We start from the raw sequence: 57,671 nt of genomic DNA on the forward strand, positions 1-57,671 counted from the left end.
TTCTTTCCAATGGAATGTATGGGCGTAGGGGTAGAAGGCGCGGATCTGGTTGCGGATCTGGGGGGCGGCCTGCTGCCAGTCGATCCGGTAGAGCTGCTTGTCGATAAGGGGCGCGTAGGAACTCTGGCTGTCGTCCTGGACCTCGGGGATGAGCCGGTCAAATTCTCTAAGAGTCTGGATGAGCAGATCCGCCCCTATCTGAGCGAGCCGGGCCAGGAGTGCTTCGGCGGTTTCCTCCGGCTCGATCGCCACTACGGCCTTTTTGAGCATCGGCCCGGTGTCGAGTCCAGCTTCCATGCGCATGATCGTCACGCCGCTCTCACTTTCGCCCCGGTAGATCGCCCACTGCACCGGGGCGGCACCGCGATATTTGGGCAACAGCGAACCGTGGACGTTGATCGGGGCGCGGCCTGGCAGATCGAGGACGCGCTGGGGCAAAATCTGGCCGTAGGCGGCGACGACAAAAAAGTCGGCCTGCTGCGACTCTAAGGCAGCGAGCACCTCCTCGGACTTGCGCAGGCGCTCGGGCTGAAAGACAGTAAGTCCGCGTTTTTGGGCCAGTTGCTTGACAGGCGGCGCGCTCAGGCGATTGCCCCGGCCCTGGGGGCGATCCGGCTGGGTGACGACGGCAGCCACCTCGATATCTGGCTGGGCGAGCAGGCGCTCAAGACTTGGAACAGCAAATTCGGCGGTGCCAAAAAAGACGACGCGCACAGGCTTCCTCTAAAGCAGGTACTCCAGTATCGCCCCGGTGTGCTGCTGGCCGAGGCGGGGGCTTTTTTGCTAGAATGGCGAAGTTGACTAACTCTGCACATCCTGAAATTCGGGTGCGCTTTTTGGCGTCTTTTCGGGATGGAAGCTGAACCCGATAGGAGAAAACCTATGAGCGTAGTAACGCTACCGCAAATGCTGGAAGCCGGAGTCCACTTCGGCCACCAGACCCGCCGCTGGAATCCCAAGATGCGGCGCTACATCTTCACCGACCGCAACGGCATCCACATCATCGACCTCACCCAGACTGCCCACCTGCTCGACGAGGCTTACAGCTACCTGCGCGAGGCCGCCGATCAGGGCAAAAAGATTCTTTTTGTCGGCACCAAGCGCCAGGCCGCTCCGGTGATCGCCCAGGAAGCAAAGCGCTGCGGCATGTTCTGGGTCAACCAGCGCTGGCTGGGCGGAATGCTCACCAACTGGGAGACGATCCGCACTTCGGTCGATCAACTCAAAGAACTCGAGGCGATGGAGGCGAACGGCCAGTTCGACCTGCTGCCTAAAAAAGAAGCCTCGGTGCAGCGCAAGAAGCTTGAGCGCCTCACCAAGTACCTGGGTGGCCTCAAAAATATGCGCCGCAAACCCGACATCCTGCTGGTCGTCGATCAGCGCCGCGAGCAAAACGCCGTGATGGAGGCGCGCCGCCTGAATATCCCGATCGTCTCGCTCCTCGACACCAACTGCGATCCGGACCTGACCGATGTCGGCATTCCGGCCAACGACGATGCAATTCGCTCGATCCGGCTTATCGTCGGCAAGCTCGCCGATGCGATCTACGAGGGCCGCCACGGCCAGCTTGAAGACTACACCGAAGAAGAACCCGTCCCCGCCGCGACTCCGGCTGTCCCCGCCGCCGAGGCAGCCGGGCCAGTAGACAAGGGCGAGGTGCTCTACTCTACCCTGCTTGACGAAGACGAATAAGCGAGGCAACCATCATGGCAGAAGTTACAGCCCAGCAGGTCAAGGAACTGCGCGACAAGACCGGGGTCGGCATCAACGACTGCAAAAAAGCGCTCGTCGAGAGCGACGGCGACACCGACAAGGCGATCGAGTTCCTGCGCAAAAAGGGGATCATGAAGGCCGGCAAGGTCAAAGACAAGGTGGCCACCGAGGGGCTGGTCGGCTCCTACATCCACACCGGTGGCCGCATCGGCGTGCTGGTGGAGGTCAACTGTCAGACCGACTTTGTTGCCAAGGGCGAAGAGTTCCAGCAACTGGTCAAAGACATCGCCATGCAGATTGCCGCCAGCCCCAACGTCGAGTACGTCGCCGCTTCTGACGTCAGCGACGAGGTCAAAGCGCAGGAGTTGGCCCTGGAGCTGCAGCGAGAAGACCTGGCGAGCAAGCCTGAGAAGATCCGCTCTCAGATAGCGCAGGGCCGGGTAGACAAGCTCATCAAGGAGCGGGCGCTGTTGGAGCAGCCGTTTATCAAGGACCAGAGCATCAGCGTGGGGGAGTTGGTGGACCAGAAGATAGCGAAGATAGGCGAGAACATCAAAGTGCGCCGCTTTGCCCGCTTCGTCCTGGGCGAGGGTCTTGAAAAAGATCAAAAGAGCTTTGCCGAAGAGGTGGCTGCCCAGACCGGCGGGCTGGGTTAGCGCTATCTAAAAAAGCGAGGGGCAGGTACAATCCTGCCCCTCGCTTTTTTTATCCAGGGGATCTTGCCCGAGGACTGGGCCTGCTCAAGGGAGATCAAAAAGCAGCACCTCCGCCGGCTCCTTCGCCGTCAGAGTCAGGGCTCCTTCGTCGCTCAGCGCCGCACCGTCGCCAGATTTGAGCACCTGTCCGCCCAGATCCACCACTCCCCGCGCCACCTGCAACCAGCCGTGACGGCCTGCTCCAAGGGGCAGCCGGGCACTCTCACCGGCGGCGAACAATCCGGCGTAGAGCACCATGTCTTGATGTACCTTGAGGGTGCCCTCCCGGCCATCGCCCGCCACCACCGGCAGAAACCGCCCCTGCCGACTGGCCGCATCGAAGTGTTGCTGCTCGTAACTCGGGGCGATCCCGCGCACAGACGGCAAAATCCAGATCTGCAGAAGATGCACCGGTTCGCTGCGGCTCGGGTTGAACTCGCTGTGGGTCACTCCTGTCCCGGCGCTCATGCGCTGCACGTCGCCCGGACGGATGATCGAGCCGTTGCCCATGCTGTCCTTGTGCTCGAGCGCCCCTTCGAGAATGTAGGTGATGATCTCCATGTCGCGGTGGGGGTGGGTGCCAAAGCCGGCCCCCGGCATCACCCGATCTTCGTTGATCACCCGCAGCGCTCGAAAACCCATCTGCTTCGGATCGTAGTAGTCGGCAAAGGAGAACGTGTGCTGCGTGTCCAGCCAGCCGTGGTTGGCGTGGCCGCGCTCGTCTGCCGCCCGCAAAGTAATCATCCTTCCTCCCAGAAGACCGGCAACCGCTGCCGGCGCAAATGCTTTCTAAGACCATATTACATTAAATAGTTCAATATTAAAATATCTGGTTATTGCCGTTGTCCTTCTGGGCCAGGCCGAGCTTGCGGCACAGTTGTCCCAGGGTATGCCGCTCCGCTTCGCTCAGGACGGCGAGGGCAGAGACGATCTGCTCGACATGGGGGGCAAACACCCGCTCGATCAGCTTGCGGCCCGCTTCGGTAAGATGCACGCTGATCGTTCGCCGGTCGGTGTTCGAGCGCACCCGCTCGATGAGACCGCGCTTTTGGAGGTTGTCGATGACGAGCGTCATGTTGCCGCCGCTTTTGAGGAGCTTCTGGGCAAGCTGGCTCTGGCTGAGGGGGCCGAGGTGCAGGAGCGCTTCGAGGACACCGAACTGGCTTACTGTCAGGTTGACTGCCTTGAGATGGCTGTGAACGCGATTGGCCACCGCGTCGGAGGCGCGCATCAACTTGATGTAGACGTCGAGGGCGAGGACCTGCTCGGTGCTGCCCCGGTATCTTGTGCCCATATTCCTTCGAGATTGAACAATTCAATATTAAGCCTCCTTCTGGCGGCGGAGGGGCTGGAGGGCCGGGACTTCTTTAATAGAAACAGCGCTGAGGATGGACCGATGGATACAGGGACTGTCGTCGCAGCGGAGCAAGTCCGCCAGGTCATGGAAATTCTGGCCATCACCTACAGGGGCCGGGGTTCGGTCGAGCTGGGCGAACCGTACCGGGTGCTCGTCTCGACGGTGATCTCCCAGCGCACCCGCGAAGAGCAGACGACTGCAGTCTCTGAGCGTGTCTTTGCCCAGTACCCGGATATAGACGCCCTCGCGGCGGCGGACGAGCAGCACCTCTACCGGTTGCTTGCCGGCAGCGAGTACCGCGAGGTCAAAGCGCCCCGGCTCATCGCGATGGCAAAAATTTTGCAGCAAAAATACGCAGGCCGGGTACCCGACGACATCGACGCGCTCTTAGAACTGCCGGGCATCGGGCGCAAGACGGCCAACTGCGTGCTCATCTACGCCTTCAACCGCGAGGCGATCTGCGTCGATACCCACATGCACAAGATCACAAACCGCCTGGGCTGGGTGCGTACCAGCAATCCAACCCAGACCGAAATTGCCCTGCAGAAGGTGATGCCGCGCGATCTGTGGGCCGGCAGCAACCGTCTTTTTTTGCAGCATGGCCGCGCTATCTGCCTGAGCGGTGCGCCGCCGCTTTGCAGCCGCTGTCCGATTCGTCCCTGGTGCGACTATGGCCAGGCCACCCGCGCTGCCAGGTATTGAGGGCGTTACTAGAGTTGTCGGTAGTAGGCTACCAGCCACTCCTCGATCGCCTCGCCCATCTGGTCGAGGGCTTCGGGGCCCAGCGGCTCGTTGCAGTGGCGGGCGCTCCACTGGCAGAGGCTTAAAAGCAGCGCCCTGCGGGCGTGCTGCAGACGGCGGGAGACGGTGTACTGACCGATATTGAACTGGGAGGCCATCTGCTGCTGGGTGCTGTTGCCGCAGTAGTAGATGGCGAGCATCTGTCGCGCCTCGGGCTTGAGCTGGTCGAGGGCAGCGACGAGGGCTTGCTGCAGTTGCGACTGCAGGCTCTGGCGCACCTGCTGGCTTTCGGCAGCGTCGAGCTGGTCTAGAAGCGACTCACCCTCGTCGGCGACGAACAGATCGAGCCATTCGCCCGTCTCGCTGCCCACCAGCGGCACGTTGAGGGACGTGTGCGCCGGATAGAGGTAGCTGCGGACGATCCTGGCGCAGCGGATGAGCCAGGATTCGATGCGGCTGGCGCTGTCAGGGGTGTTCAAGGCCAGATCGGGGCTGACCTGCTCGTTGTAGAGCCGGACAATCGCCTCGAGGATTTTGGGGCTGGGTTTTTCGAGATGGCGCGAGCCGCTCGCCTGTTTGGGGACGTAGAGGAGGGTGTAGCAGCGCAGCGCCGCCAGGTAGCGCTCGATCGTCCCGGCGGATTCGCCGTGGCCGCGCAGCGCCTGGGCGACGAGTTTCTGGCTCAAGCGCCTTAGAAGCGCCCAGTCGGTGCAGATCTCCATCACCCGCTGCTGGCGCAGGTGGCGGTTGAGGGCGTTGCTGAAGACGACCCGCGCGTAGCGGTCAAGATCGCCGTGCTCAGGCTCGAAGCCTTCGAGTACCTTGTCCACCTCGGCCATGACGATCTGAAAACACTCAGCCAGGCTGTGCCGCCCCCAGGTGCTCGACACAAAGCGCAGCACCGACCAGTAGGCGGCTGCCTGCAAAAAGGCGCACAGGTGAGCGCGGGCAGTGCTGTCGCCCTGCTCTCGCCAGAGCCGGTGCCAGTGGCCCACCCAATCGCTGGGGGTGCTCTCGGCCTTTAAGCAGCGGTCCATGCTCCGGCGCAACCTCGGATCGCTGACCCAACCCCGGCAGCGGTCGCCCTCGAACGTCAAAAACGTTGAAAAAAGGTGGAGTGGTTCTCGACAAGCTTGCATGAGCCGGTGTCCCTCACAAAATCTGTTACCCACGGGCGCGAAGAAAATGATCCTTCTTCGCCCTTCTGCTGGATCAAGCGAGAAGTCGGCCAGGAACGTGTCATCTTTATGCGGAAAAAAATGGATCGAGAAAAATTTGACTGCCGCGACACATTATCGGTGGCATTCTCGCTTGATCGCTTAGAGGTGCGATTGACGATTGCTCTCGATTCGTTGCGGAGGCGTACTTTTGATAGCGGCGATGCATAAATTTGAAAGTGGCTCCTTAATGACTACTATTGAGCCACCCACCGCCCGCGACAGAGCAGCGATGCGCTGGTTTGACGCGAAGGGGCGCTCTGGGGAGGATAGGCTGAGAGCGCAGTTGCGGCTGCGTATGACCCCATCTTTTCCCTCCCCAGACACCGATGCGCTCCACCCGTGGCCTCGCCGTTTCCCTCGATGCCAGACGACTGCTCACTCCCCTCACCATCGAGGTCAGCCGATGACCGCGTCGAACATTACCCAGCTCCTGGCCAACTGGCGCGAAGGTGACGAGCAGGCGTTTGCCCAGCTGATGCCCCTCGTCTACGATCAGCTCCACCGGCTGGCCCGCAGCTACATCCGCAACGAACGGCTCGATCACACCCTGCAGGCGACAGCGCTCGTCAACGAAGCTTTTTTGAAGCTCGTCGAGCAAGACCACATCGACTGGAAAAGCCGCGCCCACTTTCTGGGTTTCGCCGCCCACCTGATGCGCCATATTTTGGTCGATTATGCCCGCGCCCGCAGCACCGCCAAGCGGGGCGGCGCGCTACAGAGGGTGTCCATCGAGGCGGTGGGAGATGTCGCCGCTAAAGTCCGCGATCTCGATTTTGTCGCCCTCGACGAAGCCCTCGACGCCCTCGCCTTGATCGATGCCCAGCAGGCGCGCATCGTCGAGATGCGGTTTTTTGGCGGCCTTACCTGCAGCGAGATCGCCGAGGTGCTGGCGATCTCGCTCTCGACGGTCAACCGCGACTGGAAATCGGCAAAAGCCTTCCTCAAACAGGAGATGAGCAAGGGGGACGAGCAATGATCACCTCCGATGAGTGGCTTGAGATCCGACGGGTACTCGACCAGGCGCTCGAACTGTCGCCCGCCGATCGCCCTGCCTTTGTCGAGCGCCTCTGCGCCGATCGAGACGGCCTGCGCGATCAAGTGGAGGCGCTGATGGCTGCCTACGAGGAGGACGAGGACTTTTTGGAGACCCCGGCCTATCAGCTGGAGGGTGTGGGCAGTTGGCTGGGCGGGCACCAGCCCGGTTCCCTCGTCGGAAGGCGCATCGGCGCTTACGAACTCAAAGAAGAAATTGGCTGGGGCGGGATGAGCACGGTCTACCTGGCCGAACGCGCCGACGGCCACTTTGAGCAGCGGGTAGCCCTCAAGCTGCTCAAACACACCAGCGGCGGCGACGTTTTATTAAAGCGCTTTCGCGCCGAGCGCCAGATTCTCGCGAGCCTCAAACACCCCAATATCGCAAGTCTCGTCGATGGGGGCGCTTCTGAGGACGGCACGCTCTACCTGGTCATGGAGTACGTCGAGGGGGTGCCCATCGATGTCTACTGCGACACCCACAACCTGACGATCAAAGAGCGGCTGCAGCTTTTTGCCGCTGTCTGCTCAGCCGTCCACTACGCCCACCAGAACCTGATCGTCCACCGCGACCTCAAGCCCGCCAACATCCTGGTCACCGGCGAAGGCGTCCCCAAATTGCTCGACTTTGGCATCGCCAAATTGCTCGCCCCCGACCTCTACGCCCAGCCTTTTAACCCGACGGTGACCCTCCTGCGGCCCATGACGCCCAACTACGCCAGTCCCGAGCAGATCAAAGGCGGGCTCATCACCACCGCCAGCGACATCTACTCGCTGGGCGTGCTGCTTTACGAACTTTTGACCGGCCACCTGCCCTTTGGTACCGCTCGCCTGCCCCACGAGGTTTTGCGCGCCGTCTGCGAGGACGATCCGCCCCTGCCCAGTGCGACGATTGGCCGCGTCGTCCAAAAGCGCAGCGGCAGCGAGACGATTACCCTCACCCCGCGCCTGGTGAGCCTGACGCGGGGCGGGCAACCCGAGAAATTGCAGCGTTCCCTCTCAGGCGACCTCGACAACATCGTGCTCAAGGCGATGAGCCGCCCGCCCGAGCGCCGCTACGCCTCCGCCCAGCAACTCGCTCAAGACATCGAGCGTCACCTCGACGGCTTACCCGTGCTGGCCCGCGAGAACACCCTCTGGTACCGCACCCGTCGCTTCGTGCGCCGCAACAAAATTGTCGTCGCCGCCGGGTGTCTTATCGGCCTGTCGCTGGTGGGCGGCATCGTTGCCACCAGCCGCGAGGCCGCCATTGCCCAGGCGGCCCAGGCCCGCGCCGAACGCCGCTTCAACGATGTCAGGCAACTGGCAAACTCGCTGATGTTTGAAATCTACGCTGGGATCGACAAATTACCCGGCGCGACACCGACCAAAAAATTACTGGTTACAAAAGCCCTCACCTACCTCGATAACTTGTCGCAAGAAGCCGAAAACGATCTGTCATTGCAAGCTTCTTTGGCAACGGCTTATCAGCGGGTCGGAGATATTCAGGGTAATATCTACAACCAGAATCTCGGCGATACAGCTGGTGCTCTACGCAGCCACAAACGAGCCCAAGCCATCTGGCAAAAAATTGTCGCGGCTCGGCCAGGAGATACCCAGGTAAAAGCCAATTTAGCGGCCAGTTACCTCGCTGTCGGCGACCTGCAAAAATGGACAGGTGATCGAAGTGCCGCCGCCAAAAGTTATATCAAGGCGCAACAACTGCAGGAGGAGTTATTGCAAATAAATCCAGCGGATATTGAGGCGCTGAAAGGAAAAAAGCAATCCTACAGCCGGCTCGGTGATACACTATTTGATAACGGCAACGGCGATCGAAAAGGTGCTCAAATTAATTACTCAAAAAGCCTGATGATCGCCGAAGCGTTGGCCAAAAAAAATCCTCAGGATCGACAATCACAGCGCGATCTTATGATTTGCTATTCTGACACTGCGGACGCAGAAAGCGATCAATCCAGAGCAGAAGTCAACTATCGGAAAGCACTGAAAATCGCTGAGAAGTTATCCAGTACAAATTCACTAGATGCAACTGCTCGCCGCGATCTGTGGTTCAGCCACATTAAGCTCGGTGATTTTCTTCTCAAAAAAGACAGCAGTGCCTCGCAAAATCATTATCTCCAGGCTTTAAAAATCGCCAGGTTCCTCGCTGCCTCTGATCCAAAAAACGAGCAGGCGCGCACCGATTTAGCCTATACCTATCAAGGTCTGGGGGATGTAGAATTGACAACTAAGAATAGAAAGAGCGCCGGAGCTTTTTATCTCTTAGCCTTGCCTATCAGACAAACAGCAGTACAAGCAGATCCAAACAATCAATACAATCGAAAGAAGCTACAGGAGCTGTACAAACGCTTGAGTGATTCAGGTACCAAGTTTACCCCACTGCCAACAAAATCGTAGCAAATTGAACTGGCGTTGAGCAGGAAACCCACATTCTCAATGGAGACAACGATGAAAAGTACAGTCGATCAAACGATCAAGTCGAACAAGGGCAGCGCAAACGCTATACCCTCTGAAAACCCGCCCCGCGCGCACAGGGATTAGGCCAGCTCAAGCAAACCATTGGAGGGGAATAAAGATGAGTACTTTGACAGAGACGTACGAGAGCCGTCTAGCAGAATTGACGGCTCTACAAAAGCAAGCGCAGAGCTATTCAACTGCGGTTCCTGTTGCCTTAGGTCGGCAGCTGCTCAAGGCTCTACGAGCAGTCGGCGATATCGAAGGAAATCTGTACTATCCTAACTTAGGAAGGACTGGTGATGCTCTAGAAAGGTACAAAGAAGCGATTGCCACTGCCCAAAAGATTGATTCTGCAGATTTGCAGCTGGAAGATAGTCTTGAATTGGCTGCTGTCCACGATGGCGCTGGCGATCTTTTTGGTTGGACTGGCAATGTTGTCGAGAGACTCAAGAACTACTTCAAGAGCCTGGAGATTCGCGAAAAGTTAAGCGAGGCTAACCAGGATAATCCTCAACTAAAACGGGCGTTGATGTTTAGCTATAGCCGCATCGGCGATGCCCTGGCAAATAAAGGCAAAACAGGGGCAAGCCAAAGTTATAGTCTGGCGTTACAACTTGCTAAGGAGCTAGCTCCGCCCAATACAACTGACGCGAAGGCACTGGAGGATCTGTGGATTTGCTACTTAAATATTGGCGAATCTCAGCTCGATAGTGGGGATTGCGAGCAGGCATTGAACAGTTTCAGTGAGTGCGTGAAGCTGGTCGAGCAGTATGCTCCGTCCCTGCCTTTAGACCCGGACAAATGCCGCAATTCTCTTCAGGGATGTCGCGACCTCTGGATCAGTTACTCTAAACTCGCAGATGTGCAACTCAAGCTCAATCGTTTGGACGAAGCGCGACAGAACTACGAGCAGGCCAAGCAGATTGCCCAAGAGATTTACAATGCCAACGAGGCCAACTTTCAGGCACGCTGCGATCTGGCCAATGCCCTCGATAAGATGGGCTATTTCATGCTTGCGACTGGAGGAGTCGATGATGCTGAAACCCATTACAACGACAGTCTGCAACATCTTCAGCAACTGGCGACTGTCGATAACACGAATATGCGCAACCGGCACAATCTGGCGCAGTTGCATATGAACCTTGCTCAAGTGCATGAGCACCGGGCGAATAGCCAGAAAATTTCGAGCAGTGAGCAAAAGCAACACTGGCAGAATGCACACTCCTGCTATAGCGCAAGTCTGGAGGTTTGGGCGAGTGGAGAGGAGGGTGGCAGCAGTTACACCGTGGCCAGGACTGCCTGTCAAAAAGTCAGGAATATTATCGAAAAACTGGAGGCTCGGGCAGGTGTGTTGGCCGGGTAACGCCGCTGATGCCATCATTCACATCCAACGTGACAAGCCAGGAGGCTAGCAGTCGCACGGTCCTTGGGCGGGTTGGAACAAGCTAGCCCTGATGTGTCTCTCGTTGGTGTTTCAACGGGGGACGACGATTCAGGCCACAAAAATCAACCTGAAAATCTCAAGGCTTGTTCAGCAGAACAATCAACCAACGGAGCTTTAGACCGCGTCGGCGATCAAGTTGCGTTCGCGGGCCAGGTCCACGAGGTCCGCCAGGCGGGCCGCTTCGGCGGCGGCGATCGAACGGCCCAGTCCGGAGAGCCGGTAGTAGCGGCGGCGCTGATCGTCGAGAGCCGGGTCGGCGCGCTCGTCGGCTTCTTCGATCCAGCCGTCGCTTAAAAGCTGCTTGATCGAGCGGTACAGGGTGCCGGGACCAAGCCTGACTGCCCCTGCTGTGCGTTCCTTGACCTCCTTGCTGATGCCGTAGCCGTGCCGGTCGCCCTCGGCCAGGGCAAGCAGAATGTGGAACACCGCCGGGCTTAACGGTAAAAAGGTCTTCAGATCAGGGGCAGCTTGGGTCATGGCTCTGGCAACTTATCCGCTCTGGATATATCTGTTATGGACAATGTATCGGCTTCGGGGATCCGCGTCAACCACCGGCGAGGAAGTCCTGCTCACCGCTGCCGAGAGACGAGGCGGGGAGCAATCACCGTGACCTCCGGCAGCGTGTAGACGGTGGCAGTGTCACGGCGGGCGGGCCGTGCGGCAGCCGTCTGCAGGCAGGCAACGGCAATAGCAGCGACAGTGACGCCAACGATCAGCAGGTGCAGCCACACCTCCAGCGAGGGGAAGAAGCGGCGCGGCGCAGGGACAGCTTTGAAGGTCTGTAAAGCAGGAACAGTCAGTGAAAAGGCGCGAGTCATCTGTGCCTCCTGGCAACCAGTTTCAAAAACATCCATCTCGGATGTATCTGATATGGATAATATCCAAAATGGATATAAACGTCAAGGGTCCGGTGCCAGGTTTTGTTGCCGGAAGCGGACGCTAAAGCAGCTGCCCTGGCCGGGGTTGCTGGTGACGGCGATCGAGCCGGTGTGCAATTCGACGAGCTTGCGGGTGATCGCCAGTCCCAGGCCGGTGCCGGGGATGCCCTCGGTCTGGGCGGTCTTTACCCGGTAAAAAGGTTCCCAGATGCGCTCCAAGGCCGCATCCGGGATGCCGAAGCCCTCGTCTATGACAGCGATGGCCACCCAGGGACTATCGAGGCTGAGCCGGACGCGGATCGTCTGGCTGTCCGGGCCGTACTTGAGGGCGTTGGTCAACAGATTCATAAAGATCTGATCAAAGCGCAGCGGGTCCGCCGCGATTATGAGCGGTTCTTTTGGCCAGTCTTCTGCTACCAGGCGGCTGTGCCTGGCCTCGGCCTGGGGCCGCAGTTCGGCCATCAAAGGCCGCAGGCGGGCCTGGACGCTCAACGGTTGCACCTTGAGATCGAAGGCGGGTGACTCGATGCGCGCCAGGGCAAGAAAGTCGCTCACCAGCCCCTGCACCCGCTCAGCCGACGAGAGGATCGGATCGACCATCTCCTCCAGTTCGATATCGGAACTGGGAGGACTGATCTTGAGCAACTCGGCGAAGCCCCGGATGTTGGTGAGCGGCGAGCGGATGTCGTGGGAGAGCATCCCGAGCATCTGCTGGCGCAGCCGCTCCAGCTCCAGTTGGGCAGTGATGTCCTCGATGGCACAGAGAATGCCGCCCACCTGCTCGTCTTGTGACAGAGGCACCAGCCTGAGCCGATAATCGCGCTCGCCCAGGTTCACCTGCCGCTGGCTCGGCTGGCCGCTACCCAGAGCTGCCTGGGCTTCCGCCCACTGTTCGGCGCTCAGCCAGCCTAAAGCCTGCAGTTGCTCGCCTAAAAAAGGAGTGCTGCGGTTCTCCGGAAAGAACGGCGCGCTTGCCGGGTTTTGAAAGTAGATCCGCCCGTCGCCGGTGGCTGCCACCAGGGCAGTTGCGAGCGAGTCGGTGACCGCCTGCTGGGCTTTGCGCCGCTCCCGTTGAATTTCGAGTCGGCGGGCGGTGCGCTGTTCGCCCTCGATAAGTGAGAAGCCGCCTGCCAGTATCAGAGCACCCGCTGGAGCGGCGAGCGGCAGCCAGATCGAGCTGCGCCAGAATAAAACGACCGCCAGACCCACCCAGCCGGCGGCCCAGGCGAGGGTGATCGTCAGTTGCAGCCAGCCGGGCCTGCCAGTCAGCAAAAAGCCCAGGCCGAGGGCGGACATAACGGCTACCAGGCCCGTCAGCCAGCCTGGCCAGGGTGCCAGGGCACTGTTGCCGAGCAGGTTGTCCACCACCGTCCAGTGCAGGGCAATGCCGCTTGCCTGGGTATCGAAGGGGGTGATGAGCGCGTCCACAGCAGTCGCGGTTACACCGACCAGCACGATCTGATCGGCGAAGCGGGCCGGAGCGACTTTGCCTTCGAGAACATCGATGGCGCTCACGCTGGGCAGGGAGCGGGCCGGGCCGGGCCAGTTCAGCCAGATCCGATCGGGAACGGAGGGCTGAGACAGTCCTGCCAGGCTGGCGTAGAGCCGGGCAATCACTGTTCCGAAAGTCTCTACTTCTAGATCGGATCCTGGGCTTTTGGGGACAACCAGCGCCGTTCTCAGTTGCAGATTCTCGCCAAAGATACCGGCACCGATGTCGCCGATGCCGGCACTCACCTCAGCGAGGGGGGGCACCGGCTCCAGGCGCACACTGGTCGGGGTGCGGGCGGCGGCGAGCACCACCCGGCCCTGGCGGGCGATGGCGCGGGCCAGAAGAGCGTCCTGGGCGGTGGGTTCGCTGAAGAGCACATCGATGCCGACCACGGCGGCCCCTTCCAGCCGATCCAATAGCTGGGCAAAGCGGCGGCGGTCCCAGGGCAGGCGGCCCAGCCGGGCAATACTGCGATCGTCGATCGCCACCAGCACCAGCGGCACCGCCGACGGGCGAAAACCGCGCCACTGAAAGCGCTTCTGGAGACTCCAGTTCTCCAGCGGCGTCCACAGCCCAGCCACCAGCGCCCCTGTAGTCACTAAAGCCGCCAGTGGGCCCGCCCAGGGCCAGCTACCCGGTGGCCAGGCCAGTCCTTTCAAGGGAGCAGTACCGTCAGGTTAAACGTTCGCTGCGCTCCGAGGGCTGTCGTGATCTCCACCGGCAAAAAGCGATCCGCCGGGAGGGGACGGACGAAGCTGAAGTTGCCCTGCAAGTCGGTATCGATCGGTTCGTTAAAAAGTCGTACCAGGTTGCCCGGATCGGTGTACGCCGACAGGCGCACCTGGTTGTCGGCCAGTCGCTCGTAGCTGACGCGGTAGATCCGGGCGGCGGTGGGAGTGGCCACCGGCGGCTGGGGAGGTTTGCCCAGGGGAACGAGCGATTCGAGTCCCCCCGGCAACAGGAGCGTCTGGCCCTGGGCGCTGGCGCTCACCACGCCGCTGCGCGCCGCGATCGTCGAGCGGTCCCGTCGATCGACGGCGACACCAAAGATCGTGCCGCGCACCCCGGCCACACCGGCGGGTGTATCGATCTCCAGCTTCGAGCTTTTGCGGTTAAAGCGGCGGACGCTGAGGGCCACCTGGCCGCCCCGGACGCTGATGCGCGAGCGCTTACCGCCGTCGGGCAGCAGGTCGAGCAGCGAAAGGGTCACCGTCGTCGATTCGGAGACGCGCAGGCTGGCGATGCCGTCGTCGAAGACGAGGGTCGCTCCCGAATCAAGACCCGTTTCGATCTGATCGCCGGGGCGCACCAGCTTATCGCCCAGCACAGCGGGCCGGGCCGGCTGGTTCTTGCGGCTGTAATTGACCGTCCCCTGCAGTCTTCTGATCACAAGGTAGCGATCGGGAGCACCGGCGGGGGCGAGCAAGGGGATCGGTGCGGCAGCGAGCGGCCCAACCGCAAGGAATACGAGCATCGCCGGGACAAGTGGCGCAAGGGCAAAAGCGTTCAATCGTCTCGTGGAAAATTGGGATGTTCTCAAGAATAGATCGACTCGGCAGCACTGGCATCTGGGGGGCGGGGCAGGCGGGAGACGAGAACGGCGACGGCGACGAGTAGAACGACACCAGCCACTCCCGCTAAGGGATGGCCGATGCCCGTGAGCCACTCAGGAATACCTGGCCGGTCGTAGCGGATCAGATGCCGGGTACTGACCAGATAGTAGGTCCAGATCCAGCCCGTATGCAGCCCGACCGCCAGGCCCAGCCTGCCGCCCCCCTGAAAGCGGGCAAATGCCAGGAGCAACCCGGCGGCGAACAGGGCCGGAAACTGGGGCAGAGTGGCAAAGATGATCGCCGGAGCCTTGATAAAGTGAACGGCAGCAAACAAGAGTGCGCTCGCCATCGCCCCGGTCCAGAGGCCGGAGCGCCGGGCAAAAGTCTGCAACAAGAAGCCACGAAACAGCAATTCTTCGATAAAGCCCACCGCCAGAGCGACCACGAGCCCTTCGACGAGCGTGCCCCCCAGGGTGCTCACCGGCTCAGGATGCCAGCTCAGCCAGCCCAGCGCCGCCTCCACCCCGAGCAAACTGCTCAGGCCGACGACGCCAATTGCCAGCCCAAGTCCAGCCAGCCGGAGATTGGTCCAATCGCGTCCCAGGCCGTACTGGGCAAGGGTCCGCCCATCGAGGCGGTGGGCAAAAATCCAGAGCACCGCCAGGATCGTCCCATAAAGAGCCACCGAGACGCCCAGCAGTTGAAAGGGAGCAAGGGTGTCGAAGGGCACCCCCGGTCGCCAGCCGGTAACAAACAACCACAGCAGCGCCCCCGGCAGCCAGAGGCCCACCAGTCCCCCCACAAAAAGGGCGACGCGCACCAGCGGATGCTCGCTGAACTTGATCAGGTTGGTCGATTCTGTAGCCATGGGCCAGCCGAAACCTGGATCAAGGGTACAATCGGTGTCCGCTCTCTGCCCAGGAGTGCAACCGTGTCGCAGAACGCCCTCGTCTACGTGGGCTGCCAGGGCTGGCGCTATTCGGACTGGCGTGTGGCCGCCCCGCCTGCTACTCCCTTTTACCCGAGCGGGCTGGCTGCCGCCGCCGAGCTGGCCCACTACAGCCGCACCTTCGACCTGGTCGAGGTCGATTCGACTTTTTATGCCGTTCCCCAGCCAAAGGTGGTGCGCAACTGGTCCACCCAGGTGCCCGCGCACTTTCGCTTCAGCTGCAAGCTGCCCCGCACCCTCACCCACGAGTACCGCCTGGCGCGGGGGCGATCGGTTTTGAGCGCATTTTGCGACGGTATGCGTCAGCTGGAAGCTAAACTTGCTGCCCTGCTCATCCAGTTGCCGCCGTCTTTTGGCGTGGACGAATTTGCCACCCTGGAGCGCTTTTTACCGCACCTGCCCGCCGATCTGCCCTTTGCGATCGAATTTCGAGACACCGGCTGGTACAGCGAGCGCACGGTCGAATTGTTGCGCGCCCACCGGGTTGCCCTCAGCCTCGGAGACACGCCCTGGCTGGCTACGGACTTTGCCCTGCCGCTGCTGGAGAAGCTACCCACCGACTGGCTCTACCTGCGCTTTATGGGAGCCAAAGACGGCAGCATCGAACATTTTACCCACCGCCAGCGCGACCGCTCAGCGATTCTGCGCACCTGGGCCGGGGCAATCAAAGCGCTCATCGCCCGTCAGGTGCCCGTCTACGCTCTGCTCGACAACCACTTCGAGGGCTTCTCACCGGCGAGCGCCACCCTGCTTATCCAGGCACTGGGACTTGCGCCGCGTTCTTTTCCTGCCGACCAGCCGCAGCCGCCTGCCGGTGGCCAATTGGGCCTCGAACTCTAGCGCGTGCGTCTTTGCGCGAACCAGTCCGTCAGCAACTGGCAGCAGGCGGCTTCCTCGATTCCGGCAATCACTTCGAGCCTGTGAAAGCTACCTGGGCTCTCCGGCAGGTTGTAGACCGAGGCAATCGCTCCGGCTTTTGGGTCGTCCGCGCCGTAGACCAGCCGCTCCACCCGCGCCTGCAGAAGCGCACCGGTACACATCGCGCAGGGTTCGAGGGTGACGTAGAGCGTGCAGCCGGTGAGCCGCCAGGCACCGAGCTTCTGGCCCGCCAGGCGCATCGCTACGACCTCGGCGTGGGCCGTGGGATCACAGTCGCGCTCGCGGCGGTTGGCTCCTGCAGCAATCAGGGCACCGTCCGCCCCGACGACGAGCGCTCCCACCGGCACCTCGCCTTCTGCGCCCGCCTGCCGGGCAAGCTGGAGGGCCAGACCCATCCACTCGCTGTGGCTTTTCATCTGATAGCTGGGGAACTAGGACTCGAACCTAGAGACTTCAGGGCCAGAACCTGACGTGTTGCCAATTACACCATTCCCCAATGGCTTTCCCATGCTGGCACAGGCGCAAGGAACTAGTCAACCGGGACAGATCAAGGCTGCAGGTACGAGCGCAGGGAGGCGCTGTTGTGCGGTTCGCGCAGACGGCGGATCGCCCGCGATTCGATCTGACAGACCCTTGAGCGCGACATGCCCAGCAGTTGGGCCACCTCGCCCTGGGTGTAGATGCGGCCATCTTCTAACCCGTAGCGCAACCGGACGATCCGCTCCTCGCGGGCGGGCAATTTTTTGAGCACCTCCCTTAGCAGGCCGCCCAGGGTTTCCTGGTGGGCGAGTTCCAGTGGCCCCGGTCCACTCGCCACCAGCAGATCCGCCAGCGACAGATCGCCCTCGCTACCCACCTGGCTTTCGAGCGAGCAGATGCGCGGGGCGCTGGTGAGCAGTTGCTGCAGATGGACAGGAGCCATCTGCAGTGCCCCGGCCAGCTCCGTCAGTTTTGGCGGGCGATCGAGGCGCAGCGCCAGGGTGCGTTCGACCCGGCGCACCCGCTGCAATTTTTCGGCGACGTTGGCCGGTAAACGGATCGGACCCGCCTGGGTGCCGATGGCGCGGGCGATGCTCTGACGGATCCACCAGAAGGCGTAGGTGGCAAAGCGCCAGCCCAAAGTTGGATCGAATTTTTCGACCGCCCGCTTCAGCCCGAGGTTGCCCTCCTGCACCAGATCGAGGAAGTGGATGCCGGATTTGTGATACTTTTTGGCGATCGTCACCACCAGCCGCAGGTTCGCCTCGATCAGCTGGCGGCGAGCGGCGAGGCCATCGGCGCAGATCTGGCGCAGCTCAAGAGAACTGATCCCGGCCAGATCGGCCCACCGCGCTTCGCTCAACGGTGCCGGCCCCTGCTTTTGCTCTGCCTGCTCTTTTGTTTTTAGTAGTTGCATATAGCGCTGCACCTGGCGGGCCAGGGCGATTTCTTCTTCGCGGCTCAGAAGCGCTATGCGGCCAATCTCATCGAGATAGGTACCGACCGCGTCCTGGCGGTCACGGCTCTCGGGTCGGCGCGCCGGTTTGAATGCAGTTGACGACATCGCTACCATTCTCCTTGTGCAAAATTTGGGTGCGCCGGCGCTAGCGGTTGGCGGCGGGTTCGGAGACATCGACGCTCGCCACCACCGACATGCCCGGCAACAGTCGGCCCTCGTAGCCCCGCGCACTGGCAGGGTCGAGCACGATCTTGACCGGCACCCGCTGGACGATCTTGGTAAAGTTGCCGGTGGCGTTGTCGGCGGGCAAGAGGGCAAACTGCGAGCCGGAGCCCGGCGAGAAGCTATCGACTCTGCCACTGAAGGTACGGCCACCGAAGGCATCCACTTTGATCTCGACCGGCTGGCCGGGCCGCATGTGGGCCAGTTGGGTCTCTTTGAAGTTGGCTACCACCCAGGGGCGCTCCTCGGCGACAGAGAGCAGCGCCTGGCCCGGCTGCACCCGCTGCCCGACCTCTACCTTGCGGTTACCGATCCGCCCGGCAGCCGGGGCGACGAGGCGCGTATACGAAAGCCGCAGTTGGGCGTTGCGCACATTCGCCTCGGCCTGGGCGACCGCTGCCTGGGCGGCCTGGTACTGGCGGCGCTCGACCTCGGTCTGCAATCCTGTCGCCCGCGCATCCTCGATGCTGCCCCGCGACTGCACGAGCTTTGAACGGGAGTTGCTCAGATTCTGCTCGGCTTGGGCAAGGCGGGCCGTAGCCTGGCGCACCCCTTCGGCTGCCGCGTCGCGCTGGGCGACGTTGACTTGGTAGGTAGCGCGGGCGGTGTCGAGCTGCTGGCGGGCGACCACCCCTTCCTGTTCGAGCTTGATGTAGCGGTTGTAGTCGAGCTGGGCCCTGGTAAGGTTGGCCTCGGCCTGTTTGAGATTGGCCTGGGCGGCGGGAATGCCGACTTTTGCTTCGGCGACGGCGGCAGCGGCGGCGGCGATCGCTGCTTCGGAGCCCGAAAAAGAACCGGCGGCCTGGGTCGATTGGGCGGCGGCCTTGCCGGCAGAGTAGGAGACGCCGGCAAGGGCCGTCTGGGCCTGACGGCGGGCGTTGAGCAGGGCGGCACTGGCCTGGTCGAGGGCCACCTGATAGTCGCGCGGATCGAGCAACAGCAGGGTCTGTCCCGCTTTGACCAGCCGGTTGTCGTCGATGAGCAGGGCCTGCACGGTGCCCTCGATGCGGCTGGAGACTTGATGGATGTGACCGGTGAGGTAGGCGTCGTCGGTCTCCTCGTGGCCTGCGGCGTACAGCCACCAGCGGATACCAAACACCAGCACCAGCACCAGCGCAATCGCCCCGATGGCGAAGATGAGCGGCCTGGGAAGTTTGTTCTGGCGATTGGTCGTACCGGTGGCGGCGGTCATAGGTTGATCCTCTCCCCAAAGCCCAGGGCGGTAGCGCTGCCCAGTTTTTACCTATCTTCCAAGTTTTTGACAAAGGCTGTCATCTGACCACGCAAGATTGTGATCTTTAGCCAAGAACTTAGGTGCAGGTTCCCGCCCCGACCGACATCCAGGCTGCAGCCGGATTTAACTTCTGCTCTAAACTCCGGCAACTTCGCTGGCCACACCTCCAAAATCGCCGCACTCTAGAATGGTTTTACCGCCTGCGGACAGCCTGCGATGTGGATCGCACTGTGTCTTATCGTGCTTGCGATCGCAATTATTCCCCTGTTCATCTCCTACGAGGAGCGACGGGAAAGGGAGCACACTGCCCAGATCCTGCAGGCCGATGTCGTGATGGGAGCGGACGGTCGCCCGGCCATCGTCGTCGCTGCAGGTGCCGACGCTCTGCGCTTTGCCCGGATCGAAGCTGTAGACGGTGAGCCGGGCCGTTACGGCGAATCGGAGTGTCACCCCCGCGAGGTGCAGTTGCCCCATCCCAGCGATATCAGCGCCGAGGTGCTGCGCATGGTCGCCCCTCTGGTGCGCATTCGCTGTCGCCTGCGGACGATCGGCGGGGCGCTGATCCAGCGGGAGAAGCAGCTTGCCGGTCCACCGTTGGCCGAAGCCCAGGATCTCAAGCGGCGGATAGAAGCAGAGATTGCACAGCTCGATGCCCGTCTGCTCGCCGCCCAGGACAACTACGAGTGCGAGCGGTGCGCCTCAGCGATCGACCTGCCGGTTCTCATCGCGCAGAGCCAGGCACTCATCGAGGCGTGGGAGTACTTCGAGCAGGCGGGTTCCAGCAGGCTTTTCGAAAAATAACCGGACGAGCGATGTGACGCAGACCACCCGCCCAGTACCAGCCATCGCACTTTCGACCCCAGGCCGTCCGCCGGTAGTTGAGAGCGACTTCAATCCCTGGTGGACGGTGCTTTCGGCTGCCCTCGCCAACTTTATCTGCACGGTCGATAACCAGCTCCATAGCGTCAACCTGCGCTATCTGGCCGGTCCTCTCGGTTTTCAGCTCGACGAGGGCAGTTGGGCTGCGGCGGCCTTTATCGCAACCCAGTTGGTGGCGATCGTGCTCACCGGTCGGCTGGTGCGGAGGCTCGGGGTGCGGTTTTTTCTAACCGGCAATGCTCTGCTCCTGACGCTCGCTTCAGTGGTGGCGATCGCTGCCCCAAACCTGCTCGTGCTATTCGTTGCCCGCGCCCTGGCGGGCTTTGCGGCGGGTAGCTTTCTGGCAATCGCCCTCAATCTGGTCATGGATCAGCTGCCGGTGACCAAGCGGCCTATCGGCTATCTGGTCTTTGGCATTCCCTCCACCCTCGCGATTCCGGTGGGCTACTTTCTGGGTGGCTGGTGCATCGAGAATGCGAGCTGGCACTGGCTGTACGTCCCGGCGGCCCTGGGCGGTGTGCTGCTCGCGGGCTTCTTCTGGTACCGCCTGAGATCTTTACCTTCTGAGCCGCCGCAACCGTGGTGGCAGGTGGACTGGCCGGGATTGGTCGCCCTCATCGTCGCTGCCTGCACCCTGGCGACGGTTCTGCAGCGCGGTACTACCGAGAACTGGTTCGATTCGCCCTTCATCGTCACGATTAGCTTGCTTTCGGCTTTTGCCTGGGGCTTGTTCGGCTGGTTTGAGCTACACAGCCGCCATGCGTTTATCGATCTGCGCCTTCTGGCCCGGCGCAACTTTGCTGCCAGCCAGGTGATCAACGCGATGATTGGCCTGGTGCTCTCCTACACGTTCGTCGTCACGAGCTTTCTCACCCAGATCCACGGCTACAACTCGATTCAAATTGCCGAGGTGATTGTCTGGGCCGCCCTCGTCAACCCGCTGATGCCCGTCTTGATGAAAAAGCTCGACATGCGGGTGCTCATCGCCCTCGGGCTCGCCTGCTTCGTTCCCAGTTGCCTGATGAACGCTTATCTGAGTGCCAACGTCGCCGGTGAGCAACTCATCTGGTCGCAGGTCGTCCGGGCTTTGGGCCAGCCGCTGCTCATCATCGCCCTGTTGCGCCTGGCGATGACCGGCCTCAAAGCGAGCGAGTACGAATCCGCCGCTCAGATCTTCAATCTGGTGCGCACCGCCGCCTCCAGCACCGCCACCGCCGCGATGGGCGGCTGGCTTGTCTGGCGCGAGCACTTTCACTCCCACGCGATCGTCGAGAACCTGGGACAGTCCTACTGGCAATCCCACCTCCAGCAGCTCGCTGCGGCCCTCGTCAGCCGGGGCAGCGAGCCGCTGGCAGCCACCAACCAGGCAACCGCTCTGCTCAAACAGATGACCAGCAACCAGGCGTACATCCTCGCCTTCGGGGATCTTTTCTGGCTGCTCGCCCTCAGCATGGCCGTAATCGTCGTTGCCCTGCTGTGGGTCCGGGGCAGCAGCACCGTTCCGACCCTCACCACCGTCGCGCCGCCAAGAGCCCGTCCTGGTGGCGGTGTGCCAGGATAAGGGCGTTCCACCCCAAGAGCTATCCATGCTGGAATTTGACATCGCGATCGTGGGCGGCGGGCTGGCCGGTTCGCGGGCTGCCGTCGAGATTGCCCGCAGCGATCCGCGCCTCAAGGTGGCGCTCGTCTCGAAGGTGCATCCGATCCGCAGCCACTCGGTCGCCGCCCAGGGGGGCATCGCCGCTGCCCTCCAGAACGTCGATCCAAACGACGACTGGCTCACCCACGCCTTCGACACCGTCAAGGGAGCCGACTACCTGGCGGACCAGGACGCCGTGGCCGTGCTCACCCAGCAGGCTCCCCAGGTGATCATCGACCTCGAACACATGGGCGTGCTCTTCTCGCGCCTGCCGGACGGTCGCATCGCCCAGCGCCCCTTCGGCGGCCACACCAACCGCCGCACCTGCTACGCCGCCGACAAGACCGGCCACGCCATCCTGCACGAACTGGTGAGCCGCCTTTTTCAGTACAAGGTGCCCCTCTTTGACGAGTGGTACGTCCTCAAGCTCATCGTCGAAGAAGGTGAGGCAAAGGGCCTGGTCATCTACCACATTCCGACTGGCCGCCTCGAAGTCCTGCGCGCCAAAGCCATTCTTTTTGCCACCGGCGGCTATGGCCGCGTCTTCAACACCACCTCCAACGACTACGCCTCCACCGGCGACGGGCTCTGCCTGGCGGCGATGGCCGGGATTCCGCTGCAGGACATGGAATTTGTGCAGTTCCATCCCACGGGCCTCTACCCGGTGGGCGTGCTCATCTCCGAAGCGGTGCGGGGTGAAGGCGCGTACCTCGTCAACGGCGAGGGCGAGCGCTTTATGGCCCGCTACGCCCCGAGCCGGATGGAACTTGCGCCCCGCGACATCACCAGCCGCGCCATCGCCACCGAGATCCGCGAGGGGCGCGGCGTCAACAGCCGCTACGTCTTTCTCGACCTGCGCCACCTGGGCAAAGAAAAGATCATGGAGCGCGTGCCCTTTGCCCACGACGAGGCGCTGCGCCACCTGGGGATCGATGTCGTCTACGAGCCGATGCCCGTGCGCCCGACGGTCCATTATTCGATGGGCGGCATCCCGACCACGATCGACTGCCAGGTGCTCGTTGCCCACGACCAGCCACTGACCGGCTTCTTTGCCGCCGGTGAGTGCGCCTGCGTCTCGGTACACGGAGCCAACCGCCTGGGCAGCAACTCGCTTCTTGAGTGCGTGGTCTTCGGAGCGCGGGCCGGTGCCACCCTCGCCCGCTACGTCCAGGAGCGCTCCCTGCCTGCAGTAGACGAACAGCGCTACCGCGCAGAAGCCGAGCGCCTGTTGCAGAAGCTGATCGACCAGCCGGGTTCTGAGCGCATCGCCACCTTGCGTGCCGACTTTCAAGACACCCTCACCGACCACTGCTCGATCTTTCGCGACGAAGCACTCCTCAGCGAAGGACTTGCTCAGGTTCAGAGACTCAAAGCCCGCTACCAGAACATCCGCCTCGACGACAGGGGCAAGCTCTACAACACCGAGATCGTCGAAGCGCTTGAGCTGCGCAGCCTGATCGAAGTGGGCGAGATCATCGTCGCGAGCGCCCTTCAGCGCCGCGAGTCGCGCGGTGCCCACTCCAGAAGCGACTATCCCGAGCGCAACGACGCCGACTACCTCAAGCACACCCTCGCCTACCATACCGCCGAGGGCGTCCACATCGAGTACCGGCCCGTCGATCTGAGCCTGCAGCAAAAAGATCCCGAGCGCTTCACCCCCCAGGCGCGCAAGTATTAACCAGTCCTGGTTGCATGGACTTTTGTTCATGTAACGGCTAAACTGTCGGAGAAGCTGCCCGAGCAGGCCATGTCCCAGAGTGCGGTGAGAAAGGTGATCCACGTCGATATGGACGCCTTTTTTGCCTCCGTCGAGCAGCGGGACAACCCCGAGTATCGGGGCAAGCCGCTGGTCGTTGGCGGTACGCCTGCCCAGCGGGGTGCGGTGGCTGCTGCAAGCTACGAGGCCCGCCACTACGGCATCCATTCGGCCATGCCCTCGCGCATCGCCATCCAGAGATGCCGCCATCTGCTCTTTGTGCCGCCGCGCTTCGAGGTTTACCGGGCGGTCTCCCGCGAGATCCAGGCCATCTTTGCCCGCTACACGGAACTGATGGAGCCGGTGTCCCTCGACGAGGCGTATCTGGATGTCACTGAAAACAAACCGGGGTTCCCCTCCGCCACCTGGATCGCCCAACAGATCAAGGCCGATATTCTTGCCGAAACGGAGTTGACCGCCTCCGCCGGGGTGTCCTGCAACAAATTCTTAGCCAAGATGGCCTCGGGCATAGACAAGCCCAATGGCCTCTACGTTCTCCTGCCTGAAATGGCGGACGCCTTTACAGCCGCACTGCCCATCGAAAAATTTCACGGCATCGGGGCAATCACCGCTCAGAAGATGCAGCGGCTGGGCATTCATACCGGAGCGGACCTCAGACAATGGCCTGTGGAGGAACTGGTGCGCCTTTTTGGCAAGAGCGGACGGTTCTACTACCAGATCTGCCGGGGAGTGGACGAGCGTGCCGTCAATCCCCATCGCGAGCGCAAGTCGATCGGGGTGGAGACGAGTTTTCTGGTGGATCTCGAGGAACCGGAAGCGGTGGTCCGGGAGCTGGAGAAGCTGGTGGTTGCCCTCAAAGAACGCGCCGATACTTACAGGGCCGTGGGACACACCCTGACGCTCAAGCTGAAGTACGCAAATTACCGGCAGCTCAGCCGCAGCCGGACTGTAACAGCTCCGATCAAAGAGATCGAGGCAATCCGGACCATCGCCCAGGAACTCCTCGTTGCAGCAGCGATAGACGGACAAAAAGTGCGGCTATTGGGTCTATACCTCTCGGGGCTGCAGAGCGAAGATCCTGAAGCAGAATGCGTTCAGTTAAAACTTGGTGTTTGATTTTGCCACGGTGAGAAGAAAACGTTTCAAGCGCCCGTTGGCTATTGAAACCAGACACCTGAAACTACTGCACGGCCCGGAGCTGATTCAGTCCGAAGGTACCTGCTGCTGAAACGTATTGAGGTCCGGAGCTTGCAGAACGGCAAGACCCAGGCGGTCCAAAATTTTGGGATCGCTAATTCCTTGTAGAGCAGTTTCTACTTCCGCAGGTACCGGCCCGAATCTGTACTCTAATTGCACCAACAGAGCTTGAATTCTTCCCCGCTGCTCAGCTTCGAGGACGATGTCCCTGGTCAACTCCTGAAACAGCGGCGTCTGTTGCAACAAGTTCATAATTGACCTCCGTCGAAAAAACTCCACCACCGTCCGCTGGTCACGCAGTGAGGAAAGCAAGCCCGTCACTGCCAGCACTTCGTTGCGCTCCTGCAGCGATTCTAGCTCCGTCTCGATCACCTCGACGCTCGCTCGCAGCAATCCCTCTACATCCTGTCCGCGCATCAAAGGCACCAGGGGCATCAAGCCGACCAATCCACTTGCCAGAATCGCTGCTGGGTCTTGCTCCCAAAGCCGAATGACTTCGTATTCCACCCGCAACCCGCCCTGGGCAAAGTGGTCCGGCACCCGACGGGTAGCAGCAGTATCTTGTAACAACACCAGCACCTGCTCAGGCACCTGGCCATATTTGTTGAGGACGAAAACAGCGTAGGTGGTCATGCGCACAGGTAATTCCTCGTGCAACTCCCTGCGCTGCACGAGGGTCTGAAACTCGATATGGAGAAGGCGTTGCTTGCCTTTTGCGTCTGTGTAGCGAATCAAAAAATCCGCACGGCGCTGCTGAGCGACGATGACGGAATTGAGTTCCTGCTGCCAGACAGCTTCGGAGCCTCTAAGCCAGACGAGAAAGTTTTGACTGTAGAGGGCAGCGAGGCCCTGCAGGCTGGTATCAAAGGGACGGCGCTCGGTTTTATCCACAAATGGGATATTGCTAATTATGCCTATTCTGCCATGCTGTCACCCTGAAGGCCAGCTATGCTGAGGGCAAAGAGCTGCCATTTGCGACTCCAGCCGGGAGCGGTTACTCTCGCTCAAAGCATGGCGCGATTGGGTCGGCTCTGCTTCTGCTTGAGGAGTAAACAGGAGAATCTAATTGGATTTCGTGTTCGAGAAGACGGATCGCAACCTGACATCAGGTGTACAGAACGGAGGTATGAAATCCCCGCTCTGGATCTGGCTTCTCTGGCTGCTGTTGCTGGTTGTAGGAGCATCACCAGCTCGATCGGACCAGATCGATACGTACATCCGCGAACAGATGCAGCGCCAGCGGATCCCCGGCCTGTCGCTGGCGGTGATTCGCGACGGACGCATCGTTCGAGCCGGAGGATACGGGCTTGCCAATGTCGAGCTGGGTGTTCCTGCCACAGCTGAGACCGTCTACCAGTCCGGCTCGGTGGGCAAGCAGTTTACCGCCACCGTCGTCATGTTGCTGGTCGAGGAGGGCAAGCTGAGCCTCGACGGGCCCATCAGCCGCTATCTGGATGGCACGCCGCCCGCCTGGAAAGAGATCACCATCCGGCATCTGCTCACCCACACCAGCGGCATCCCGGACTACGAGAGCAAAGGCGATCTCAGTCTCGATTACCGGCGCGACTACACCGACGACGAACTGGTCGCCCTCGCCGAAAAGACGCCCCTCGCTTTTGCCCCCGGCGAAAAGTGGTCCTACAGCAACACCGGCTACGTCCTGCTCGGGATCATCGTCAACAAAGTCTCAGGCCGCTTCTACGGCGATATTCTCCAGAATCGCGTCTTCGGGCCGCTCGGTATGAAAAGTAGCCGGATTATCAGCGACCGCGACATCGTGCTGCATCGGGCAGCCGGATATCAACTGGTGGACGGCCTGCTCAAGAACCAGGGTTACGTCTCGCCCTCGCTCAATCGCACCGCAGATGGTTCGCTCTATTTGACAGTAGGCGATCTGGCGAAGTGGGACCGGGCGCTCTACACAGATAAAGTACTCACACGCGCGAGCCTCGAGCAGATCTGGACCCCGGTGCAGCTCAATTCAGGCCAGACCGCTCCCTACGGCTTTGGCTGGCGGCTCGCAAGCGTCGGCTCCCACCGGCTCATCGAACACAGCGGCCAGTGGCAAGGTTTTACCAGCCAGATCTCGCGCTACGTCGATGACCGGCTCACCGTCGTCGTGCTCACCAATCTGGCCAACGCGAAACCAGAAGTGATCGCCCACACTATCGCAGGATTTTTGTTGCCTCAACTCGGGCGAGCCGCTTCCGGCGGCGAGTGAACCTATTCGGCGGTGGTCGGATCGATGATCGTGCGAACAATTGAGACAGAATTTGCCGGAAATCCTCCCAGCTCAGCGTGTTTGCGCACCGTCGCTTCGTCCGGTGCGATATAGACGCAGTAGATCTTGTTGTCGGTGACGTAACTGTGCTCCCACTGGATCTGTGGCCCGAGCTGGCGCAGCACGTTGCACGACTGCTGAGAAATTCCTCGCAATTCCTCCGGCGTAAATTTCCCGACACCGGCAATCTCGCGCTCGATCACAAACCTTGGCATATGCTTCCTCCCGGCCCACTACTGAATCGTCGGACCCAACCCAACACTAGGACATGCATGACTTCGTTATGCGTCCGATCACGGTTGTGTCGTCTTCGTCGGCTGGGCTCGGTCCCAGGCAAAAGCAAAGGTGTCGGCCCATTCGGCATTTTGCCGGTCGCGGGCAGAACCGAAGCCGTGGCCCGCTTCTGTATCGGCGCGGATCCAGATTGCCCTTCGATCGCCGAAGCGTTTTTGGGCAAGGGCAACGAACTTGGCGGACATCCACGGTGCGACTCGCCTGTCGTTCAGTCCGATAGTGACGAGTGTGTCGGGAATGTCGCGGGCGGTGGCAAGCATCAGGTAGCTGTCCTGGGCGGCCAGGGCAGCGAAGCCTGCGGCGGTGTCAGGATCGCCTGCCTCAGCAAACTGGTTGGCACCATTTTCGGCTGCCGCCAGCCGGGTAGGATTGAGGACCGCAACGCGGGGCACCAGGGCAGCAAACAGATCGGGGCGCTTGAGCACAGCAGGAGGCACCAATTGACCACCGGCACTGGCACCGGTGGCGACCAGGCTGCCCGGACGCGTGTAACTCGCCGATTCCAGCCGTTCGGCACAGGCGATGAAATCCGCGTGCGCGTTCGGCTTGTTGGCCGAGCGACCCGCTTCATGCCAGCTTCTCCCCCGCTCGCCCCCACCGCGCGTACCGCAGAAGGCAACCGCCCCACCATGGGCGACCCAGGCCAACAGGTAAGGGTTGTACCGGGGCGACACATTGAGTATGCCGTAGCTGCCATAGCCTGTCAGAATCGTCGGTATCGCCGTGTGCTTGCTGCTGGACGGCAACAGTACCACCATCGGCACGCTGGTGCCGTCAGCACTCTTTGCTGCCTCGCGCACGGCAGTTATGCCCTGAGCGCCGCTCCAGGAATCGGACTGAAGGCCCACTGGCTCGATGCGACCGCCCGTTGCCCGGTAGTAGCCGACCGCTGTCGTCCAGCCATTCAGGCCGAACAGCACCGAGCGGCCATCGGCATCGGTGCGCAGGTCAGAAAGATCCGCCTCAAAAGGCAGCGCTACCTCGCGGGCCGGGCCACGCCCACCCGGCAAAAACAGCAGATGGGCAATCCCGTCCCGCTGGGCGGAGACGTAGACGCCGTCGCGAGCCGCCTCCAGATTGGTGAGCACAAGGTCGCCGCCAGCCACAATTCGTTCTGGAGTACCGAGACTGCCAGCGTTGACGTGGCGGCGTACCACGACACCGTTGGACTCCTCTTTGGTTGTCAGATAATAGAGATCATCTCCAAGGGCAGTAACGTTACCGATGCGATCGTCGTAGGTTGCCACCGGTATCCAGGCAGGCTTTTGACTGGAAAGAGCAGCGGCTCGGGTAACGAACAGGCGAAAATCAGCCCTGGCACCGGTACCAAGGCCGAGTACCAGATCGCTGGTGACAGGCTGGAGGATCAGCGGGAACTCCTGCGCTGCAAAGGGCGGGCTGCCGGTGACTCTACTACCGAGCACAAATGTGCCGGGTCCGGCGGCACCGGGCTTGAGAATAGCAGCGCGCATGTTCTGCAGAGGATCTGCGCTTTTATCCGTGCCGGTGATTCGGGTGTAGGCGATCGTGTCGGGGCCAAGCCAAGCAACGGTGAACTCCCCCCAGATGGGGCCGAGGGGCACGCCTTTTGGCGCACCGGTCGCCACATCCAGGAAGTGGACTTCACCCACTTCTGCGCCGCCTTTGGCAACATGAACGGCGACAGTCTGGCCATCGGGTGAAAGGCTGTAGCTGCTGATTGCCGCTACCTCGTTCGTCCCCGCTGTCGGATCGAGCAGCACCCGCTCGCGTCCCCCTTCTCGCACGACCAGCTTCGGCACACGGTCACCGGGTTCAAGGCGGCGATAGAAGAGCCGTCCCCCATCAGAGGTTACATCCGAGTAGCGCACACCGGCGCGTGTGGATTTTTCCAGCAGTGCAGCAAAGCTAGCGCGCTCGGGCAAAGCCGCCAAGGCAGTGGTAGCCGCATCGCTCTGGGAACGAACCCAGGCGACCATTTCCTGCTGCCGGGCCGGATCCTCCATCCACCGGTAAGGGTCGGAGATATGAATTCTGAATACCGTCTCATCAAAAGCCACGGCGGGGGCAGGAGCTTTTGAACTCACCAGCGGCGCAGCAACGGCGGGCGTCGCGCTCAATAGTGCCCAGATCAGTGCGGAACGCATTAGCATCTTCGAGAAGCCCCTGTCTTGAGGTGCGGAGGCGGAAAGGATTTTCTGCCGTGGATCTATAGTCATAGCCTGTAGAGTTTATGCAGCCCCCTGTGTTCACACGACATAATGAGCGAACGTGCGGCAGACCCGTTCACCGCTGCGATCCGCTTCTTGGCAAAGTGTTTTGCCTGGGTTGCAGTGATCATCTCTCCAGCGCCAGAAAACAGGCCCTGTATTGTAGCCCTCGACAGGCTCAGTCTAGATCCGAAGCGTAACCGCTCTGCTCCTCGCCATCGGGCTGGTAATCGTACTCACCTGCGTCATCTGTTGAATCGGGAGTGTCACTCTGCTGGCTGTAGTCGTCCTGGCTCTGGTCGCTTCCTTGATCCTGGGCATAGTCCTGCGAATCATAGCTGTCAAAATTCTGCCCTTGATCGTAGTCTTGCGAATCGTAGCTTCCTTGGTCCTGGTTGTCGTCCTGGGGCTCGTAATCTTCTGAGGGCGATTGCTGGGAATCGTAGTTTGCCTGGCTCTGGTCGTAGTCCTGCAAGTCGGAATCTCCAAAACCTTGCCCCTGGCTATCGTCCTGCAAGTCGAAGTTGCCTTGAGCTTGAGCGTAAGTCTGGGGGTCATAACCTCCCGGATCCTGTGAATCGTAACTTTCTAGATCCTGTAGACCTTCCTGGGCATCGTAACTGCCGAAATCCTGTCCTTGAGGGTAATTCTGGGCATCGTAACTGCCGAAGTCCTGTTGCTGGCCATCGTAACTGTCGGGATCTTGACCCTGGCCGTAGATGGCGGCATCGCCGTAGGCACCCTCGTCGCTCGGATTGAAGCTGACCGTCTGGCCGAAGGCGGCAGTGCTGTCGAGCGCAGCGTAGGTCTGGTCGGGCATCGGGTAGTCGCCGCGCAGGTCCGGTTGCGGGGTGTTGACGATGTCTTTTAGCTCCTGGGTCGCCTTCGCATTTTCTTTTGCGTCCTCTTGCTGTTGCCGTTGCGCTTCGAGGGCGGCAGCGTAGTCTTTTTCGGTCTGGGCGCGTTCGGCATCGGTAGGGCTGCGATAGGCCGGGGGCGGTTTGTCGATCGGAATGGTGACGGTACCGCTGGCTCCCTGGGTCGGATCGTTTGATTCGACGCCTACTTTCGTTCCGTCTTTGAACTGCACGCCACCCTGCAGTTTGTTCGCATCGTCTTGATCTTGAGCGTCAGTAACCGGATTGGGCACCTGTGGTCCAGGACGCACATCGCCTGGGGTACTGCCGCCGTAGGGCTCTGGAGATGGCATAAAAGATTTCCTCGCAAGAAGCGTTGAGATAGTCCACCCTGGCTGACTGTAGAGGGCGTATCTGGCTACCCCTGCGCTCAAAGCCGTGGCGGTAATCGATGAATAGGCTGCGCGCCTGAGATTATGCTCGGTTCAAAATCATAGAGTTTTATAGATTTCAACTCTGGAATTTCTCGACTTCACTTGATGCTGACTCGGACTTACCTTGAGGCCAGTGTGGTGTAGAGAAAGGCAACCCCATTGGTACGCAAACTTGAGAAATGGCGGCTCCGGATTGGCGCTGCCCTGGTTACGCTTGGCCTGTTATTGAACGGTTATCGGCCCGCTGCCGCCCAGGAAGTACCGACGACGCTCATCGAGGACTTTCAAGGCTGGTTTCAGCTCATTACTCAGGGAACGATAAGCGGCCCCTTGAAGGGATACTTCGAGTTGCAGCCGCGCTTTCGAGACGACATCGGTGCGCTCGATCGGATTCTGATTCGCCCGGCAGTCTACTTTAACGTCAGTCCGACAAGCACGCTCTGGTTCGGTCTGGCCATCGTGCCCGCCTTTCAAACGAACGGCACCTTTACCGAAACGCGCTTCTGGCAGCAGTTTCAGAACGTGGCAAAAGCCGGGGATCTGCTTATCACCAACCGCAGCCGCCTGGAGGAGCGGCTGGTACCTAACACCGACGGCACTTCGATCCGCCTGCGCCATCTGCTGAGGCTCGAATATCCCTTCGACGCCGCCAAACTGTGGTCGCTCATCGTCGCCGACGAGATCTTTTTCAATCTCAACGACGTGCGCAGTCTACCGGCGGGACTCGATCAAAATCGGGCCTTCGCCGGTTTTGGCAACCGGCTCACCCCCGCCCTCAAGCTGGAATTTGGCTATATGGCCAACTTCGTCAACCGCCCAGAACTGCCCGACCGCCTCAACCACAATCTGGTCGTCACCCTCCTTTACAACTTCGACGCCCGCTGATGGCACTCCCTGCCGTAGGCGGCAAGCATCGGTGCTAAGTTGTTAACTAATGAAGGAGCCGGAGCGCTGGTATTGGGTGCTGGGACTGGAGCCTGGAGCCTCACAGGAGGAGGTGACGCAGGCTTACAAGGATCTGGCCTTTGTCTGGCATCCCGACCGGATGCCGGTCGAAAATACCCGGCTGCAACAAAAAGCGGTCGAAAAGCTCAAAGAGATCAACCAGGCTTACGAGCAGTTGCGCGCCATCCAGGCCAACCCACCCCCGCCTGCGCCTGCCCCCCCGGACAAAGGCTCTAGCTTCCGTCCCGTCTATCGGCCACCGGCCAGCACCCGGCCCGCCCGCTCAGCGGCGGCCCAGAGCCATACCAGCCACAGCCAGGGCCATACGCGCTCCCACACGAGCCACCAGCGCGAGCGCGCCGCCCCCCGCAAAGCTGAGCCTCCACCCCCGCCCCCGCCGCGCTACCGCTCTCCGGACATGAGCGGCGCGGACCTGCGCGGAGCCAACTTCAAAGAACGAGACCTCGAAGGCCGCAACTTGAGCAACGCCAACTTGAGCGGCGCGGACTTGAGCGACGCTTTTTTGCACAAGGCCAGCTTCAACGGCGCGGACCTGTCGCGGGCCAATCTTTTTCGAGCCAACCTCCTGCAGGCCGACCTGCGCAACGCGGACCTGCAGGAAGCGAATTTGCTCGGCGCAGACCTCAGCGGTGCCAATTTGAGCGGTGCCAACCTGCGCGGCGCGCAGATGACGATCGCCGATCGGTTGATGGTCAAGCTCACCGGCTCGATTCTCACCGGGGCGACGATGCCCGACGGCAAGATCCACCCGTAGATCAGGAGGAGGCGAGCAGGGGCCGACTGGGAAGCGGAGTGTGGCGCGCCTCGATGGGCCGGCCTCCCGGCAGCGGCGTCTCCGGCAGGATGTTCAAGGTACCCTTGAAGACCGGACGGTTGCCCGGCAGGTGTGTATCCGGCAGTACCTCAAGACCCAGCTTTATGACGGGCCGATCGCCCACCATGTGATCGATCTTGAGCTTGGCCTTCTCGATGGGCCTGCCATTGGGCAGCGGCGTCTCGGGCAAGATCTTGAGCGTGCCCTTGAAGACCGGGCGGTTGGTGATGGGCGGCACGTCGGTAGCGACCTGGACCGGGTTGGGATAGATTGGCCGCTCAAAGCGCTCCGCCGGCTGCGGTGGCAGGGCGAGCTTGGCCCTTTCGATGGGCCTGCCGTTGGGCAGCGGCGTCTCCGGCAAGATCTTGAGCGTGCCCTTGAAGACCGGGCGGTTGTTCGGCAGGTGCGTATCCGGCAGTACCTCAAGACCCAGCTTTATGACGGGCCGATCGCCCACCATGTGGCCAATCTTGAGCTTGGCCGCTTCGATGGGCCGTCCACCCGGCAGCGTCGTCTCCGGCAGAATGTGGAGTTTGGCAGGGTAGATGGGCCGGCCTCCCGGCAGGGGAGCAGGTTCGTAGACAGCGAGTGAAGCAGCTTCTGCTCCCCCCTCGCCCGGCTGCGCTCCAACAACGTCACTCATCGCCTCTACCTCCATCAAACGGCGTCGGTCAGAACCAAAATTCTTGCAACGAAGCGTGAAGCACTTCGTCAACTTCTGTTTGGATTATAGAAGCGAATTTTACGAAAAGCGCAATCAGCAACTATTTCACAAGTTGTCACGGGTTTGCCGGATGGAGGGCCGATAGGTGCGCTGGTTGGTCTGGCCGCTGACCTGCAACCACCCGCTGCGGACCAGATGACTTAGATCGCGCTGGAGCGAACGGCGCGAGCAGCCAGGACAGAGCGCCTCGAAGCGCTGAATCGTCAGCTCCCCCTGCTGGGCTGCCCAGCGCAGAGCCAGCCGCTGGCGCTCGCTGAGGCCGCTAGCGGCTGGTTCATCGGCAGCCGGCATCTGGTCGTAGGGGCGGAGGTAGGCGATGAGCAGGTTTTGCAGTTCCTGGACGAGCTGAGCGCCGCGCTCGGGTGGGTTGCGCAGGGCAACGAGCAACAGGTGGTTAAAAGACTGGATAAACGTTTCGGCCACGACATCGACTTTTTTGGCCTCCAGGGCCGGGTTGCGGGCTCTGAGCAGCGCTCCGGCCCGCTGGACGAGCTGGCGGATAAAGTCCTCGTCGAAGCGCTCGAACAGTTGCGGACTGCTGTAGTAGAGCAGAAACATCACGCGCGGTGCCGGATCTTCAAAAAAACGGACGCTCATCTGAACCATCCGGGCAATCATCTGCTCAAGGGGCAACTGGGCTATCTCCGGCGACTCAAGCCGGGTGTGAAACGCTTCTACCTGCTGCTGGTGGCGCTCTTCGAGGGCAGCAAAGATCGCCCGTTTGTCCGGGAAATACTGGTAAAGCGAACCCACCGCCGTCCCCGCCCGTTCGGCGATCTGGTGCGTCGTCGCCGCTTCGTAGCCCACCTCGGCAAAGACGCGGGCAGCAGCATCGAGGATGCGCGCTACCCGCTCGTGGCCCCGCCGCTGCCGGGGAACGCGCCGCAAAGTGTGCTCCGTTTCGCCCTCAAGATTTCTCATGTCGGATTACTTGACAGATGCGAATGACTCGTCATAATTTTTTGTATACGAACATTTTGTCACGTTCATAGGCATTTCAGGAGCCACGATGCAAGTCGAGCAGATGCCCGGCGATCTTGGCCTGCCCGGCCTTGGTCGGCTCTGGCAGGTGGTCGCCACCGAGGGATTTGGGATGCTCAGCGACTACCGCCGCTACGGCCCGGTCTTCAAGAGCAGTTTTTTAGGCCGCCATTGCGCAGTATTGATCGGCCCGCAGGCGAACCGGCGAGTACTTATCGAGGCGGGCGATCAACTCTCGTCCTACGAAGGTTGGGGACCGTTTACCGAGCATGTTTTCGGGCAGCCGATGATGCTGCAGGACGGCGAACGGCACCGGCGGACGCGCCGATTGATGGCACCGGCCTTTCACGGTGCGGCCATTGCCACCTACAGCCGCACGATGCAGCAGATTTTTAAGCAGGGTTTTACCAGCTGGACGGAACAGCGGAGCGTCCCTATCCACCAGGAATGTCGCAAGCTGGCGCTAGTTATCGGTATTCGATTGCTCCTGGGCGTTGAAGCTGAGGCGCAGGTGGAGCAGATCGAGCGCTGGTACAGTGCGCTTCTGGCAGGAACGACGGCGCTGTTGCGCCTGGAAGGTCCACTCACCGCCTACGGACGAGCGCGGTTCGCCCGCGAACAACTGCAGGCGCTCCTGGGCCGGATCGTCGCTGAGCGGCAGCGACGGGGTGGTCTGGAGGATTCCGCCGATGCGCTGGGGCTTTTTCTGGCGGCGGTGGACGAACAGGGTGAGCCTCTAGATAGAGCCCAGGTGGTCGATGAGCTGGTGCATCTGGTCAACGGGGCGCACTTCACGACGGCGACCGCCCTCACCTGGGCATTGGTCGAGTTGGCGGCGCGGCCAGGGTGGCGCGAGCGGCTGAGGGGAGAGTTGGAGCGCGTCACCGGCTCAGAACCGCTCGATGTCGCCCACCTGCGTCAGCTCGTCCAGATGGGCTGGTTTTTAAAAGAGATCGAACGCTTTTATTCGCCAGCCGGAGCGATTCTTTTTCGCGGCGTGCGCCAGCCCTTTGAATTTGGGGGCTACGTCATCCCGGCAGGTTGGCTGGTGGCCGTTTCGCCCTTCGTCTCCCACCGGATGGCAGAACTATTCGCAGACCCGGACCACTTCGAGCCGGAGCGCTTTGCCCCGCCGCGCGAGGAGGACCGCCAGGATCCTCTGGCTCTAGTCGGTTTTGGAGCGGGTCCGCACGTCTGTATCGGTCGCGAGTTTGCGCTGATGGAGCTGAAGATTGCCCTGGCGATTTTGCTCAGAGACTACGACTGGACGGTGGCACCTGCGGAGCAGGCGGTCACTCCCCGGCTCTTTCCCGCTCGAACCCGAGATCGCTACCGTGCCCGCTTCGTAAAACGAACAGCTCCAAATTGAAGCAACTCACTTGGCAGAGCGGTCCTACTTGAGGGTGGCAAAAGCGGTTTGTCCCCGGAGCGGATTGGAGTAGTAGGTAACAAAGACTTCTGGCTTCTCGACACTCATTCCACTCCCCACGTACCCCAATGGCAAGTTCTGACTACTTTTTTGGCCAGAGGGATTGGGTACCTTCGCGGACATAATGGGAAAGCCATCTTCCATCTCTCAAGTTGTAAGCACCGTTATGATCCTGTTCTAACGTCCACACCAACAAAAGGTAAGGTATGGGGAAAGTGGCCAATGGTGTTTGTGTCCTGACCGCTGTTTACTCATGACCACAGCTTTAGTAAAGGATTCTTCTTTGTTCCATAATATTGGCTAGAACTCAAGGCCACCATTCCGCCGCATCTAAAATCGCTTGGATAACTTCCTCGGCGGCCCGTACGTTTCCTAAGCGAAGAACGATAGGTACAGCCACAGTAAGATTACTGAGCAGGTGCCAGCGAGAAAGTTTTGAACAGTCAATAAGCCATTGCCTCCACAGTTGGTAAACTTTGCAGGGAGATACCTCAAGTTTCCCAAAACATCTTCCTGACGCCATCAGTACTTTAGCTCTATATTCTTCGTCACCAATGCTTTGAGCAGCTTGCAGAACTGACTCGGGCAGATGAGGGGCTACTGCTGTTAGTATTTCTGCTTTATAATAATCGTTCCCAATGCTTTGAGTAGTTTGCAGAACTGGCTCAGGCAGGTGAGGAGCCACTGTTGTTAGTACTTTAGCTCTATATCTTTCGTCACCAATGCTTTGAGCAGATTGCAGAACTGACTTGGGCAGGTGAGGAGCTACTGCTTTCAGTACTTTAGCTCTATAGTAATCATTTCCAATGCTTTGAGTAGTTTGCAGAACCGACTCGGGTAGGTGAGGAGCCACTGCTGCTAGTACTTCAGCTTTATAATAATCGTTTCCAATGCTTTGAGCAGCTTGCAAAACTGGCTCAGGCAGGTGAGGAGCCGCTGCAGCTAGTACTTTAGCTCTATATTCTTCGTCACCAATGCTTTGAGCAGGTTGCAGAACTGGCTCAGGCAGGTAAGGAGCCACTGTTGTTAGTACTTTAGCTCTATATCTTTCGTCACCAATGCTTTGAGCAGATTGCAGAACTGACTCGGGCAGGTGAGGAGCTACTGCTGTTAGTACTTCAGCCTTAGAGTATTCGTTTCCAATGCTTTGAGTAGTTTGCAGAACCGACTCGGGTAGGTAAGGAGCCACTGCTGCTAGTACTTTCACTCTATAGTAATCGTTTCCGATGCTTTGAGTAGTTTGCAGGACTGACTTGGGTAGGTAAGGAGCCACTGCTGCTAGCACTTTAGCTCTATATCTTTCGTCACCAATGCTTTGAGCAGCTTGGAGTACCTGCTGCAGTACTTGCTGTTTTTGCTTCTCGGGCAGATAAGGAGCTACTGCTGTTAGTACTTTGGCCTTGTAGCATTCGTCACCAATGCTTTGAGCAGCTTGCAGAACTGACTCGGGTAGATGGGGAGCGACTGCTTCTAGTACCTCGCTTTTGTGGCATTCGTCTCCGATGCTTTGAGCGGCTTGCAGAACTGGCTCGGGCAGGCGCGGGGCCACTACTGCTAGTACTTCAGCTTTATAATAATCGTTTCCAATGCTTTGAGCAGCTTGCAGGACTGACTCGGGCAGATAAGAAGTTACTGCTTTTAGTGCTTCAGCTTTATAGTATTTGTTTCTAATGCTTTGAGCAGTTTGCAGAACTGACTTGGGCAGATGAGGGGCTACTGCTGTTAGTATTTCTGCTTTATATTCTTCGTCGCCAATGCTTCGAGCAGCTTGCAGAACTGGCTCGGGCAGATGAGGAGCCACTGCTGCTAGTACTTCAGCTTTATAATAATCGTTTCCGATGCTTTGAGCAGCTTGCAGGACTGACTCGGGCAAGTGAGGAGCCACTGCTGTTAGTATTTCTGCTTTATATTCTTCGTCACCAATGCTTTGAGCAGCTTGGAGTACCTGCTGCAGTACTTGCTGTTTTTGCTTCTCGGGTAGGTGAGGAACCGCTGCTCTCAGTACTTCAGCTTTATAGTAATCGTTTCCAATGCTTTGAGCAGCTTGCAGGACTGACTCGGGTAGATGAGAAGTTACTGCTTTCAGTACTTTAGCTCTGTATCTTTTACTTCCAATGCTTTGAGCAGCTTGCAGGACTGACTCGGGCAAGTGAGGAGCCACTGCTGTTAGTATTTCTGCTTTATATCTTTCGTCACTAACGCTTTGAGCAGCTTGCAGAACTGGCTCGGGCAGGTAAGGAGCAACTGCTTTCAGTACTTTAGCTCTGTATCTTTTACTTCCAATGCTTTGAGCAGCTTGCAGGACTGACTCGGGCAGATGAGGAGCCACTGCTGTTAGTATTTCTGCTTTATATTCTTCGTCACCAATGCTTTGAGCAGCTTGGAGTACCTGCTGCAGTACTTGCTGTTTTTGCTTCTCGGGCAGGTGAGGAACCGCTGCTCTCAGTACTTCAGCTTTATAGTAATCGTTTCCAATGCTTTGAGCAGCTTGCAGGACTGACTCGGGTAGATAAGGAGCCACTGCTGTTAGTATTTCTGCTTTATATCTTTCGTCACCAACGCTTTGAGCAGTTTGCAAGACTGACTCGGGCAGGTAAGGAGCTACTGCTGTTAGTACCTCAGCTCTATAGTAATCGTTTCCAATGCTTTGAGCAATCTGCAGAACTGGCTCGGGCAGATGAGGAGCTACTGCTGTTAGTATTTCTGCTTTATATTCTTCGTTCTCAATGCTTTGAGCAGCTTGCAGAACTGACTCGGGCAGGTAAGGAGCTACTGCTGTTAGTACCTCGGCTTTAGAGTATTCGTCACTAATGCTTTGAGCAGCTTGCAAGACTGGCTCGGGCAGATGGGGAGCTACTGCTGCTAGTACCTCGGCTTTAGAGTATTCGTTTCTGATACTTTGTGACGTGCAACCGCTAAAGTGAACCGCGTAGAATGTGAGTCTTCCAGCCGACACCACTGACGAGGAAGACCATGAAGAAAAGCCGTTTCACGACTGAACAGATCATTGCCATCCTGGGTGAGGGGCAGGCCGGTGCTAACGTGGCAGAGCTATGCCGCAGACACGGTATCAGCGAGCAGACCTACTATCGCTGGAAGGCCAAGTACGGTGGAATGGAAATCTCTGAAGCTCAGCGCCTGAAGGATCTCGAAGCAGAAAACCGCAAACTCAAGCAGATCGTCGCCGACCAAGCTCTCGACCTTCATGCCCTCAAGGCGGTGCTGTCAAAAAAATTCTAACCCCAGCAGCCAAACGCCAGGCTGCCGCCTACCTGCAAGCCGACCTGCAGGTTTCCCAGAGGCGAGCCTGTCGGTTGCTGGGGTTGCACCGCTCCACCGCCCGGTTAGTCGGTCATCGCACTGAAGATCCCGTGTTGCTAGCACGGCTGAAGCAGTTGGCTGCCGAACGTCCGCGTTATGGCTATCGACGGCTGACACTGCTGCTGAGAAGGGAAGGCAGGCTGGTCAACGCCAAGAAAATCTACCGACTGTGCACCAAGGAGGGATTGCTGGTGCGCCCAAAAAAGCGTAAACCCCGCTTCCGACCGTCTGGGAGGCCGGAAGCACCGGCTTTAGAACGCCCTAACCAGCTATGGAGCCTGGACTTTGTCGAGGATGCCCTGGCCGACGGACGCAAACTGCGGACCTTGACGATCATCGATGTCTACAGCCGGGAGTGCCCACAAATTGAAGTCGATACCTCCCTGCCCTCAGCGCGGGTGGTGCGGGTGCTGGAAACCCTGGCGGCCCAGCGGCAGTTGCCGGAACGATTGCTGGTTGATAATGGGCCGGAGTTCGTCTGTCGAGCACTGGCGGAGTGGGCAACGCGGCGTGGGGTGCTCATCGCCTTCACTCGTCCGGGCAAGCCAACGGACAAGCCGCACATCGAGAGCTTTAATGGGAAATTTCGGGATGAATGTCTTAATGCCCACTACTTCTTGAGCGTGCCGGATGCCAGACGAATCGTCGAGGCTTGGCGGCTGGATTACAATCACTACCGTCCGCACAGTGCCCTGGCAGGAGCAACGCCGATGGAGTTTTTGCAACAGGTGAATGCCATCGCGGCTCCGCTGTCGCCGCAACGGCATCCACCTGTACGATAAGGAAAACCAAGCTGGAAACTCACATTCTCAGCGGATCATTATTCGGGGCCAAGTCAAACTGAAAGCCCTACCCGAAAGTTGGCGTGAATATTTCCAGGAACAGATCCGTCGCCAGCTCCCAGCCGATTAAACCGATTGTAATCATGTCTACCATTCCGACTTGACTTGCTGTAGAACAGTTCAGCTTCACCTCCACAACAAGGAGTAAATTCATGACTACCTACCGCTCAGTCTCAATCGATGGTTTGGACATCTTCTACCGTGAAGCTGGCTCCCGCAGTAACCCCACGATTCTGCTGTTACATGGCTTCCCAACTTCCTCTCATATGTTCCGCCATTTGATTCCTGCCCTGGCCGATCGCTTTCATCTTGTTGCCCCTGACTATCCAGGTTATGGCAACAGTTCAATGCCAACTGTAAATGAGTTTGACTACACGTTTGATCGCATAGCCGAGATCGTAGAGAAGTTCATCGCCGCGATCGATCTGAAAAATTACAGTCTCTATGTCATGGACTATGGCGCACCTGTTGGCTATCGTATTGCTACAAAATATCCAGAGCGTGTACAAGCCTTGATCGTGCAAAATGGCAATGCCTACGAGGAAGGGCTGCGCGAATTCTGGGAGCCGATTAAGGCATACTGGCACGATCGCTCCTCTGAAAATGCTGACAAACTCGGACACCTTTTCACCCTGGAAGCAACGAAGTGGCAATACACTAACGGCGTTCGCAATCTAGAGAAAATCAGCCCGGATACCTGGACTATAGATCAACTTTTCCTCGATCGCCCTGGAAACAAAGAGATTCAACTAGCTCTGTTTTATAGCTATGGCACGAATCCACCCCTATACCCGCAATGGCAAGAGTATTTCCGCCAATATCAGCCACCGACCCTGATAGTTTGGGGCAAGAACGATTACATCTTCCCTGTTGAGGGTGCCTATCCTTACCAGCGCGACCTGAAAGATGTCGAGTTGCATCTACTCGATACAGGACATTTCGCCCTGGAGGAAGAGGGAGAGACAATCGCAAACTACATCCGTCAATTTTTTGGAGCACGACTGCAGCCCATTCTTGCCTAATCAAGACTGCTTCTTGCTAATTCTATCCGCATTGTAAACTGTCGGTTGCTCATAAATCCGCTTAAGAAGCGTAGTGCATTGGCCTCCTCGGACAATACTAAATCGTCTTGTCACTTGGAAAATCTAGCTACTCTACCTTTAGATAGAAACTGGAATGGCTCGTCAGTAAAGTGAAGCTATGCTGCTACTATTGCAGCAGTTGTCAACTGAGAACAACCAGGGATTCTGTCAACGAAAGTACGACAAGCCGGACTGATTTTGAGCAGTCAATTATCGTCACTGCTCCTGCAGACGGCATCTTCGCTTTTGTGAGCGATGTCAAAAATGTTCCCCAATATCTACCTACCGTCGAGAATGCGCAACCCCAGCAGGGCGAGCGAATTCGCACCGAAGGGCAGGTTGGTGAAAAGCACTTTGAATCCGACGGTCATTTTCGCGTCGATAAGGCAGCGAAGCGTTTAGAGTGGGGCTCCGACGGTGAACACGAGTATAACGGTTGGCTGGAGGTCAAAGAAAACGGTGGTTCAACATCCGAAGTAAAGGTCCACATCCACTACAAGCCCCGACCGGAGGCGATGCAACGCATGGCCGAAAAATCTCCTGGGCACAGCTTTGAATCGGCGATGGCCGAAGGCATCGGCAAGACTCTCCAATCGATCAAGAACATCTGTGAAGGCACCGGCGGCAAGGAAGAAATAGCGCCGAACCAGTAAAGCCTGCTGTTTCTTGAACCCTGGCCAGGTTTTTTATATGGCCAGGGTTTTCCACAATTCAAATATATTCCAGAGCAACTTTAGGGCAATGAAGCAGCAGGCAGTAATTGCTGTGCAGCCTGAACAAAATGTGCCCACTCGCACTCGCTTGCTATCTGGTTCAGGCGCTCTGACAGCTCTTCTTCGGAACTGTTTAGTATTTGAGCGAGTGCATTTTTGGCCATCGCATAGCCCTCAATCTTCTCACAACATTCGACGAGTAATGTGCTGGCACCTGGGCGCTTCAATAGATCGATGAGCGATACAGAGGCCCCTTGCTGCTTGTGCTCTTTGCCAGGCAGCTTGCTCGCTGTAACATCCAAAAACTCACTCAACTCCTCGACATCCTGGGTGAAAATGTCGGAGGCCGCAGTGACGGTGAGCACCGCATCCACCAGTGCCCGTTTTTTTCCGATTTTCAAAACCGTGTTGTAGTAGTCGGCGGGGTTGTCGTGCTCGATTTTTTCACCGAGCTTCGCAACCTCCCAATCGCCCCCTGCGTTCTTGATCACCCCAAAACCTCTGCCGCCGATGAGTTCCTGTGCCCGTGCCTTGTCCTGCTGGCGTAGATCCCAGTAGGCGCGGGGGACGGGCCTGCCGGTCGGCTCGCCCGGTGCTGTGCGATAACGGTACTTGCTCTCCAGCGTGCTGCAGCAACCTACCCCCGCTCCCAGGCGCAACCCAGACTCGATTGCGGTGAGGTGGCACTTGATGCGGTACTCCCGGTGGCCACCCGCCAGGTCGGTTTGATCGATCTCAAAATCCGGTGCCATCCGAAAGGTGAAACAGAGCTTTTCTGCTCCTGCTTTGAAGAGGGCCGGTTTGTCGCCGCAGCCGGGGATCTTGCCAAAATGCTCCCCGTCGCGCATCACGGCCTTGATGAGCTGCTGGATATGAATGATCTGCTGAGCCACCCGCGCTACGGGCAAACCTTCAAGATCGTAGACAGGTCGAATCGGTTCGAGGTCGGACATGGTTCATGCAGACTGGGCGTTTAACAATTTTTGAGGACTCCTGTCCATAATCTATCATTGATTGCCGCGCCCGGTGATTGCAGCAGGAGCGGCTGAACACCGCTCGATACCAGTGTATGGGCGGAATGCTTTTCAAGGCATGAATGGATGAGATACAATCCTGCAAACTCTTTCGCGACAGCCAGGCGATGCTCCTCACTACAATGCCCAGAGTTCGAGTCCGCAACGCTGCCCTGGCCGTTGCCACAGTGGCCGTGGCGACCGTTATTTTCTTTCTCGGACACCGCTCCGGTGGGGACCGGGACGGCAATGCGGCACCTGCAGCGACCGAAACATACGACCGAATGGTGGCCAGTGGCCGACCGACGCTCATCGACTTCTATGCGGACTGGTGCCTCGGCTGCCAGATGAATGCACCGGTGGTCGAAGACCTCGAACAGCACCTGGCTGAGCAAATCAATGTTCTGCGCGTCGATGTTGATAAGCCAGAAAACGCTTCCTTCGTCCGCCGCTTTCACGTGGAGGGTATTCCCCACTATGTTTTCCTCTCCAGCAAGGGAACCACGGTCGATGTCAAGGTGGGCTGGCTGCGAGAAGCGGAACTGCGCGCCGCCGTCGATGCCCTCGTCGGCCTGCAGTCTACCCATGACCGGACAGATGGACTGTACGGCTACATCGATCGTTCCGGTCGAATGGTCATCCCTCCCCGCTTTGTCCTGGCGGGTGAGTTCACGAACGGGGAGGCTTTCGTCCTGCTCGGTACCAAAGATGCGCTCATCGAGCGGACAGGGCGAGTCAAGCGCTACTTGAACCCGCAAGAAACCGCAGCTTTGACAACCGCAGATCTGCAGCCCTTCGAGTTAAAGGGCAAATGGGGCTTTCAGCGTCAGGACGGCAAACCCGGCATTCCTGCTCGCTTCGACGAAGTGACGAATTTCACCAAAGACCGGGCTGGAGTGAGAGTCGGCTCCAAGTGGGGTTTTATCGACAGGACCGGTACCCTGGTCATCCCGCTGCAGTTCGATGAAGTCCAGCGCTTTTGGGCAGGACGGGCGGCGGTGCACCTGGGTGAACGCTGGGGTTTTATCGATGAGCGTGGCAAAGTCGTCATCCCAATCCAATTTGAGCAGGTAGGCCGCTTTCGCAAAGCCGAACCGCTGACGGCGGTGCGCAAAGAGGGGTTGTGGGGGTTTCTCGATGCCCAGGGCCGCTGGGTAGTCAGGCCCCAGTTCGCAGCAGTGGAGACGACCACTGAAGGCATGAGCCCCGTGCGCCAGGGAAAATTATGGGGTTTTATCGACAACAGCGGCAGGCTGAGCGTCCCCGCACGCTACGAACAGGTTGGTGCCTTCGCGGAGGGATTCGCCTGGGTTTTTGTGCAGGGCAAGTATGCCTTTGTCGATCGGACAGGCAAACAGATTACTGGCTTTCTTTTCGACCGGGTGCGCCCATTCAGTAGCGATGGGATCGCCCCCGTCGAGGTCAAAGGACGCTGGGGCTACATCGATCGCGGGGGCCGCTTTGTGCTCACTCCCCGCTTCGCGGATGCGACGCCTTTTTCTCAGGGTCTGGCAGCAGTCAGGCCCGCGTTCAATCGCCGCCCGTAGAGCGAGCGGGACATCTTCGATGGTAAAGCGATTGTTCTGCTGGTAGCCGACTAGCGCGGTGGCCAGCTCGCGTAGAAAAGTTCGACCAGCCGGGCAAGATCACAGCCGGTTTGGTGCCAGTCTGCGAGTCCTGCCACGAATTGCTCGATCGTCTGAGCGCTAAAAGCCATTGGGCAGAGCGATTCCAGTCGCAGCAGGTAGCGCTCGCAGCCGTAGAGGATCGTGGGGTAGCTTGCCAGCCGCTCCGTTCCGACGCCAAAAAATTGTGGCCCCTCGCGCGGCGTCCAGGGGAGGTTCCAGTAGTTGTGGTGGCGGAGGGCCGCCTCGCTCGTAAAACCCGCCGACTCACAGTGGGCGTGGACCCAGCCAAAGCGCGCCGCCCCTGGCCTGAGCACGTGCAGGGTGCGCAGAACGATGCCGTCGAGGGTGGTGTGGCCGCTCACCATCAGCCGGTACTGCCAGGGAACAACAGCTGAATGAACTGGCTGTCGAAGAAGCGACCGCCACTACCAGCTCCGCCCTGGCCGAACATTCGGCCTCCTCCCCGGCCCCGACCCGCCCCAAGGGTGGCAAAGCGCACGACGACCATGTCCTGGGATGGAATGACGTAGAGCCGCTGTCCGCCTGCTCCGGCGGCCATAAAGAGATCCAGTGGACCCACGCCCCCCACCGGGTTGCTGCGCTGGCTGCGGCCCGTGCTGCTGGGGGCGTTGAGCCAGAAGGAAAGGCCGTAGGCCGGGTTGAGGGGCGAGCGGACAAAGCACTGCTGGAGGTACTTGCGCTCGATAATCTGACGGCCCTGCCAGCTGCCGCCGTTTTTGAGAAAAAGTCCAAATCTGGCCCAGTCGCGGGCGCTCATCACGCCGCCACCGGGCAGATCCGGGTCGTTGTCGTCGGTGGTCCGCCACTGGGAGACCGAGAGGCCCATCGGGTCGAAGACGCGCCGCTGCAGGTAGGCGAGGGGCTGCTCGCGTCGGGGAGCGAGCTTGCGCCGCATCAACTCGCCAAAGGCTTGAAAATTGACCGGGTTGTAGTCGAAGGCCGTAGCGGGAGGAGCAACAGCCGGTACCTGCACCGCCTGGGCAAAGGAAACCGGATGGCCACCCCGCCCGGCTTTGCCCAACCCGCTTTCGAGGCTGAGCAACTGACGGACAGTCATCCGCGCCTTGAGTGGGTCCGCCTTCCACTCGGTGAGCGTGTCGCTCACCCGCTCGTCAAAGTCGAGCAGGCCGTCCTGGACAGCAGCGGCGGCGATCACCCCCGAAAAGCTCTTGGTGCCGCTTGCCAGGATGTGGGGCGTATTGCTGTCGAAGCCGGGGGCGTACTGCTCAAAGACAACCCGATCGCCCTGGAGGATCATCAGGGCAACGCCTCCCGTCGCCATCGCGTAGGCTGCCGCCTGCTCGAATCGGTTCTGGGGCACCTGCTGCGCCACCCGGCAATCCCTGCAATCTGCCGCCGCCAGTGGGTAGGCTCCTCCTGCAAGCATCCCTGCCAGTGCCGCCGATATGCCTGCCCTGCCCAAGTTTGTCCAATCCATCTACGATGTCGCACCCATGCTGTGAACTAGGACCAGATCCCGTCCCAGAAAGTTCAGCCGCCCGACGAGCCTTTCTTGTGGACTTGCTAGCTGTGCCTATCGCGGTCCTCTAATCCGCCAGTTGAGGTCGCTCACCGTATTCAGGGCCACCGACGATCCATAGACTATGCCATTCATCTGCCAGATCTGGACAGAGCCCTGTTTACTGCCGCCGCCTTGATAGCGCCAGAGAATATCCGGCTCGCCGTCGCCGGTGAAATCTGCCACACCGCCAATCTGCCAGCTCAGATCGCTTTCACTCTTCAAAGCTAAAGAAGCGACGTAACTTGTGCCATTCATCTGCCAGACCTGGACAGAGCCCTGCTTGCTACCCCCTCCTTGATAGCGCCAGAGAATATCCGGTTTGCCGTCGCCTGTAAAATCACCCGCGCCGACGATCCGCCAGTTAAGGTCGCTGACCGAGTTGAGGCTGATCGCAGAAACATAACTGGTACCGTTCATCTGCCAGAGCATGTTCTGGCCAGTCACATAGTTGCGCCAGAGAATATCCGGCTTGCCGTCGCCACTAAAATCGCCCGTCGCCGCCATCTGCCAGTTGAGATCGTTCAGGTTCGGTAGCGAAATCGAAGTAACGTAACTCGTACCGTTCATCTGCCAGATCTGGTTGAGCCCCTGCTTAGAACCGCCCCCCTGATAGCGCCAGAGAATATCGGTCTTGCCGTCGCCACTAAAATCGGCGGTGCCCCCGATCTGCCAGTTGAGGTCGCTGACCGTATTGAGAGCGATGGCGGTGACGTAACTGGTGCCATTCATCTGCCAGATTTGGACAAAGCCCTGCTTGGAACCCCCCCCCTGATAGCGCCAGAGAATATCTGGCTTGCCGTCGCCGGTAAAATCGGCAATTGGCCCGGTTGCGTTCTTCAAGACCGAGGCATTGTCAGAATCGCGGTTGGCAGTCACCACATCCTGATCGCCGTCTCTATCTAGATCGGCTAGAGCGACCGATTTGGGTCCGTGACCGGTTGCAAAGCTCACCGGTGCGCTGAAGCTGCCACTGCCGTTATTTACGAGTACTGACACATTGTCGGACTCGTAGTTGGCTGTAATCACATCGAGATCGCCGTCTCGATCGATATCTCCCACAGCCAGAGAATAAGGCCGATCCACAATGTTGATCGGAGTAACGGCTGTGAACGCACCGTTGCCGTTGTTGCGCAATAGCCGGACATTGCCGTAGTAGCTGCTGGCGCTCACTATATCGAGGTCGCTGTCTTTGTCTACATCTGCCAGGGCAACTTGATCCGCGCCGGGGCCAACGACCGTCGGAGCGGCGAAACTGCCACTGCCGTTATTTTTGAGCACCTCCTGCCTGTTGTAGGTAGCAGCAACGATATCGAGATCCCCATCTTTGTCTACGTCACCCAAAGCCACCGACACTGGACCTGTACCAGCAGCAAAGCTGCCTGCGGCTGCAAAACTACCGGTGCCGTTGTTCTTGAGCACCAGCACGGTGTTGTCGTCGCGGTTGGCCACGACGATATCGAGGTCGCCGTCTTTATCTACGTCTGCCAGGGCAACGGCGCTCGCCCCGTCGCCTGCCGGAACGGTGGCTGCTGTAAACGAACCGGTGCCGTTGTTTTTAAGTACGGACACGTTGTTGGAGGTGCTGTTGGCGGTTACGGCGTCGAGGTCGCCGTCTTTGTCGATATCGCCCACGGCCAGCGACTCTGGATCGACCCCTCCTAGAACAACGTTCGTCGGAGCAGCGAGGACGCCGCCGTTGTTTTTAAGCACGCTCAGGGTGTCCTGGTTGATGTTGGCAACTAGCACATCGAGATCGCCGTCATTGTCGATGTCGCCTGCTGCCACAGCCCGTGGGCCGAAGTCGGCTGCGTAGCTTTTGAAGCTGATGAACGTGCCGTCTCCGGCGTTGGCCAGGACCGAGACGTTGCTGGCATCGAGGTTGGCGGTGAAGTCGGAGTTGGCGGTCACCGCGTCGAGGTCGCCATCTTTATCGACATCGCCCAAAACTACCGAGCGCGGGCCGTCTGCTGCCGCAAAGAGGATCTGAGCGAAGGCACCGCCGTTGTTTTTGAGCACCGAAACGCTGCCGCCGTAGCTGGAGAAGACGATATCCACATCCCCGTCTCGATCGACATCTCCCAGCGCCAGTGAACTGGGGGAATTGTCGTCAGCGACAGCGATCGCGCTGGTAAGGCTAAAAGAACCGGTGCCGTTGTTCTTGAGCACCAGCACTTTTTCGTCGTCCGGCACACCGAAAAGCCCGATGTAGTTGCCAGTGATGATATCGAGGTCGCCGTCTTTGTCGATGTCGCCCAGCACCAGCGCGTACGGACGGTTATTGCCGCTCACCGCTGCAAAGTTGACAGCCGCGCCGAATGTCGCGTTACCAGCGTTCTTGAGCACCGAGACGTTGCTGGAGTAGGGGTTGACGGTGACGATATCCACATCGCCGTCTTTGTCCACATCCCCGAGTGCCAGTCTGACCGGTTTGGTACCGACAGCCAGGTTGGTGGGCGCAGAGAAGCTGCCACTGCCGTTGTTCTTGAGTACGGAGACCGTATCTTCGAGGGGACTGCTGGCGACGATGTCGAGGTCGCCATCCTTGTCGAGATCCGCGAGGGCGACATCTTCTGAACTGCCGTTGATCGCAAAGGCCGTCGGAGCAGAGAAGCTGCCCGTGCCGTTGTTTTTGAGAATACTGACTGTGTACTCCGTAAACGAGTTGGCCGCGACGATATCTTGATCCCCATCGCCATCTATGTCCCCGACGGCGACGGCAAAAGGCGAATCGCCCGCAGCAAAATTGGCCGGGGCCGCAAAACCACCTGCTCCATCACTTTTAAGGACCGAGACGGTATCGGTGGTGAAGTTGGCGGTGACGACATCGAGATCGCCGTCCTTATCGATGTCTGCCAGCACTGCATCGACGCTGGGTGGCTGGGCGGCAAAGGTGCGCGGGGCTAATAGCCGCGTCTGCGCTCCCACCGGACCTGCTCCGACCAGAAGCGTCACCGCCAGACCCAACCAGCGACCGATCTTCTGGGCAAGAGGCCCGTACCCCGCCTCATCTGACATGCACTACTCCTCTGATTGTTCGTGGAGGGAACGAGGAGAGTATACGATCCTGTCTGTGTTATCTGGCTAACACTTCAGGCAGCAGAAAGCCGCTGATGCCCTTGCAGAGCGGCGATCCACTGTATATTTGAAAAGTTACTGTTTGTTAACCGCTACTTCCGGGCAGGGGGAAAGACGATGGCGACGGCCTTCCAGGGCAAGACAGCGGACGATTCGAGTATTCGTCCCAAAAAAAGTTTTCTGGCGCGCTGGGTGTACTGGGCTCTGGGCCAGAGGCTACTGGCGCTATTGGCCCTTGTGGTGATCGTCGGCGTCGGCATCAATTCGCTCACCCGCTTTCCAATCGACGGCCTGCCGGACATCTCCAACGTCCAGGTGCAGGTGATCACAGAAGCGCCCGCCCTCGGTCCCCAGGAAGTCGAGCAGCTGATTACCTTTCCTCTAGAGATTGCCCTCACCGGTATGCCCCGGCTCACCCAGCTGAGATCCATCTCCAAGTATGGCCTCTCGCAGATCACGGCGGTCTTCGAGGACGGCACCGATGTGTATTTCGCCAGAGCCCTGATCAACGAGCGGCTCAAGGGGGCCGAGAACCAACTGCCTGCTGGGGCCGAACAGCCGGTGCTGGGGCCGGTGAGCACCGGATTGGGGGAGATCTATATTTTTGAATTGCGCGGCGGCAGCCGCTACACGCCGATGGAACTGCGCACCCTCATGGACTGGACGGTGATCCCCCGCCTCAAGTCGGTCAAGGGGGTGGCAGAAATCAACCCGATGGGCGGCTTTGTCAAGCAATACCAGGTCCGCCTCGACCCTGAGCGCATGTTGGGTTACGGCATTACGCCCAAAAAAGTCTTCGAGGCGCTCGAAGCGAACAACGCCAACTCCGGCGGCGGCTACGCCACCGACGCCGGGGGCGAGCAGACGATTATCCGGGGCGAAGGTCTGGTGGTGAGCACCGAAGATATCAGCGACATCATCGTCGATCGCAGTCACGGCACCCCCGTCTACCTGCGCGATGTGGCCGAAGTGGCGATCGGCAACCAGCTCAGACAGGGTGTAATCACCCGCGACGGCACCGACGGAACGGTGGTGGCGACAGTGCTGATGCGCGCCGGGGAGAACGCCAACGGCGTTGTAAAAGCGGTCAAGGCGCGGGTGGCCGAGATTGCCAAAGAATTGCCCGAAGGCGTCAAGATCGTTCCCCACTACGACCGCACCGACCTCATCACCGCCGCGATCAAGACCGTCACCACCAACCTGGTCGAAGGGGCGCTACTGGTGACGGCGATCTTGCTCTTGATGCTGGGCAATATTCCTGGAGCGCTGATCACTGCCCTGGTCATTCCCCTCTCGATGCTGCTCGCGATCACCGGCATGATTGTGGGTGGGGTGAGCGGCAACTTGATGAGCCTGGGGGCGATCGACTTTGGCCTCTTAGTCGATGGGGCGGTCTTTATGGTCGAGAACATCATCCTCAGGCTCTCAGAAGAACGGCCCGCCGAGGGCAAGGAGCGCCTGGCGGTGATTGGCGCGGCGGCAGCGGAGGTGGCCAAGCCCGTCGCCTTTGCGATCACGATCGTCACCGTCGTCTATATCCCGATTTTTGGCCTCTCGGGGGTGGAGGGCAAACTCTTCCAACCGATGGCCTTCACCGTTATCCTGGCCCTTGTCGCCTCGCTGGTGCTGACCCTCTCCCTGGTGCCCCTGGCCTGTTACTTTGCCTTTGCCAAGAAGCTCCCGGAGGAGCGCGAGACGCTCATCGTCTCCTGGGTGCGTCCTCCCTACGAGTGGGCTGTAGAGCGGCTGATGGGCAAGTGGCTGCCGATATCGCTGCTGTGTGGAGGAATCTTTGCTGCCTCCCTCACCCTGGTACCGCTTCTCGGTTCCGAGTTCGTTCCCAACCTCTCGGAGGGCTCGCTCGTCATCAACATGCGCCGCCCCCCCGCCGCCTCCCTCGACGAAGGGGCCCGCCAGACAAAGCTGGTCGAAAAAGCGGTCCGCGAGTTCCCGGAAGTGGTGACCGCCTTTTCTTTTACCGGCCATCCGGAACTGGCCACCGACACCAACAAGTCCGAGAACTCCGATGTCTTCGTGATTCTCAAGCCCCAAAAAGAATGGAAGAGCGCTAAGACCCAGCCGGAACTGGTGGCAAAGATCGAAAAGCGCCTCAAGGGCGTCGTGCCAGGAGTGACCGTCGCCTATACCCAGCCTATTCAGCAGCGGGTAAATGAACTGTTGTCCGGCGACCGGCTCGACATCGCCCTGCGCATCTTCGGCCCTGAAATCAACGAGCTGGACCGCATCGCCAACCGCTCCGCCGCGATCATCAAAAAAGTGCCGGGGGCGGCGGACGTGCGCGCCGAGACCGTGCGCGGCCTGCCGGTCCTCAATATCAAAGTCGATCGCGCCCGGCTTGCCCAGAACGGCATCAACGTGCGCGAGGTGCTCGACACGATCGAGGCGACCCGCGCCGGTAAGATCGTCGGCACGATCTACGAGGGCCGCCAGCGCTTCAGCCTGGCGGTCAAATTCGACGATGCGTCCATCGACGATCTCGAAGACACCCGCCGTCTGCCGGTCACCAGCCAGGATGGCCGGATCGTGCCCCTCGACGCGGTGGTCGATATCACCACCGACAACGGCATTGCCCAGATTTCTCACCGCGAGGGCGAGCGGGTGATCACCGTCGGCATGAACGTGCGGGGGCGAGATCTGGGCTCCTTCGTCGCTGCTGCCCAGCAGGCGGTCGATGAGCAGGTAAAACTGCCCAAGGGCTACCGGATGGTCTGGGGAGGACAGTTCGAGAATTACCAGTCCGCCCTCTCGCGGCTGCAGATCCTGGTGCCCCTTGCCCTGGCGCTGATCTTCCTGTTGCTTTACAGCAGCTTTGGCAACCTCAAGCCGGGCATCTTGATCTTCCTCAACGTGCCCTTCTCGCTGGTGGGTGGCCTGGTCGCCCTCTGGCTGCGCGGGATGCCGCTTTCGGTTTCGGCGGGCGTCGGCTTTATCACCCTGTTTGGCGTCGCCGTGCTCAACGGCATCGTTCTGGTGACGACGATCCGCACGATGCAGCAGGCAGAAGGGCTGAGCGCAGAAAAAGCAGCCCTCAAAGGTGCCCGTGAGCGCCTGCGGCCCATCCTCTCCGCAGCGCTCCTCGCCTCGATCGGTTTTATTCCGATGGCGACTGCTACCAGCGCCGGTGCCGAAGTACAGCAGCCCCTCGCCTCCGTCGTCATCGGTGGCCTGCTCACCTGCACCCTGTTTACCCTCTTTGCCCTGCCGGTCCTCTACCCGGTCATCTGCGGCGATCCGGGCGGACCGAACCGGCCCTCGCTCTGGGAGCGCCTGCGCAAGTTCCTGCCGGCACCTGCCGAGAAGCCCCGTTCCCGACCGCCCCAGGGCGACGGTTCCTACACTCCTCCTGCCTGAGAATCTACCTGCCCCCTAGCGCAGCACATCGCGGGCGGTAACCACGAGCGCTGTGAAGGTGGCTGAGAGAATCCGCTCGTCGTCCCGAAATTCTGACAAGTCGTAGAAGCCCTCGACGAGAGTCAGGACCGTTACTTTTGCCGCGTCCGCATCGACGATCCAGTACTCTGGGATACCACAGACGGCGTACTCGGAGCGTTTCGCCCGGTAGTCCGTCTTTGTTGTGCTGGGACTGACCACTTCGACCACCAGCAAAGGCGGAGTTTGCAGAACCGCCGGCACATCGCGGACCGATTGCTCCTGCTCAAGGGTCATTGCGCACAGATCCGGGGTGCGCGAACTTTCAAGGCCCACCCGCACGCCGATTTCCCGCCGGGCAACCCAGGGCAACGCGAGGCGCTGGATCTCAGTCTTGAGGAGATCATGAATCCGCTCGACGATAATCGAATGTCGTCCGGTGGGCGGCACCATCGCAATCAACCTCCCTGCCATCAGTTCGTACCGACAGTCGGTCCCATCGTCGTAGGTAACGTATTGCTCGAAGGTCAATAGCTTTGAGCGAGCCAGGGTCATTTCTCAAATCCTATCCTGCAACGATATTAGCCGCCGCCTGCAAGATCAGGAATCCGCCGTTACCTGGCAAAAATGGTGAACAGTAGCGGTGCAGGGGTATCGAGAGCCCGTTTAAGGATCTGCAGGTGGGGTAGGGGCGAGCCCTTCAGAGGCCGACGTGGGCGGCGCTTTCGGCGCTGCCGCTGGTGGAGCTGGGGCAGGAGGCGCACTCGCCGCCGGGGCCGCCGCTGCAGGCGGTGTCACAGGCGCGGGCGCAGCTGGGGCCGCTTTGGCTGTGCCCTTTGCCTCCAGATAATCGAACGACGCCTTGGGGGCAATCAGCCGGATCTGGTTGAGTTTAGTATCGTTGCGCTCCTCCAGCGACTGCAGCATTTCTTCCAGACTCAGAACTTCGATGCCGATCGGCGCATTGGGATCCTTCTGCTCGCGGCGGTACAGTTCGATAAATGCCAGCAAATCTGCCTTGGCAAGATAAAAGGGCACAACCGTTCCCTCGTCCTGCTTGAGGGTGAGGTATTTTTTTTGCTTACCCAGAACCGCGACGAATATCGGCGTTCCCTGCAGATCCCCCACCTTGCGGCCGGAAGTGAGTAAAAGCGTCTGGGCCCAGCTCACCTGATCCCGCGAGGGAATGAAGGCCAGCTGCACTTCCTGGGGCTGGCTCCGGCTCTGCTGCTGCAGCATGTAGAGGTTTGCCAGCGAAACCGGCAGCACCCGCAACTGGTTGCCCCGTTCGGCATCCTTGGCTTTGAAATTGTTGATAAACTGCTCGGCATCCTCAGGGGCAATAAAGACCCCGGCAGTGAGCGCGCCCGATTCGCCGTCCGGTGGCCGCACCAGAAGCGGCTGATTGGTCTTATCGACGACCGTAAAGACAAGTACCGGCTTGAGCTTCTGCAGAATTTCTGCCTGGGTGAGAGCCGCTGCCTTTTCGATCGGCACCCCAAGCAGCAGAGCGCCGATCACTCCTGCCCCCACAAGCCAGCCTGCAAATCGTCCCATCTCGAATATTTCCAGTTCAAACTCTAATTTGCGTGCTCTGCCTCCCCCCGTCAACCGCCCCACCAGGAACCAGTTTTTATACAGTTTGCGCATCTTGCAAATTATGTGCAAAACGAGTTGGCTATAGAAACCCGCCCGTCTGTTTTCGATTAGGGCGAATCTGGATCAATTCCCAGTTTGCGCAAGCGCTCAGCCAGTTCAGCTGCTCGTTGCTCAGCCCGTCGTCTCGCCTGCTGTTCTTGCTCGACTCTTTGTTCGGCCTGCTCCAGCCTTGCTGCTGTTGCTCGTAGCTCTGAAGCCAACTCGGAGGGGATCAACAGCTTCTGGCCGTTGTCCAGCCGATAGAAACCGATCAACTCCCCCTCCACCTGCAAGCGCAACTGCAACCGCTCACTGACGCTGTTCTCGATCGGCTGATAGCGGCTGAGCAGGCCATCTGCTTCCTCGATCACTTCTAGCCGATAGCCTCTGAGCTTTTCTTGGATCCACTCCCCCTTCGGATCAAACAGCCAGTACTCCTGCACCCCCAGAAACTCGTACAGCCTTAGCTTGTCGTCCTGGTCCTTGTGGCGCGTACTTTCGGAGGTGATCTCGAAGATGACTGCAGGCACCTGTCCTTCTTCCCAGGTCTTGTATTTGTCCCGTCCCCCCGGCTGGACGCCGAAGATGACCATCACATCGGGAGCGACGCGGGAGGTGCGCACGCCGGGAGCGTAGTAGAGAAACTGGTTGGCGAGCACGGTCGCCTGGTTGCCTTCGAGGTACTGGCGCAGGACTTCCAGAGTGGTGAGGATAGCGTAGAGGTGCAGGAAGGTTTCGGCCACAGGCTGTCCGTCTCCGCTGGGATAGGTGACAGGTGAGAGTAGTGTAGTCATCGCCAGAATTGATAGTGATCTCTGTACTATTGTCCATTAGAAGCGCGACCAGAACCAGGACGAATGACGGTAATCGAAGTTTGTCCGCTCAATGTTCTAATAGGCTCAGTCGTTATGGAGCCGGATTCTGATAGTGCGGGGAAGCGGTACTGTGCGCTGGCCGTTGCTGTTATTCGTCGTTGCTGCTCTCGCCTGGCGGGGTATTCTGCCCGGTGCTGCCGCTGAGCAGGGCGTGACGATTCCTGAAAATAGAGACGATGATCTGCGCGTCTTCTACGCCGATGGCCGTCTGGTTAAAGGTGCTGCCGCCCTGCAGAAGATGGCGAGCGACGCGGAACTGGTGCTCTGGTTAGCCGGGAACCAGTACTTTGTGATGGAAGATCTCATCCACCGTTTTCAGCAGGACCACCCCGGCCTCGATGTGGGCGTAGTCACCCTGCCGGACGGGCTGCTTTTTAAAGCCATCCAAGCAGGCGGATTCAGTTACGCCGGCGCGGCCTATCCTGGCAAACCCGACGTTTACGGTACGGTCGATCTGGGGAACCTCAAAGTGCTCAAGCAGGCGGGACTGGCCGATCGCTACTTGATCTACGCCCACAACGAACTGGAGATCATGGTGGCGAAGGGCAATCCAAAAAAGATTGCAAACCTGGAGGACATGCTGCGGCCCGGCATTCGCACCTCGATGCCCAACCCGGTCAACGAAGGGATCATGAAGTACGCCCGGCCCGTGCTCGAACGACACCACCTCTGGCAGGCACTCTCCGGCGGCAAAGAGTGCATCGCCTGCCAGAGCACGCCCAGCAACTGGTTTACCGCCGTCCACCACCGCGAGACCCCCGAGCGCATTGTCACTGGCTTATCAGACGCCGGTATCGTCTGGAAGACCGAGACCCTGGAGGCGATCCGCACGGGCCGGGCGGTAGAAGGAGTGGCCCTTCCGGCTGCCGATAGCCGTCGCGATGAGGCAATCTACGCCGCCGTCCCCCTGCTAACTGCTAAACACTCCCAGGCCGCAAGCCAGTTCGTGAGCTTCGTCGGCTCCCCTGCTGGTACGTCTATCTACACCCGCTTCGGTTTCGTCGCTGCCGGCCCTGCCGAGGCCCAGCTGAGCGCGATTCCCTAGAAACCTAGATCCTGATTGGCCAGCTCTGCTTCGCGAAACAGCTCTTCGTCGCCCATCTCCGCCGGGTCGGGGTTGCCCACTTCCTTGTAGAATTGCTCGTCGTAGGAGCGGGTGCGCACGACCACCGGCATCGGTACGGCGTAGCCCAGGATCAACGTCTGCTGTTTGGGATCGAGCTGGGCGAGCACCGTGCGTAGGGTCTGGCCCCCTGAGACGCCGGTAAAGACCGCGTCGATATCTTTGTCGTCGTTGAGCAGGGCCGTGATCCGGGTGCCCAATTGGCTCATCACCTCGTTGTCGATGCCGGAGGGGCGCTGATCGACCACCAGCAGGGTCACGAAGTACTTGCGCATCTCGCGGGCGATCGTGCCGAAGATCGTCTGCCTGGCGGTCTTGGGATCGAGAAACTTGTGCGCCTCTTCGATCGTGATGATGAGTTGCCGGGGCTTGTCGCTGGGCTTTTTGGTCTGCAGGTACTGCTCGGCCTTGCGGACGTAGGCTTCGTGGATGCGGCGGGTGAGAATATTGGCCGCCAGCATGTAACTTAGAAGCGATCCCTGGGAGCCAAATTCGACGACGACGTTTTTGCCCGCCGAGAGTTGATCGAGAATTTCGCCGATGTAGTTGCCGGGGCAGACTGGCTTGATGTAGCGCAGGTCCTGCAATCTCAAGAGCTTGCGCTGCAGGGCGATCGTCGAACCGAAGTGCGCCCCCTTGTTTTCGCAAAATTCCTGCAGCTCGCCGCCGCTCATGCTGAGCAGGGTGCCGATCCAGTTGCGCTGAAATTCGTGGCGCAGAATGTTAGCGTTCTCGATGCTCGCCTCCGAGAGATTGAGTTCACCGCGAATGAGCGAGAGATCTTCCACTTCGATCTGGTCGTAGGAGATATAAAGCTCTCGGGCGTCGCGCACCCCCCGCCTGCGGGTCGAATCGGGATCGAGGGTATACATCTGCACCTGCCCCGGAAACAGTTGCCGCAGACCCTTGACCGTCGAGACTTCCTTGCCCTCCCTTGCAGCTTCCCAGCCGTACTCCGAGTGCATGTCGAAGATCAAGTTGACCGCCGCCTGCTTTTTGATCACCCCCGAAAGAATCAGGCGGGTCAAAAACGATTTGCCGGTGCCGGACTTGCCAAAAATACCGTTCGATCTTTCGACGAAGCGCTCGAGGTCGAGGCAGACCGGCACATCCATGTCGAGGGGCTGACCGATGTAAAAGTTCTTTTTTTCGAGATTTTCTTCGGAGCCGAAGACCATCTGAAAGTCGTAACTCGTCGCCTCGTGGACCTGAGAAAAGTGCGAGGGGATCGTCTTCACCGGTCGCAATTCCGACTGGCCGCCGATGGTCTCGAACATCAGCATCGGCGTCAGTTGCACCGTGCCGAAGGTGCTGGTACCGGCCAGCACCTCAAAAAGAAAATCGTCCTCGGGCGCGGGCGGGTTCATCAAGATCTTGGGGCTTGCCGTGCCGAGGGTCACATCCGTGAGCATCGAGAAGAACCGGGTGCGCCGCCCGTAGACGACGCAGAACTTGCCCACCCGCATCTCCTCGACCGAGACATCCGGGTTGAGGCGGACCTCCAGACCTTCGCTGAGCGATCCCTGCACCACTGTGCCCATCGGCTTGGCTGCACCGGGCTGGGGAAACTGATTCGGAAACTGGTCCGCCATGGTCACCTGCTCACGTTCCGCTAATTGTAGCGTGTGCAGGCAAAATCACACTAGCTGTACCCTGTATATTGCCGGGGGTTGCCCCCAGCCAGCTTCAGCAAGCCAGAGAAACCGCAGGGAAGCTCTGCTTGGAG

General features: G+C 59.7%; 49 protein-coding genes and 1 tRNA gene (1 of these 50 running past the window's edge). 22 read left to right on the top strand and 28 right to left on the bottom strand.

The annotated features are described in order from the left end of the window. Positions 1–714, bottom strand: the 5' portion of a protein-coding gene (gene fmt / locus GKIL_RS14155) for a methionyl-tRNA formyltransferase (RefSeq protein ID WP_023174368.1). Its footprint begins 237 nt before the window's first position; 714 of the gene's 951 nt are visible here — the first part of the coding sequence; its start codon is at positions 712–714; its stop codon lies beyond the left edge, outside the window. A gap of 168 nt (positions 715–882) precedes the next feature. On the opposite strand from fmt, the gene rpsB reads away from it, so the two are divergent. Together rpsB and tsf are read left to right on the top strand one after the other, a co-directional pair. Continuing rightward, positions 883–1,692, top strand: a complete 810-nt coding sequence (rpsB, locus tag GKIL_RS14160; protein ID WP_023174369.1) for a 30S ribosomal protein S2 — start codon at positions 883–885, stop codon at positions 1,690–1,692. A 14-nt stretch (positions 1,693–1,706) separates the two neighbouring features. Then, positions 1,707–2,369, top strand: a complete 663-nt coding sequence (tsf, locus tag GKIL_RS14165; RefSeq protein WP_023174370.1) for a translation elongation factor Ts — start codon at positions 1,707–1,709, stop codon at positions 2,367–2,369. An 84-nt stretch (positions 2,370–2,453) separates the two neighbouring features. Here the strand turns inward: tsf and GKIL_RS14170 are convergent, their stop codons facing one another. Further along, positions 2,454–3,152, bottom strand: a complete 699-nt coding sequence (locus GKIL_RS14170; RefSeq protein ID WP_023174371.1) for a pirin family protein — start codon at positions 3,150–3,152, stop codon at positions 2,454–2,456. Positions 3,153–3,228: 76 nt separating this feature from the next. Next, the gene (locus tag GKIL_RS14175; protein WP_023174372.1) at positions 3,229–3,702 is read right to left on the bottom strand and encodes a MarR family winged helix-turn-helix transcriptional regulator; all 474 of its coding nucleotides are present in this window, start codon (positions 3,700–3,702) and stop codon (positions 3,229–3,231) included. Positions 3,703–3,804: 102 nt separating this feature from the next. Here GKIL_RS14175 and GKIL_RS14180 point away from each other — a divergent pair, with 102 nt between their 5' ends. Further along, positions 3,805–4,467 carry an endonuclease III domain-containing protein gene (locus GKIL_RS14180; RefSeq protein ID WP_023174373.1) on the top strand — a complete coding sequence of 221 codons (663 nt, stop codon included), beginning with the start codon at positions 3,805–3,807 and terminating at the stop codon, positions 4,465–4,467. A gap of 8 nt (positions 4,468–4,475) precedes the next feature. Here the strand turns inward: GKIL_RS14180 and GKIL_RS14185 are convergent, their stop codons facing one another. Next, complete coding sequence (locus GKIL_RS14185) at positions 4,476–5,645, bottom strand: sigma-70 family RNA polymerase sigma factor (RefSeq protein WP_041243966.1); 1,170 nt, start codon at positions 5,643–5,645, stop codon at positions 4,476–4,478. Positions 5,646–5,651: 6 nt separating this feature from the next. Here GKIL_RS14185 and GKIL_RS24850 point away from each other — a divergent pair, with 6 nt between their 5' ends. The 4 genes from GKIL_RS24850 (at position 5,652) to GKIL_RS14200 (ending at position 10,575) form a co-directional block, all read left to right on the top strand. Further along, the gene (locus GKIL_RS24850; protein ID WP_144080400.1) at positions 5,652–5,894 is read left to right on the top strand and encodes a hypothetical protein; all 243 of its coding nucleotides are present in this window, start codon (positions 5,652–5,654) and stop codon (positions 5,892–5,894) included. A gap of 235 nt (positions 5,895–6,129) precedes the next feature. After that, on the top strand, positions 6,130–6,702 hold the full coding sequence (locus GKIL_RS14190) for a sigma-70 family RNA polymerase sigma factor (protein ID WP_023174376.1): 573 nt from the start codon (positions 6,130–6,132) through the stop codon (positions 6,700–6,702). Then, the gene (locus GKIL_RS14195) at positions 6,699–9,152 is read left to right on the top strand and encodes a serine/threonine-protein kinase (RefSeq protein WP_023174377.1); all 2,454 of its coding nucleotides are present in this window, start codon (positions 6,699–6,701) and stop codon (positions 9,150–9,152) included. The genes GKIL_RS14190 and GKIL_RS14195 overlap by 4 nt, the downstream gene beginning before the upstream one ends. A gap of 178 nt (positions 9,153–9,330) precedes the next feature. Then, positions 9,331–10,575, top strand: a complete 1,245-nt coding sequence (locus GKIL_RS14200; RefSeq protein ID WP_023174378.1) for a tetratricopeptide repeat protein — start codon at positions 9,331–9,333, stop codon at positions 10,573–10,575. A gap of 195 nt (positions 10,576–10,770) precedes the next feature. On the opposite strand, the gene GKIL_RS14205 is transcribed toward GKIL_RS14200, so the two are convergent. The 5 genes from GKIL_RS14205 to GKIL_RS24855 all read right to left on the bottom strand — a co-directional run bounded on the left by GKIL_RS14205 (position 10,771) and on the right by GKIL_RS24855 (position 15,447). Then, positions 10,771–11,133: a PadR family transcriptional regulator gene (locus GKIL_RS14205; protein WP_023174379.1), complete on the bottom strand. Its 363-nt coding sequence runs from the start codon at positions 11,131–11,133 to the stop codon at positions 10,771–10,773. Positions 11,134–11,225: 92 nt separating this feature from the next. Next, a complete protein-coding gene (locus tag GKIL_RS14210) occupies positions 11,226–11,474 on the bottom strand; it encodes a hypothetical protein (protein ID WP_023174380.1) in 249 nt (82 codons plus the stop codon). Positions 11,475–11,555: 81 nt separating this feature from the next. After that, a complete protein-coding gene (locus tag GKIL_RS14215; RefSeq protein ID WP_187293817.1) occupies positions 11,556–13,625 on the bottom strand; it encodes a CHASE2 domain-containing protein in 2,070 nt (689 codons plus the stop codon). Positions 13,626–13,681: 56 nt separating this feature from the next. Further along, positions 13,682–14,500, bottom strand: coding sequence for a FecR family protein (locus tag GKIL_RS22770; protein WP_023174383.1), 819 nt, complete (start codon positions 14,498–14,500; stop codon positions 13,682–13,684). 62 nt (positions 14,501–14,562) lie between these two features. Next, positions 14,563–15,447: a CPBP family intramembrane glutamic endopeptidase gene (locus GKIL_RS24855; protein WP_023174384.1), complete on the bottom strand. Its 885-nt coding sequence runs from the start codon at positions 15,445–15,447 to the stop codon at positions 14,563–14,565. A 63-nt stretch (positions 15,448–15,510) separates the two neighbouring features. On the opposite strand from GKIL_RS24855, the gene GKIL_RS24860 reads away from it, so the two are divergent. Next, entirely contained in the window at positions 15,511–16,368 is an 858-nt protein-coding gene (locus tag GKIL_RS24860; RefSeq protein WP_023174385.1) for a DUF72 domain-containing protein, read from the top strand. Here the strand turns inward: GKIL_RS24860 and tadA are convergent. The 4 genes from tadA to GKIL_RS14250 form a co-directional block, all read right to left on the bottom strand. Further along, positions 16,365–16,823 (bottom strand): tRNA adenosine(34) deaminase TadA, encoded by a 459-nt coding sequence (tadA, locus tag GKIL_RS14235; protein ID WP_023174386.1) that lies wholly within the window; start codon positions 16,821–16,823, stop codon positions 16,365–16,367. The genes GKIL_RS24860 and tadA overlap by 4 nt on opposite strands. Positions 16,824–16,830: 7 nt before the next feature. Further along, positions 16,831–16,903, bottom strand: a tRNA-Gln gene (locus GKIL_RS14240). 51 nt (positions 16,904–16,954) lie between these two features. Beyond that, positions 16,955–17,950, bottom strand: coding sequence for a sigma-70 family RNA polymerase sigma factor (locus GKIL_RS14245; protein ID WP_023174387.1), 996 nt, complete (start codon positions 17,948–17,950; stop codon positions 16,955–16,957). A gap of 40 nt (positions 17,951–17,990) precedes the next feature. After that, positions 17,991–19,259, bottom strand: a complete 1,269-nt coding sequence (locus tag GKIL_RS14250; protein WP_023174388.1) for an HlyD family secretion protein — start codon at positions 19,257–19,259, stop codon at positions 17,991–17,993. Between the two features lie 258 nt (positions 19,260–19,517). On the opposite strand from GKIL_RS14250, the gene GKIL_RS25335 reads away from it, so the two are divergent. The 4 genes from GKIL_RS25335 (at position 19,518) to dinB (ending at position 24,652) form a co-directional block, all read left to right on the top strand. Next, a complete protein-coding gene (locus tag GKIL_RS25335; RefSeq protein WP_023174389.1) occupies positions 19,518–20,102 on the top strand; it encodes a hypothetical protein in 585 nt (194 codons plus the stop codon). Positions 20,103–20,115: 13 nt separating this feature from the next. Beyond that, the gene (locus GKIL_RS14260; RefSeq protein ID WP_023174390.1) at positions 20,116–21,741 is read left to right on the top strand and encodes an MFS transporter; all 1,626 of its coding nucleotides are present in this window, start codon (positions 20,116–20,118) and stop codon (positions 21,739–21,741) included. Positions 21,742–21,766: 25 nt separating this feature from the next. Continuing rightward, positions 21,767–23,497 (top strand): succinate dehydrogenase/fumarate reductase flavoprotein subunit, encoded by a 1,731-nt coding sequence (locus GKIL_RS14265; protein ID WP_023174391.1) that lies wholly within the window; start codon positions 21,767–21,769, stop codon positions 23,495–23,497. Positions 23,498–23,566: 69 nt separating this feature from the next. Beyond that, positions 23,567–24,652 carry a DNA polymerase IV gene (gene dinB, locus GKIL_RS14270; RefSeq protein ID WP_023174392.1) on the top strand — a complete coding sequence of 362 codons (1,086 nt, stop codon included), beginning with the start codon at positions 23,567–23,569 and terminating at the stop codon, positions 24,650–24,652. Positions 24,653–24,739: 87 nt separating this feature from the next. On the opposite strand, the gene GKIL_RS14275 is transcribed toward dinB, so the two are convergent. Next, on the bottom strand, positions 24,740–25,624 hold the full coding sequence (locus GKIL_RS14275; protein WP_023174393.1) for an RpnC/YadD family protein: 885 nt from the start codon (positions 25,622–25,624) through the stop codon (positions 24,740–24,742). A gap of 235 nt (positions 25,625–25,859) precedes the next feature. On the opposite strand from GKIL_RS14275, the gene GKIL_RS14280 reads away from it, so the two are divergent. After that, entirely contained in the window at positions 25,860–26,954 is a 1,095-nt protein-coding gene (locus tag GKIL_RS14280) for a serine hydrolase domain-containing protein (protein WP_041243968.1), read from the top strand. Between the two features lie 2 nt (positions 26,955–26,956). Here the strand turns inward: GKIL_RS14280 and GKIL_RS14285 are convergent, their stop codons facing one another. The 3 genes from GKIL_RS14285 to GKIL_RS14295 all read right to left on the bottom strand — a co-directional run bounded on the left by GKIL_RS14285 (position 26,957) and on the right by GKIL_RS14295 (position 30,707). After that, positions 26,957–27,229 carry a DUF4242 domain-containing protein gene (locus GKIL_RS14285; RefSeq protein ID WP_023174395.1) on the bottom strand — a complete coding sequence of 91 codons (273 nt, stop codon included), beginning with the start codon at positions 27,227–27,229 and terminating at the stop codon, positions 26,957–26,959. A gap of 78 nt (positions 27,230–27,307) precedes the next feature. Continuing rightward, a complete protein-coding gene (locus tag GKIL_RS14290) occupies positions 27,308–29,434 on the bottom strand; it encodes a prolyl oligopeptidase family serine peptidase (RefSeq protein WP_187293818.1) in 2,127 nt (708 codons plus the stop codon). A gap of 241 nt (positions 29,435–29,675) precedes the next feature. Further along, a complete protein-coding gene (locus GKIL_RS14295; RefSeq protein WP_023174397.1) occupies positions 29,676–30,707 on the bottom strand; it encodes a hypothetical protein in 1,032 nt (343 codons plus the stop codon). Positions 30,708–30,947: 240 nt separating this feature from the next. Between GKIL_RS14295 and GKIL_RS14300 the strand changes: the two genes are divergently transcribed. Then, positions 30,948–31,673 (top strand): DUF2490 domain-containing protein, encoded by a 726-nt coding sequence (locus GKIL_RS14300; RefSeq protein ID WP_023174398.1) that lies wholly within the window; start codon positions 30,948–30,950, stop codon positions 31,671–31,673. A gap of 49 nt (positions 31,674–31,722) precedes the next feature. Beyond that, complete coding sequence (locus GKIL_RS14305; RefSeq protein WP_023174399.1) at positions 31,723–32,508, top strand: pentapeptide repeat-containing protein; 786 nt, start codon at positions 31,723–31,725, stop codon at positions 32,506–32,508. Position 32,509: 1 nt separating this feature from the next. Here the strand turns inward: GKIL_RS14305 and GKIL_RS14310 are convergent, their stop codons facing one another. Beyond that, positions 32,510–33,211 carry a hypothetical protein gene (locus GKIL_RS14310; RefSeq protein WP_023174400.1) on the bottom strand — a complete coding sequence of 234 codons (702 nt, stop codon included), beginning with the start codon at positions 33,209–33,211 and terminating at the stop codon, positions 32,510–32,512. A 126-nt stretch (positions 33,212–33,337) separates the two neighbouring features. Beyond that, entirely contained in the window at positions 33,338–34,213 is an 876-nt protein-coding gene (locus GKIL_RS14315; protein WP_023174401.1) for a TetR/AcrR family transcriptional regulator, read from the bottom strand. A gap of 88 nt (positions 34,214–34,301) precedes the next feature. Between GKIL_RS14315 and GKIL_RS14320 the strand changes: the two genes are divergently transcribed. Further along, positions 34,302–35,642: a cytochrome P450 gene (locus GKIL_RS14320; protein ID WP_023174402.1), complete on the top strand. Its 1,341-nt coding sequence runs from the start codon at positions 34,302–34,304 to the stop codon at positions 35,640–35,642. Positions 35,643–36,009: 367 nt separating this feature from the next. On the opposite strand, the gene GKIL_RS24865 is transcribed toward GKIL_RS14320, so the two are convergent. After that, positions 36,010–38,532: a hypothetical protein gene (locus GKIL_RS24865; protein ID WP_144080402.1), complete on the bottom strand. Its 2,523-nt coding sequence runs from the start codon at positions 38,530–38,532 to the stop codon at positions 36,010–36,012. Positions 38,533–38,675: 143 nt separating this feature from the next. Here GKIL_RS24865 and GKIL_RS14330 point away from each other — a divergent pair. The 3 genes from GKIL_RS14330 to GKIL_RS14340 all read left to right on the top strand — a co-directional run bounded on the left by GKIL_RS14330 (position 38,676) and on the right by GKIL_RS14340 (position 41,600). Further along, a protein-coding gene (locus tag GKIL_RS14330; RefSeq protein WP_144080304.1) for an IS3 family transposase occupies positions 38,676–39,805 on the top strand; the annotation gives its coding sequence in 2 pieces (ribosomal slippage) (positions 38,676–38,928 and positions 38,928–39,805; 1,131 coding nt in all). A gap of 212 nt (positions 39,806–40,017) precedes the next feature. Next, positions 40,018–40,887 carry an alpha/beta fold hydrolase gene (locus GKIL_RS14335; protein WP_023174406.1) on the top strand — a complete coding sequence of 290 codons (870 nt, stop codon included), beginning with the start codon at positions 40,018–40,020 and terminating at the stop codon, positions 40,885–40,887. 308 nt (positions 40,888–41,195) lie between these two features. Continuing rightward, positions 41,196–41,600 carry a hypothetical protein gene (locus tag GKIL_RS14340; protein ID WP_041243971.1) on the top strand — a complete coding sequence of 135 codons (405 nt, stop codon included), beginning with the start codon at positions 41,196–41,198 and terminating at the stop codon, positions 41,598–41,600. A gap of 80 nt (positions 41,601–41,680) precedes the next feature. Here GKIL_RS14340 and GKIL_RS22780 read toward each other — a convergent pair whose 3' ends face one another. Then, positions 41,681–42,613 carry a hypothetical protein gene (locus GKIL_RS22780; protein ID WP_023174410.1) on the bottom strand — a complete coding sequence of 311 codons (933 nt, stop codon included), beginning with the start codon at positions 42,611–42,613 and terminating at the stop codon, positions 41,681–41,683. A gap of 203 nt (positions 42,614–42,816) precedes the next feature. Here GKIL_RS22780 and GKIL_RS14350 point away from each other — a divergent pair, with 203 nt between their 5' ends. Next, positions 42,817–44,220, top strand: coding sequence for a WG repeat-containing protein (locus tag GKIL_RS14350; RefSeq protein WP_187293819.1), 1,404 nt, complete (start codon positions 42,817–42,819; stop codon positions 44,218–44,220). A 50-nt stretch (positions 44,221–44,270) separates the two neighbouring features. On the opposite strand, the gene GKIL_RS14355 is transcribed toward GKIL_RS14350, so the two are convergent. The 3 genes from GKIL_RS14355 to GKIL_RS22785 form a co-directional block, all read right to left on the bottom strand. Then, on the bottom strand, positions 44,271–44,666 hold the full coding sequence (locus tag GKIL_RS14355) for a hypothetical protein (RefSeq protein ID WP_023174413.1): 396 nt from the start codon (positions 44,664–44,666) through the stop codon (positions 44,271–44,273). Next, positions 44,666–45,760, bottom strand: coding sequence for a serine hydrolase domain-containing protein (locus tag GKIL_RS14360; RefSeq protein WP_023174414.1), 1,095 nt, complete (start codon positions 45,758–45,760; stop codon positions 44,666–44,668). Before GKIL_RS14360 ends, GKIL_RS14355 begins: the two co-directional genes overlap by 1 nt. A 96-nt stretch (positions 45,761–45,856) precedes the next feature. After that, positions 45,857–48,859, bottom strand: coding sequence for an FG-GAP repeat domain-containing protein (locus tag GKIL_RS22785; RefSeq protein WP_023174415.1), 3,003 nt, complete (start codon positions 48,857–48,859; stop codon positions 45,857–45,859). Between the two features lie 177 nt (positions 48,860–49,036). On the opposite strand from GKIL_RS22785, the gene GKIL_RS14375 reads away from it, so the two are divergent. Then, positions 49,037–52,291 carry an efflux RND transporter permease subunit gene (locus GKIL_RS14375; protein WP_023174416.1) on the top strand — a complete coding sequence of 1,085 codons (3,255 nt, stop codon included), beginning with the start codon at positions 49,037–49,039 and terminating at the stop codon, positions 52,289–52,291. 15 nt (positions 52,292–52,306) lie between these two features. On the opposite strand, the gene GKIL_RS14380 is transcribed toward GKIL_RS14375, so the two are convergent. From GKIL_RS14380 to GKIL_RS14390, 3 genes are all read right to left on the bottom strand, one after another. Then, positions 52,307–52,864, bottom strand: coding sequence for a Uma2 family endonuclease (locus GKIL_RS14380; RefSeq protein WP_023174418.1), 558 nt, complete (start codon positions 52,862–52,864; stop codon positions 52,307–52,309). Positions 52,865–52,975: 111 nt separating this feature from the next. Next, entirely contained in the window at positions 52,976–53,866 is an 891-nt protein-coding gene (locus tag GKIL_RS14385; protein WP_187293820.1) for a Tic22 family protein, read from the bottom strand. 149 nt (positions 53,867–54,015) lie between these two features. After that, a complete protein-coding gene (locus GKIL_RS14390) occupies positions 54,016–54,741 on the bottom strand; it encodes a Uma2 family endonuclease (RefSeq protein WP_023174420.1) in 726 nt (241 codons plus the stop codon). 151 nt (positions 54,742–54,892) lie between these two features. Here GKIL_RS14390 and GKIL_RS14395 point away from each other — a divergent pair, with 151 nt between their 5' ends. Then, positions 54,893–55,867, top strand: a complete 975-nt coding sequence (locus GKIL_RS14395) for a molybdate ABC transporter substrate-binding protein (RefSeq protein WP_023174421.1) — start codon at positions 54,893–54,895, stop codon at positions 55,865–55,867. Here GKIL_RS14395 and GKIL_RS14400 read toward each other — a convergent pair. Continuing rightward, complete coding sequence (locus GKIL_RS14400; protein WP_023174422.1) at positions 55,864–57,537, bottom strand: helicase HerA domain-containing protein; 1,674 nt, start codon at positions 57,535–57,537, stop codon at positions 55,864–55,866. The two genes, GKIL_RS14395 and GKIL_RS14400, sit on opposite strands and share 4 nt — an antisense overlap. Positions 57,538–57,671: the final 134 nt, after the last annotated feature.

It is taken from the genome of Gloeobacter kilaueensis JS1, from assembly GCF_000484535.1.
GTDB classification, from domain to species: domain Bacteria; phylum Cyanobacteriota; class Cyanobacteriia; order Gloeobacterales; family Gloeobacteraceae; genus Gloeobacter; species Gloeobacter kilaueensis.

Bases quoted from the DNA above. Each gene is read 5' to 3' on its own strand.
- rpsB (WP_023174369.1), top strand. From the start codon at position 883: ATGAGCGTAGTAACGCTACCGCAAATGCTGGAAGCCGGAGTCCACTTC.
- tsf (WP_023174370.1), top strand. From the start codon at position 1,707: ATGGCAGAAGTTACAGCCCAGCAGGTCAAGGAACTGCGCGACAAGACC.
- GKIL_RS14170 (WP_023174371.1), bottom strand. From the start codon at position 3,152: ATGATTACTTTGCGGGCGGCAGACGAGCGCGGCCACGCCAACCACGGC.
- GKIL_RS14175 (WP_023174372.1), bottom strand. From the start codon at position 3,702: ATGGGCACAAGATACCGGGGCAGCACCGAGCAGGTCCTCGCCCTCGAC.
- GKIL_RS14180 (WP_023174373.1), top strand. From the start codon at position 3,805: ATGGATACAGGGACTGTCGTCGCAGCGGAGCAAGTCCGCCAGGTCATG.
- GKIL_RS14185 (WP_041243966.1), bottom strand. From the start codon at position 5,645: ATGCAAGCTTGTCGAGAACCACTCCACCTTTTTTCAACGTTTTTGACG.
- GKIL_RS14190 (WP_023174376.1), top strand. From the start codon at position 6,130: ATGACCGCGTCGAACATTACCCAGCTCCTGGCCAACTGGCGCGAAGGT.
- GKIL_RS14195 (WP_023174377.1), top strand. From the start codon at position 6,699: ATGATCACCTCCGATGAGTGGCTTGAGATCCGACGGGTACTCGACCAG.
- GKIL_RS14200 (WP_023174378.1), top strand. From the start codon at position 9,331: ATGAGTACTTTGACAGAGACGTACGAGAGCCGTCTAGCAGAATTGACG.
- GKIL_RS14205 (WP_023174379.1), bottom strand. From the start codon at position 11,133: ATGACCCAAGCTGCCCCTGATCTGAAGACCTTTTTACCGTTAAGCCCG.
- GKIL_RS14210 (WP_023174380.1), bottom strand. From the start codon at position 11,474: ATGACTCGCGCCTTTTCACTGACTGTTCCTGCTTTACAGACCTTCAAA.
- GKIL_RS22770 (WP_023174383.1), bottom strand. From the start codon at position 14,500: ATGCTCGTATTCCTTGCGGTTGGGCCGCTCGCTGCCGCACCGATCCCC.
- GKIL_RS24855 (WP_023174384.1), bottom strand. From the start codon at position 15,447: ATGGCTACAGAATCGACCAACCTGATCAAGTTCAGCGAGCATCCGCTG.
- tadA (WP_023174386.1), bottom strand. From the start codon at position 16,823: ATGAAAAGCCACAGCGAGTGGATGGGTCTGGCCCTCCAGCTTGCCCGG.
- GKIL_RS14245 (WP_023174387.1), bottom strand. From the start codon at position 17,950: ATGTCGTCAACTGCATTCAAACCGGCGCGCCGACCCGAGAGCCGTGAC.
- GKIL_RS14250 (WP_023174388.1), bottom strand. From the start codon at position 19,259: ATGACCGCCGCCACCGGTACGACCAATCGCCAGAACAAACTTCCCAGG.
- GKIL_RS25335 (WP_023174389.1), top strand. From the start codon at position 19,518: ATGTGGATCGCACTGTGTCTTATCGTGCTTGCGATCGCAATTATTCCC.
- GKIL_RS14265 (WP_023174391.1), top strand. From the start codon at position 21,767: ATGCTGGAATTTGACATCGCGATCGTGGGCGGCGGGCTGGCCGGTTCG.
- dinB (WP_023174392.1), top strand. From the start codon at position 23,567: ATGTCCCAGAGTGCGGTGAGAAAGGTGATCCACGTCGATATGGACGCC.
- GKIL_RS14280 (WP_041243968.1), top strand. From the start codon at position 25,860: ATGAAATCCCCGCTCTGGATCTGGCTTCTCTGGCTGCTGTTGCTGGTT.
- GKIL_RS14285 (WP_023174395.1), bottom strand. From the start codon at position 27,229: ATGCCAAGGTTTGTGATCGAGCGCGAGATTGCCGGTGTCGGGAAATTT.
- GKIL_RS14290 (WP_187293818.1), bottom strand. From the start codon at position 29,434: ATGCGTTCCGCACTGATCTGGGCACTATTGAGCGCGACGCCCGCCGTT.
- GKIL_RS14295 (WP_023174397.1), bottom strand. From the start codon at position 30,707: ATGCCATCTCCAGAGCCCTACGGCGGCAGTACCCCAGGCGATGTGCGT.
- GKIL_RS14305 (WP_023174399.1), top strand. From the start codon at position 31,723: ATGAAGGAGCCGGAGCGCTGGTATTGGGTGCTGGGACTGGAGCCTGGA.
- GKIL_RS14310 (WP_023174400.1), bottom strand. From the start codon at position 33,211: ATGAGTGACGTTGTTGGAGCGCAGCCGGGCGAGGGGGGAGCAGAAGCT.
- GKIL_RS14315 (WP_023174401.1), bottom strand. From the start codon at position 34,213: ATGAGAAATCTTGAGGGCGAAACGGAGCACACTTTGCGGCGCGTTCCC.
- GKIL_RS14320 (WP_023174402.1), top strand. From the start codon at position 34,302: ATGCAAGTCGAGCAGATGCCCGGCGATCTTGGCCTGCCCGGCCTTGGT.
- GKIL_RS14335 (WP_023174406.1), top strand. From the start codon at position 40,018: ATGACTACCTACCGCTCAGTCTCAATCGATGGTTTGGACATCTTCTAC.
- GKIL_RS22780 (WP_023174410.1), bottom strand. From the start codon at position 42,613: ATGTCCGACCTCGAACCGATTCGACCTGTCTACGATCTTGAAGGTTTG.
- GKIL_RS14350 (WP_187293819.1), top strand. From the start codon at position 42,817: ATGCCCAGAGTTCGAGTCCGCAACGCTGCCCTGGCCGTTGCCACAGTG.
- GKIL_RS14355 (WP_023174413.1), bottom strand. From the start codon at position 44,666: ATGGTGAGCGGCCACACCACCCTCGACGGCATCGTTCTGCGCACCCTG.
- GKIL_RS14360 (WP_023174414.1), bottom strand. From the start codon at position 45,760: ATGGATTGGACAAACTTGGGCAGGGCAGGCATATCGGCGGCACTGGCA.
- GKIL_RS22785 (WP_023174415.1), bottom strand. From the start codon at position 48,859: ATGTCAGATGAGGCGGGGTACGGGCCTCTTGCCCAGAAGATCGGTCGC.
- GKIL_RS14375 (WP_023174416.1), top strand. From the start codon at position 49,037: ATGGCGACGGCCTTCCAGGGCAAGACAGCGGACGATTCGAGTATTCGT.
- GKIL_RS14380 (WP_023174418.1), bottom strand. From the start codon at position 52,864: ATGACCCTGGCTCGCTCAAAGCTATTGACCTTCGAGCAATACGTTACC.
- GKIL_RS14385 (WP_187293820.1), bottom strand. From the start codon at position 53,866: ATGGGACGATTTGCAGGCTGGCTTGTGGGGGCAGGAGTGATCGGCGCT.
- GKIL_RS14390 (WP_023174420.1), bottom strand. From the start codon at position 54,741: ATGACTACACTACTCTCACCTGTCACCTATCCCAGCGGAGACGGACAG.
- GKIL_RS14400 (WP_023174422.1), bottom strand. From the start codon at position 57,537: ATGGCGGACCAGTTTCCGAATCAGTTTCCCCAGCCCGGTGCAGCCAAG.